This is a genomic window from Pseudarthrobacter sp. 10T415, from assembly GCF_056394175.1.
Map to the genome: position 1 here is coordinate 1 of NZ_JBFTHJ010000018.1, position 57,048 is coordinate 57,048.

Consider the following 57,048-nt stretch of genomic DNA (forward strand, 5'->3'; position numbering starts at 1 on the left):
AGAACCAAATATAGACGTCTGCGCTTCTCAGTCATGTCTGACTCTAAACGCCGGAGAAGCCATCAGAACAGCCAATCCTGGTACTAACGTGGTCTGGGTGGCCCTGAATCAGGCCGTCGTAGTGGTCCTGAATGACGTTGACATATTCAAGTGGCGACAATCGAGCCACTTTGATGTGGTTATCTTTACCCGTTTTGGTCGTCTTCGATGGCAGGCGAGCTGACCTTGTTGGATGCTTGAGGGGCTAACTGAAGTCTTGAGGGCGGCGACTTCGGCGCGGTAGACGACGCAGTCGAGCACGTCGCGGGGCAACCACCTGGCCGCCGAACACGTCACCCTAACTGGCGAAGGCGAGGTTCGAGACCAGGAGCGGGAGGCAGGCTCCTAAGGGAAAGAGACCGCTATAGAACAGGAAGCCTCTCAGCGGCGCCACTACAGCCGCCGCTGAGAGGCTTCCTGTTGATTAGAGGCCTGGGGTTGAACCCTGAATTCTGTAAATGTCGATTTCAGTAAGATCCAAAAGACGGCGACAGCCCAATGATTCTTCGCGAATCCAAAGCAATTCCTGTGAGGGCATTATCTCTGCGACCTCTCCGCGGAGGAGAAGCCGGTCATTGATTCGTGCTTCAATGAATTCACCCGGACGCAACTCAGCACAGCTGAGGATGCGGTATTCTTCATCACCATTCACCACGGTTTTTCCTTCGTTGTTCGTATGAGTTCCTTGGGATCGCGGACTACTGAACCATTTCTGCCGCCGGGTTCTGGGATTTTAGATGGTCTATCACACGCCTCATTACCGCTTCGTGCCTTAACCTGCTTGATTCGATGTCCCATCGTGTTGCCCCTTGGCGGACATGGATTATCGGTATGGACAGCGCGGTGCTTGCCAGAACGTCGAGATCACTGGAGCTGTCAGCGGGACTAACAATTAGTCCGTCCACCCGTCGTGCAATGAGGGATTTGAGCGCGAGCCGTTCTCGCCGGGCGTTGTGCTGTGAGCTGGAAAGCATAAGGTGGACGTCCATTCGCTCCAAGACGTTGACTACCTGCTGGATTAGGCGGCTCATGGCTGGACTGTCAATTTCTGGAACAATCATGCCCATGGTGGCCGTGCGGGAGCTACGCAAGGCAATGGCCACCGCATTGATCGAGTAGTTGAGCGCCTCTGCTGACTGCCTTACGGCCTCCTGCAGTTCGGGCGACACACGTCCGTTGCCGCTCAAAACCCGGGAAACCGTAGCCGTGGAAACTCCGGCGTGCTTGGCAACGGTTTTGATCGTCACGTTAGTCAATTGACGACTCTTTCCTTGCGATACCAGCTCGCCTTGCAGCTGGGGGGGTGGTTCCATGAAGTGTCCCTCTTCCTCGCGCGGTGACCGCTAGATTGGACTCTTTGCGTCCGCGCGGCTTGCCTATTCGTTGCCCTCCTCACGCAGGAGATTGATGGGGCGGGCTGGCTTAGGGGATGGTGAGCAGCATTATTCGCCGCTCACCATCACCTGCGACCGGCTGTTGTCCTCAGTCAGTCCCGTCTTGGACCGGGAGGCTGATGGCGACCACCTCGAGGGCGCCCGCATCTATTCTGACTTTCTCAAAATCGTCAGCAATAACGACCAGGTTCTTACCGCTGACCCAGGCGCGCGACCAGCCGTCTCCAGTGATCTTGATGTCATCGGACGGTTGAGCTGGGCGGCGCTGAATTGTGTATGGTTTGACGTTTTGTATCCAAGGCGCAAGGCCGGTGAGGCTTCGAAGTTGCACATCGGGTATTTCCCCTGCGGCAGTGGGGCCGACGTTGAGGAGCAGCCGACCGCCGCGTGAGACGACATCTGCATAGAGCTTGGCAATTTCTTGGGTGGACATGGTTAGCTCCAGGTTCTCGATCTGGTTGTAGCCGAAGGAGAAGCCAAGCCCACGATTATGCTCCCAACCGATCCCGGACTCGTTGTGTGTGTCGTGGGAGTATTCGCTGGTGCGGTAATCCCATACGTCCGCGCCCCACCTGTCATTGACGATGCCGTCCGGAACAAGCTGGCGGTAGTGCTCCAGCAGCTCGGTCAGGGACCCGTCAGCCCTTCCTGCGTCGGGCCAGTCGATGTCATTCCAAATCACTGACGGTTTGAAGCGGTCGATGAGGTCGCGCACATGGGCGGTTGCATATTCGGCATAGGCGGCGTCAGTAGGCCGGAAAAGGTCCACTTCCTCCATGGATGTGATTGGCGGATAGCTGGTGAATGCCCAGTCCAGGCCACCCGAATAGTAAACGCCGAAACGGATGCCAACGGCACGCACGGCCTCCGCCAGGGGGGCCAGAAGGTCCTGGCGGGGACCGCGGACCACCGTGTTGAGGTCCGCTGTGCCGGGGGCTTCCCACAGAGTGATTCCGTCATGATGTTTGGTGACTGGAATGACGTAGTCGGCACAAATGGACTGGAAGAGTGCAGCCCAAGAGGCCGGGTCGTACTTCTCCGCGCGCCACTGGTCCAGGAACGTCTCGTACGGTACGTCCCCGAAGGTGGCCTTGTGGTGCTCGGCGGCGGGGGACCCTTCAATCCGTATGGTGTTTGCATACCATTCGGCATAAGCGTTGTGAGCAAACCAGGTCTCTGGAGGGATGGCGCCCCAAGCCCCTGTTGGTTCTGCCCAGGCGGGCACGGAGTATGGTCCCCAGTGGATGAAGATACCGAGGCTGGCTTCCTGAGCCCAGACGGGGAGAGCGACGGTTGTGGAAGGTGTCATCAGGTTGTTTCCGAGATTCTGATCAATCAGCCGGCAAGGCCGATGGTGAGCAAGATGTTTGCGTAGAGTCGCTGGTCGCCCGTGGCGACGACGATGGCTGTGTCATTGGCCCTGGCAAGGTCGTAAAAGGCGTAGCGGTCCACCTGCTCAAAAGGGATTGCCTCCCCGAGAGCTTCCCGGTAGCTGGTGTGGGCCGGAACGGGTGAACCGTCGGAGTTCATTACGGTTGCTGACTCGATGTTGACGGCGCTGAGCAGCGCGGACAGGACATCGTCGACGGTCAGGAGGCCGGGACGGAGATTGAGGTAAATCTTCTCTGCGGCCGGGTTGCTGTGGGAGGAATAAGGGAAGTTGCCGTCGGCCAAGAGGAGGCGGGTACCGTGTCCGGCCGCTGCGAGGGCGCCGATAAGGTGGGGATGGATCAGTTCATTGGTAAGCATTTTTGTCTTTCAGGTCGCGGTGGAGGCGGGCTGTCCGAGGTGACGCACGGAGCTTCCCGTGCGCAAATCAGCTGGAAGGGTCTGCATGTCCCGCGGTGCGTCTGAGCTGTTCATCCGGGCCAGTATCCGGCGTGCTGCGTGTTCGGCGATCTCAGCCATGGGTTGGACGACTGTGGCCATCGGGGGACGGGTCACTTGGGCGATCTCAGCGATGTCGAACCCGACGAAGGACATATCGTCCGGCACGACCAGACCGGATTCGTTAAGTCCTATCAACGCGCCAACGGTCAATTCGTAATTTGCTGCGAACATGGCCGTTGGCCGGTTGCCGCGCGCCAGCAGTAGCCGAACTGCGCGTCGTCCAGCTTCGATGGTGAGGTCGTTTTCAGAGGACCAGGATTCCTCGCGGTCTACTCCTCGCTGCTCCAGCGCGTCAAGGAAGCCATTATGGCGTTCGGTAAGCGATGGAACGGAATGGTCGCCGCCGATGATGGCTATCCGCTTGTGGCGGTGGTCGAGAAGATAATGGGCCACCATGGCCCCGGCTGCATAGTTGTCAAGCTGGACATGATCTGTTTCCAGGCCCGGAAAGGTGCGGTCGACTGTGACTACCGGTATCCCAGCCTCATCAGCCTGTTTAAGCGCTTCAGCATCGTGGACTGACGGCACTGCGACGATGCCGTCCACCCGCTTCGAGCGCAGGGCATCAACCGCACCGCCTGGCCGTCTTTCTTCGGGATGGCTTGAAACCACGATGACGCCAACGCCGTGCACCTGCAGGTACTTTTCCACGCCGGCGATAATTGCGAGGTGGAAGCCGTTGTCCAGTGCAGGCAGCAAAACGCCCACCGTTTGACTGGTACCTCGTCGCAGACTGCGTGCGAAGTCGTTGATTTGGAAACCCAGCTCGTCGGCAGCGCGCTGGATAGCCTCGCCATTACTTTGGCGGACGCTGCCGCCGTTGTAGTACTTCGAAATCGTGGAAAGTGAAAGCCCGGTAAGCCGCTGGATGTCCTTGTAAGTCGCCATAGTCTTCGAACTATACGGAGTGGAAGTCATAGCGTGGGGCTTCCATAGCCGTTCCAGCCAGGGATGGTTCCGTCAACGTCCCACAAATCGAGCCATGACCCGGCCTCCGGCCACAGGAAGACCTGCCCCTTAATAAGGCGGCTGTTGCGCTCGGCTGATCGTAGCTGCTCCATTTCCTCGGGAGTGAGCGGATCTTCGAGCGCGGCGTGGAGGTTGGCGACAATCTGGAGCTCCTTCGCCGAAAAGGGGATGGGAATGTGGCCCCGCGCGACCGCCCACTTCAGGCACACGAGCGCGGGGTGAATTCCCCTGGCCTCAGCAATTGCCCGAACTGGGGGCAGATCCATGTCTGAAACATCGTCAGGAGTAGTATCCCGCGCCGGGCGGGACGGCGAACCAAGCGGACTGTATCCAACAGGCTGGATCTCATGGTCCAGGCAGAACTGGAACAGCTCGCCTTGTTGGAAGCTGGGATGAAGCTCCATCTCGTTCAAGCCAGGTGCGATGCGGGCATCGGCCAAGATTCGTTGAAGCTTGGCGATGGTGACGTTTGACGTGCCCAGATGGCGTACAAGGCCGGCATCGACCAGCGACTCGAGAGCTTTCCACAATTTCATGAACGCGGCGTGGTCATAGGGCCGGGCCGCAGGATCCCGGGCATCAGTTCCGGCTTTCGGGGCATGATGGTTGGGAAACGGCCAGTGCACGAAGACGGCATCCAGATAATCCAGGCGCAGATCGGTCAGGGATTTTTCAACCGAGGCGATGGCGGCCAGCGGCTCGTGAGCGTCGTTCCAGATTTTTGACATGACGAACAGATCGCTGCGGTTGATTCCGTCCTGCAGCGCCTCTTCCAAAACAGCTCCAACGTCCGCCTCATTACCGTACACGGAGGCGCAATCAATGAGCCGGTAACCCGCGCCCAGAGCAATCCGCAACGCCCGGGCCACAGCATCGGATCCGTAGCGATCTGAACCGAACGTTCCGAACCCGACTCTTGGAATGGACGCTCCACTCGCGAGGCGGAGGGGTGCCGTCGCGGCCGAGGTGACGTCAACAGGGGTAAGGGAGGACATCATTGCCCTTTCAGCGAATCGTTTCGTTTTACTTTTGTCTCAAGCCCCCGAACTGCCGTAAGTAGGTTGACGGCTGAGGTCTATGAAATGTAGCGTAGCGCACATCGCGAAATTACGAAACGTTTCGCCTATCTTCAGATCTTTCGCTACTGCTCCAATGGAGGACGCATGTACACCACGGATGTTGGCACCACGTGGGCAGGCACGCACACCTTTGGTGCGCGGCGCCTCTACCTTCCAGGGTCCCTTTCCGAAGCCGCCGAAATCGTCGGCTCCCTCGACAGGGTCCGGGCGGTCGGGACGCGGCACTCATTCAATGACATCGCAGACGGCGAGACCATGATTTCTCTGGTTCAGCTGGAGCCTGATGTGCAGCTCGATGAGCAGGCGCGCACGGTTTCGGTGTGCAGCGGCACACGCTACGGAGTACTGGCATCATGGCTCCACGATCGCGGCTGGGCGCTGCGAAACATGGGATCACTCCCCCATATTTCCATTGGTGGAGCAACGGCGACGGGAACCCACGGTTCCGGCGACACGAATGGAATCCTTTCAACTGCCGTAGCCGGAGTGCAGCTGATCAATGCGGAGGGCGAAGTCCTGGATTTTGACCGTTCCCACCCGGAGTTTGCGGGCATCGTCCCATCCCTGGGTGCACTCGGCATTATCACTCGCCTGACCGTCGATATCGAGCCGACCTACGAGGTGCGTCAGGACGTCTTCCGGGACCTTCCCTGGGAGGCTGTGATTGGCGAGCTCGACACTGTGATGGCCGCGGGTTACAGCGTCAGCATTTTTACTGTCTGGGATGAGCCGACTGCTTCACGTGTGCTTGTTAAGTCCAGGCTGGATGTCGACGCTGAGGTCCCGACAGAGCTGTTCGGGGCACCTGCGATGCATCATGGAGATCCCGAATTGGCGGCATTGGGCGCGAACCGCACTGTGCAGGGTGGAATCCCTGGACCGTGGCTCGAACGTCTCCCCCACTTCCGTGTGGACGCAAACCCGTCCAATGGCGACGAAATCCAGTCGGAGTACTTTGTAGACCGCAGGCACGGAGCCGCCGCCATGGATGCCCTCCGAGGACTCGCATCCGAAATTGCCCCACATCTGATTGCAAGTGAAATCCGGTCCACAGCTGCTGACAACCTCTGGCTGAGTATGGCCTACGAACGTCCATCGCTTGCAATCCACTTCACCTGGCTCAACCGGCCGGACGCGCTCACCAACCTCCTCCCCCGCATAGAAAAAGTGCTCGCACCCTTCGACGCCCGCCCACACTGGGGCAAGACGTTTGTTGCTCAAGCTGACCTCATGAAAACCCTGTACCCGCGGCTTCCCGACTTCCAGGCGCTCCGCAATCGAATGGACCCGACCGGAAAATTCAGCAATGACTACCTGCGCCGAGTCATTGGCTCCTGACCCGAAACCACGAAAGAGATCGATGATGATTCTGCACAGACTGCGGACGCGGACAGCTGCCGCCGGCGCGGCCGCCCTCATCGCCTGCTCCTCGGCGGCCGCAGTGCCGGCCGCCGCAGCCGATACATCGGCGGCACCCGGTGCAGCCTATAACGGTGTGCAATTGGAAAACCTAGACCGAGGACTCATCGCTGCGCGCACGGCGGACGGGGTTTTCCTGAGCTGGAGACTGTTGGGCACCGAAGTAACAGGAGCCTCCGAGACAGGACTGACCGGCACCGACTTCAACGTCTACAGGGACGGGACAATCCTCTCGAGCGTGACCGGAAGCACAAACTATCTTGACGCCGGGGCCCCCGCTGGGACTGCCTACACTGTCGTGCCTGTGGTCAACGGCGCGGAAACCGCCCACAGCGCCAGCGTCACACCCCAAGAACAAGGCTACTTGGAAGTGCCCCTGAACAAGCCCGCCGACGGTATCACTCCCGCAGGAGAGCCCTACAGCTATCAGACCGGGGATATGAGCGTGGGCGACGTCGACGGAGACGGCCAATATGAATATTTCGTCAAGTGGGACCCAAGCAACGCAAAAGATGTTTCCCTCGTGGGTTACACCGGAACCGTATACGTCGATGCCTACCGCGCCGACGGCACCCAGTTGTACCGCCTGGACATGGGGCCGAACATCCGGGCCGGCGAACACTACACCGAACTGATGGTCTATGACTTCGACGGGGACAGTCGTGCTGAAGTCATGCTCAAAACCGCACCCGGCACCAAGACTGTCTCTTATAAGGACGGCCAGGTCATTGGTGAAAAGTTCGTCACCCTTCTGGCGGAGGATATCGCGGCAGGCCGCAGCAACGCAGACGACTACCGCGTCAGTCCCGCTGACTACTACGAACACGTGGTCAACATGTTTCAGGGATGGGCCACCCATCCGGAAGTCGCCGCCGGGACGTGGCCGGCGACTCTGGAAGCCGCTTTCGGAATCCCCAACCAGTACAGCTACCCGCTGAACCGGAAAGACGCGGAGGCTCTGGCCGACCACTTCATGGACGTCTACGCCCCGTCGCGCAGCGCACGGAACAACCTCCGCGCCTTCCAAGGCTTCATCCTTTCCGGGCCCGAATACCTGACAGTGTTTGATGGCGCCACGGGCACGGAACTGCAGACCGTGGCCTACGAACCAGGCCGGGGCGACGATGGACTCATGTGGGGTGACTACGCCTATGCACGCATCGAGCCAGGCAACCGTGTAGACCGGTTCAACGCCGGCATCGCCTACCTGGACGGACACAAACCCTCAGCTGTCTTCGCCCGCGGCTACTACACCAGGACCAACCTTGTCGCCTACGACTGGGACGGCAAGCAGCTGAGCACGCGATGGGACATTGATAGCGGCTGGGTCCCCATGAACAACCCATTCAACGACACTCCTCACGGCCGGGACGGCACTAATCCCGCTTTTGCCTCGCTCACGAATCAGGGCTTCCACTCCCTCAGTGCCGCCGACGTCGACGGCGACGGCAAACAAGAGATCGTCTACGGGTCAGCCACCATCGACGACGACGGGTCGCTGCTCTACAGCTCCTATGGCGCTCTTCCGGAAGGTAGCGCCGCACCCGGCACCATCGCCAAACTTGGTCACGGCGACCACCTGCACGTCACAGACATCGACCCGGACCGTCCGGGAGTTGAAATCTTCAGTGTCCACGAGAATGCCACCCGTGCGCCCTATGGGTACGTTCTCCGTGATGCCGCCACCGGTTCTCCCATTTTCGGTGCCTACACTGGTCGGGACCAGGGCAGGGGAACCATCGGCGACATCGACCCCAACACCCGGGGAATCGAAAGCTGGGCAGTCGGGCTCTGGTCGGCAACCGGACAACGCCTGTCCGCAACTACCCCCAGCACGAACTTCGGTATCAAGTGGGGCCCGGATATGACCACACAGACCCTGAACTGGTCCAGTGGCACCCAAACGACGCCCGTGATCGACGACAGGACCCGCGGGCGCCTGCTCACCGCAGAAGGCACCCGCACAAACCTAGGCACCCGGGCAGTTCCGGGGCTTGCTGCCGACGTGCTCGGCGACTGGCGCGAAGAGCTACTTTTGGGCACTCAGGACAGCACTGCTCTGCGTATCCACTTCAGTACCGAACTGACCGAGCACAAGCTCTACACCCTGATGCATGACCCGCAGTACCGTGCAGAAGTCGCCCGCCAGAACACCACCTACAACCAGCCCAGCTACACAAGTTTCTATCTCGCCTCCGACATGGACTTCCGAAAGGTGCCGCTCCCCCGCATCGTGCTGACCCGGGCCTCCCCTGACGTTTCAGTCACGGCCGCCGCACAATGCAAAGGAGATAAGCCAATTCTTACAGTCGACGTCCTCAACAACGAGGGCGTAAAGGTTGATGCGCAAATCGTCACTCCTTACGGGGAAAAGAAGGTCAACAACATCAAGCCGGGGGCAACGGTCCAGGAGCGGTTCAAACCCAAGGGCAACGCGATGGACCCCGGGCTCATAACTATCACGGCATCAACAAACGCAGAGGGTCAAACCCACACCGCAGCCTACGAGGCCGCATTCCCCGGCATCACCTGCAAGTAATCCGTCAATCATCACGCAACTAATCACCGCCATGGAGGCACCCATGCTCAACAGAAGGCATTTCCTCACCACAGTCGCCGTCGGCACCGCATCTGCCGGCATCCTCGCCGCGTGTGGAACCGGGTCAAGCACCTCGGGACAGACGGGGTCCGCCGAGAATCCCGTCACCATCAACTACACCTGGTGGGGCACTGACGACCGGGCAACAAGAATGCAGAAGGCCATTGCCTTGTTTGAGTCGAAGAACCCGGACATCAAGGTCAACGGTAACTTCTCCGACTTCGCCGGGTACTGGCAGAAGCGTGCCACCGAGGCCGCGGGCGGCGGGCTGCCAGACGTGATGCAGTGGGACCTGTCCTACCTGCGTGATTACGGCCAGCGCAACCAGCTCCTGGACCTGGACAGCGTAAACATCAACAAGGACGGTTTCGACAAGTCCCTGCTCCCCTCGGGACAGATCAAGGGTAAGACCTATGGCCTGCCCATCGGAACCAACGCCTTCGCCGTCTATTACGACCCGGCCAAACTCAAAAACCTGGGCATCGCCGAACCCGACGGCACGTGGAACTACACCGAGTACAAAAGCTTCCTCGCAGAAGTCGGTTCCAAAGGCGGCGGTACGCTCTATGGAACCGCCGACTTCACCGGTATCTGGTGGAACTTCAACGTTTGGCTCCGCCAAAAAGACATCAAGGCCTTCACCGAAGACGGCAAGCTCGGCTTCACCAAGGACGACCTGCGGCAATGGTGGAATCTGGCCGCCGATCTTCGCGGCACAGGCGCCATCGTCCCGGAAGAGAGAGTCACCCAGCTGCTGCCGAAGTCCCCTTTTGGGTCTAACATCTCGGCATCCGAAGTCACCTGGGATAACTTCATGGCTGGCTACCTCACGGACAGCGGCGCCAAGGAACTCAAGCTGGTTCCGGTCCCGTCGGACGATCCGGACAACCTGGGCCTGTTCCTGAAGCCCGCGATGCTGATGGTGGCCAGCTCCAAGACCAAGTACAAGGACGCCGCCGCCCGCTTCATCGACTTCATGGTCAACGACCCCGAGGTGGGCCAGATCTTCAAGACCTCCCGCGGCGTTCCGGCCTCCAAGAGTCAGCGTGACGGCACCACCTTCGAAGGTACGGACAAGCTCGTGGTGGACTACGAGAAGTCAATCGAGAAGTACCTCAAGGACGCTCCCGAGCCGCCCATCGTCGGCTTCGGCACGCTCGAAGCCTCCTTCAAACGCACCGGCTCCGACCTGAACTACGGCAAACTCACCGTTGACGCAGCCGTCGAGCAATGGTTCAAGGAAGCCGAAGACGTCATCAAACAAAACGGCTAACTGGGCCCATACCCTTGCCTGACAATCAGGCTCCCAGCCTCGCCTCCCTACTAATGGATTGAATTCGTGACTCAAAGCCCAACACTGAGCAGGCGTTCGACGTCGTCCGCTCCCGCGCAGCTTCGCAAGTCGAAGCAGCGCGGGGCGGACGCCCGCGCCGGCTACACCTTCCTGCTGCCTTGGCTGCTGGGATTCATCGCCCTCACTGTCGGGCCCATGATTTCCTCGCTCTACCTGTCCTTCACCAACTACAACCTGTTCGATCCGCCCAAATGGATCGGACTGGACAACTACACCACCCTCTTCCAGGACGAACGGTTCCTGCAGTCGGTAGGCGTGACCGTGGGCTACGTGGTCTTCGGCACCCCGCTGAAGCTCGCCGCGGCACTGGCGGTGGCCATGCTGCTGAACAGTAAGCGCCGCGGCCAGGGTTTCTACCGCTCCGCCTTCTACGCCCCGTCCCTGATCGGTGCGTCCGTATCCATCGCGATCGTCTGGAAGGCCATGTTCGGCGATTCCGGTCCGGTGGACCAAGGCCTGTCCTTCTTCGGAATCAACCTCGGCGGCTGGGTGGGCAACCCGGCCATGACCATGCCGATGTTCATCCTGTTGACCGTGTGGCAGTTCGGCGCCCCCATGGTGATCTTCCTGGCCGGCCTGAAGCAAATCCCCGCGGACCTTTACGAGGCGGCGTCCATGGACGGCGCCGGCCCGGTGCGGAAGTTCTTCAACATCACCTGGCCCATGCTCTCCCCGGTCATCTTCTTCAACCTGCTGATGGAAACCATCCACGCGTTCCAGATCTTCGCCTCGGCCTACATCATCTCCAACGGTGACGGCGGCCCGGCCGGTTCCACCCTCTTCTACACCCTCTACCTCTACCTGCGGGGCTTCAGCGACTTCCGGATGGGCTACGCCTCGGCAATGGCCTGGCTGCTGGTGATCGTCGTCGGCATCATTACCCTGATCTTCTTCCGCACCTCCAAGTCCTGGGTCCACTACAGCGGTGATGCAAAATGACAACCATGGCAACCCCCACCCAGTCCACCCCGGACGCGCAGGTTCCGCATTACAACCCAAAGTCCGAGTCAGCCGGGGCAAAGCGCGCCAAGAGCACCATCTTCCACATCGTGGCCCTGGGGCTCACGGCCGTGGTCCTGTACCCGGGCCTGTGGATGATCGCGTCGTCCTTCAAGCCAAACTCGGAAATCGGCGGTTCCAACACGTCGCTGTGGTCCAACAACTTCAGCTTCGACAACTTCGTCACCGCGATGGAGGGCATTGGCGGGGTCTCCACCCTGCAGTTCTTCACCAACTCGCTGATCCTGGCCATTGGTGCCGTGGTGGGAACCATCCTCTCGGCGTCCGTGTCGGCGTACGCGTTCGCCAGAATCAAGTTCCCCGGCCGGAGCATCTTCTTCGGCATGATGATCGCCACCCTGCTCCTGCCCTTCCACGTGGTGATCATCCCGCAGTACATCGTGTTCCAGCAGCTCGGCCTCGTTGACACCTACGTCCCGCTGCTGATCGGCAAGTTCCTCGCCGCCGACGCGTTCTTTGTATTCCTGATGGTCCAGTTCATGCGCAACCTGCCCGCCGAACTGGACGAGGCCGCAAGGATCGACGGCGCCGGCCACGTCCGGATCTTCACCTCCATCATGCTGCCCCTGATGAAGCCAGCCCTGATCTCCACCTCGATCTTCTCCTTCATCTGGAGCTGGAACGACTTCCTGGGCCCGCTGCTCTACCTGAACACCCCCGAAAAGTACCCGCTGCCGCTGGCCCTGCGCCTCTTCGTGGACCAGACCCAAAGCTCGGACTACGGCGCCATGATCGCCATGTCCGTCCTCGCCCTGCTGCCGGTACTAATCTTCTTCCTCGTCTTCCAGCGCTACATCGTCGAAGGCGTCTCCACCCAGGGCCTCAAAGGCTAGGAGGAGAGACCCATAACTCCTGATTTGTCGCCTTGGGCCGCTTCCGGTCCAAGGCGGCGACCAGGACGCAGACCGACCCTCGGGCGGGCATCCGCTCCTTCGGATGTTCCTATACCGGGGGTCTAAAAGGGACCCCGGTGTCTTGCCTTGGCTTCTGGCACGGCACCGGGGTTCCGCACATATGGACGAGAACACGGCGCAAGTGCAGGAATGATAGCAGGCGCCGGTCATCGGCGACCACACCTGAACTTTCGCCCCGACTGCGCACGCTGGGATGCCATTGCGGATGAAAACCGAGGTGGTTCCTTGATTTCATCGGGCAGGGGTCTCGGAGTACACATAAACCACAAATCGACTCCGTCAACTGATGGAGGATCAGTCACGGACCTTGTCGCGGTTCCTGGCCGGCGTTCCGCCAGCTTTTTGGCCTGCCAATTCACTTCGCCCTGCTCGCCGGGGCACAAGGACTTTCTGATTTGCGTTCGCTTCAACAGGCACGACACAACACCTTGAGGTTCCTCTTATTGCGTCAAATCAATCCGGTGTATCACCCTGCCGGAGATTACAGATAGGGCAGGGTGACACCGCGGGGTGTATTTGGTCACAGTGGGCGGAGCCGGAGACCCTGCATGCCGCCGTCGACGGCCAGATAGGTGCCGCTCGTTGAACGGGATGTGGGGCTTGCGAGGTGTGCAACAGCCGCGGCAACCTCTTCCGCCTGCACGAGGCGGCCGTGCGGTTGCCTGGCTTCCAAGGAGCTGCGTTCCTTCACAGGGTCAGCCGCGGACCCGAGCAGTCTGCCCACCCACGGCGTGTCAACTGTTCCTGGGTTCACGCAATTGACCCGGATGCCTTCTCGAATATGATCGGCAGCCATCGCGAGGGTCAGTGACAATACGGCACCCTTTGAGGCCGAGTACAGCGCACGCTGCGGCAGCCCCGCAGTGGCTGCGATTGAGCATACGTTCACGATCGCGGCGTTGCTTGACTGACGCAGGTGCGGAAGGGCGGCGCGGGACACTCGCACAATGCCCAGCACGTTGACGTCCAGTACACGGTGCCACTCTTCGTCACTGTTGTCAGCAATGGTGCCCTGAGCGCCGATGCCGGCGTTATTCACGACCACGTCAAGAGCTCCAAGTCGATCCACAGCCCGCGCTACTGAGCTGGCCACTGATGCCGGATCGGCGACGTCGCAATGGATGGGAATAGTTCTTTCGGCGGCGGCATGAGGGTTCAGGTCCAAAACAGCAACCTCTGCGCCGAGTACCTGCAAATGCCGGGAGATGGCATCACCTATACCCGACGCACCCCCGGTGACCAGCGCCTTGAGGCCGTGAAATTCTTTCGTCATTTCGCTGCCCCTGCCAGACCGAGCGTTGTTGCTCGGAAGAATTCCTGGCGTTGATGTCCGAGGCCTTCGATTTCGACCTCGACGACATCACCGTCAGCGATGTAGGGGAACCTGCCTGAAAGCGCCACACCCTCAGGGGTTCCGGTGAGGATGACGTCACCGGGTTCAAGGAGCATGTACTGGCTGAGGTGATGTACCAGGGTGGCAGCATCGAAAATAAGATCCCCGGTCGAAGAATTCTGGCGGGGCTCGCCGTTCACCCAGCTGCGAAGCTGCAGCCGGTCGCTGTCGACCTCATCGGCAGGAACCAGCCACGGACCCAGCGGCGTGGATCCGGGCAAGGATTTTCCCTTGGTCCATTGACCAGCAGGCCCATTGAGTTGGTAATCGCGCTCGGAGAGATCATTTGCAACCGCATAACCGGCGATACAGCCGCGGGCTTCATCCGGAGAAGGCAGGTAGCTGGCGGGGCGTCCTATGACGATGCCCAGCTCTACCTCCCAGTCGTAGCGGGCGCTGTGTGGAGGGATGGGGGCGGCGTCGTAGGGACCGGCAACGGTGTTCGCGGGTTTCAAAAAGACCACGGGAACAGTTGGTGGCTCAGCGCCGGACTCGGCCGCATGGGCAGCGTAGTTCATTCCGATGCAAATGAGGGAAGACGGTCGTGCGATTGGCGGCCCGACGCGCTGCTCCTGGTATCCCTCAAGTTCGGCAAAGGATCCTGCCGCAAGACCGGAGCGGACTCGCTCAATACCATCCTGGGCCAGGAAAGCCCCGTCAATGTCCTGGGTGAGGCTTTCCAAGCTATAGCAGCGCTCGACGCCGTCAGCGCCGGCAACCAGCACCGCCGGTCGTTCGGCACCTGATTCTCCTACACGAAGCAGTTTCATGTCGTTCCTAACATCAGAGGTTTCATGGGTCTCAGGGACATTATTCAAGAGGACGTCCGAGATTGACAACATAAACATCGGATGTTTATGGTTTTTTAGATGCAAGTTCTCATTTAAGGGCTAGGAGAGCATATGAGCCGCTTTGCTGACATCGAAACGATCGATGTCCGGTTTCCCACTTCCTTGGAATTGGACGGTTCCGATGCGATGAACCCCGACCCGGACTATTCGGCGGCCTATCTCATCCTCCGGACGGACGCTTCCGACGGGCACGAGGGCCACGGCTTCGTTTTCACGATTGGGCGGGGAACTGATGTGCAGGCGCAGGCGGTGGCTTTGGTCGCGGACCGGTTAGCAGGGCGAGAGGTAGAGGCCGTTTTGGATGACCTGGGCGGCCTATGGCGCGAACTGGTCCATGATTCGCAGCTTCGCTGGCTGGGACCTGAAAAAGGTGTGGTGCATATGGCCATTGGGGCCGTCGTGAACGCCTTGTGGGACCTGAAGGCCAAACGGGCTGGTCTTCCACTGTGGGAACTCCTTGCTGGTTTCACCCCAGAGCAGATTGTGGACCTTGTGGATTTCCGGTATCTCAGTGATGCGCTTACCCGCGAGGATGCCTTGGAGATTCTTCGACAGGCCGAGCCTGGCCGGGCAGAGCGGGCCGCCACCCTACGGGCAGAAGGCTATCCTGCTTACACCACGACACCGGGATGGCTCGGATACACCGATGACAAGCTGGTAAGGCTTGCCCTGCAAGCGGTAACCGAGGGCTTTTCCCAGATTAAGCTGAAAGTGGGAGCGGACCGCAACGACGACATTCGGCGGGTACGCCTTGCCCGGGAAGCTGTTGGACCTGATATCCGTATTGCCATTGATGCCAATCAGCGGTGGGACGTTGCCGAAGCTGTAGAGTGGCTGGCCCCACTGGCCCAGTTTGATCTTGCCTGGGTTGAGGAGCCCACCAGTCCGGACGACATCTTGGGACACGCGGCCATTGCACGGAGTATCGCACCTGTCCCGGTGGCAACCGGGGAACATGCCCAAAACAGGATCGTCTTCAAACAGCTCCTCCAGTCCGGAGGATGCCAAGTGATGCAGATTGACGCTGTGCGTGTAGCCGGCGTCAACGAAAACATCGCCAACCTACTGCTCGCGGCGAAGTTCGGTGTGCCGGTGTGCCCGCACGCTGGCGGGGTGGGGTTGTGCGAGAGCATCCAGCACCTGTCCATGTTCGACTTTGTGGCCGTGTCCGGATCCCTGGAGGGCAGGATGATCGAATACGTGGACCATCTGCATGAGCACTTCATGGCCCCAGTGGTCGTCCATTCGGGTAAGTACTGGCCGCCAACGGTTCCCGGTGCGGGAACTCAGATCCTCGCCCCTTCCCTGAAACATCACACCTACCCTGTGGGGGCTGCCTGGCAACCAGCCGTGGTGGCCTGACATGGAAAGAATTGCGTTGCACACGCGCCTGCGTCCCGGAAGGGAGCACGAGTATGAACGGGCGCACGCAGAGATTCCGCATGAACTGACCACCGCTCTGCACAAGGCAGGAGTGAACGAGTGGAGCATATGGCGAAGCGGCCTGGAGCTGTTCCATGTTCTTGAAGTTGAAGACTACGTCGCCATGCGCAAACAACTGGCTGAGCATCCGGGGAACATCAGTTGGCAGGCGCGGATGGCCGAGCTGCTTGCTGTTCCGGACGATTACTCGGGCGATGATTCCGGGCTACAGCTGGTCTGGAATCTGCCATGACCAACCCGTCTCGGAATGGACTGGCGGTAGGCGGAATCGAGGCAGGGTGGCTGGGATTTGGTGCCGCAGGGATAGGAAACCTCTACCGAGAGGTAGAGGACAGTGTTGCCGCAAGGACGGTGGATGCGGCCTGGGCTTCGGGCGTCCGCTACTTCGATACCGCTCCACATTATGGGCTGGGTCTCTCAGAGGCCCGACTTGGCGCGGCCTTATCCAAACGACCCCGGGACGAGTATCTGATCTCGACGAAGGTCGGCCGCGTTCTTGAACCAAACCCCGGTTACTCGCCAGGGACGCTGGATGACGAGGGATTCTGCGTGCCGGCGACAGTACGAAGACGGTGGGACCCGAGCGAGGCGGGTATCCGAAGGAGCCTGGAGGAATCCCTGGAACGGCTGGGGATGGATCGGCTGGATATCGCCTACCTGCATGACCCCGATGCGTATAGCCTTGACGCCGGGATCGATCAGGCGCTGCCGGCGTTGGAGAAACTGAAACGTGAAGGTCTCGTGGGAGCAATCGGCGTGGGATCGAATTCTGCCGAGGCGCTGACCCGTTGTGTGAAAAGCGCTGATCTGGACCTGGTGATGCTTGCCGGGCGATACACTCTTCTGGAACAGCCGGCGGCCGAGAATTTGCTGCCCGCTTGCCTGAGTGCAGGGACGTGGGTCGTGAACGTCGGCATCTACAATTCAGGACTGCTTGCCAAACCAACCGTTCCGGACGCTGCGCACTACAACTATGCGCCAGCCCCGGCAGCTGCTCTTCTGAAGGCGCGCCGGCTGGCCAGCGTGTGCGCAGAGTACGACGTCGAGCTTCCCACAGCAGCCCTCCAGTACAGCCTTCGCCACCCTGCTGTCTGCGCGGTTGTCGTCGGCGCGAGCAAGCCCGAGCAGGTGGAGGACACGGCGCGTCGGACCAAGGAGCAAATTCCCCCCGAACTCTGGGAGCACCTCGAAGATGAGGGGCTGATTGCTTCATGACCGCACCCCGAATCGACGCCCATCTGCACCTTTGGGACCTCGACGAGGGCGGATACTCGTGGCTGGGGCCACAGCACGGACACATCTTCCGCAGCTTTACGGCCATCGAAGCTGAAGCCCTGATGGGTCAATACGGTATCGATTCAGCCATTCTCGTCCAGGCGGAAGACTCCCAGCAGGACACTGATGCCATGCTTCGCACCGCGCGGACAGAGACATGGGTTCGCGGGGTGGTCGCGTGGGTTCCTTTGGACGATGACCTAGCAGCCGAAGCTGAAATAGAACGACTGAGCTCGGAACCGGTGGTGTGCGGCCTCAGGCACCTGGTGCACGACGATCCCCGTGAGGGGTTCCTTGAGCTTCCGGCGGTGCGCAGATCCCTCAGGCGCGCGGCTGCCGCGGGCCTGGCCTTTGATGTACCGGACGCCTGGCCGCGTCACCTTCAACAAACCGTCGACCTGGCCCGGGCGGTTCCGGAGCTCACGGTTGTCCTGGATCATTTGGGAAAGCCCCCGCTAGAGGCGGGCAAGGAAAACTTCCGACCTTGGCGCGACAGCATGCGAGCACTGGCGGCACTGCCCAACACTGCGGCGAAAGTCTCGGGTCTGAGATTGCCCGGCGTTCCCTATACAAAGGAAGCCATCCGCCCGGCCTGGGAGGAGGCATTGAACACCTTCGGCCCGCAGCGCCTCATGCTCGGCAGTGACTGGCCGGTCAGCTTGATGGGCGGCCCGTATTCGGAATCATTGCAAGTGCTGGACGACCTTGTGGACGAACTATCACCCAACGAACAACAATGGCTGCGTAGTCGAAGTGCTGAGTCGGCCTACAAACTCTAGGGATTAATCCCCGCCAGTTCCGCTGGCGCATATTCAGCAGCCGTGGACTTAAGCATCGTTTCCCGCAGCCAACCCTCAACCCCACTGACGTGGACAGTGACTAACGCCCTGACTAACTCCACATCCCCACGTTCCAGGGCGGCAGCGATGGCCTCGTGTTCGGAAAGAGTCCGGGCTACAGCCTTTTCCTGAGTCAGTCCCCGCCAGATCCGCGCCCGTAAAGTCCGTGACGACAGTGCCTCCAGAAGCCCCGCAAGGTAGGTATTGCCTGAATGCGCGGCAATGATGCTGTGAAATTCCATATCGTGCTGAACAAGTTCTTCCACGCTGGTCTCTTCCGTGACACCCGCCATCGACGCCCTCAGATTATCCAGCCCCTCCTGCCCAATCTTCTGCGCTGCCATTGCGGCGGCGGCCGGCTCAAGGATGCGCCGAACCTCCAACAGCTCCACTACACCCTGCGCCTGGTGCAGCTCAACGATGAAACCGAGGGCTTCATTTAAGAGTTGGGGGTCAAGCGTGGTCACGTATGTTCCATCCCCACGCCGGACATCGAGCACCCTTATCAGCTCAAGAGCCTTAACCGCTTCTCTCATTGAGCTGCGGGACAGCCCAAGCTTCTCGGCGAGATCCTTTTCCGGCGGCAACCGGTCACCAGGGCGGAGCTCACCTGCCAGCAGCATCGCCTTGATCTTCTCGATGGCGTCATCTGTTAGTGCCAAAGCGCGCTCCTAGAGGCGAGAGAACGTTCAAGTTCAAACAAGCCTAATACATCCGACCATTATCAGGACTGGGATGCATGTTCGCACAGTCGGCACAAATTCTCCCTGTCCCCGCTGATTGCTCTCTGCAGAAGATATCCAAAACAAGGTGATATGTCCTTCCAGCTGCAACAGTAAGGGTATCTAAAAACGTCCGATGTCTTGTCCTTCCGTGCCTCGCCTGCAAGTCTTCGGGGCCGCCGGGAACCGACTTTTCATCATCGAAAACACGTGAACGTACCCGGTCTATGAGCGACTTTCGGTGCAAAAAGACTGGGGGCGGCTAGCGCCGCCCCCAGTCCCTTCAGCAGAAGTGCCCTGGATATTCGATCTCTTGCTGATAAGAGATATCCTCGCCGCCTATTGTGGCCCTCGTACCTAGCGTGAGCACACCCGCGGGTACGGACGGCAAGTTCGTCCTGACTTCTTCCTTCACCGTTTGGTGTGTTCTGACCGAAGCCTGTTCCTTGGATCCGTATTCCGTTTGAACAGCTGCCGTAACCGCCTCGGAATCGTTGTTCTTAAGCGACGTGACGAGGACGACCTTCCCCGCCTCGCATCGCGAGGAGACCGCGGCCTCGACGTTCAAGGACGGTGCCACCTCGAGTTTGATCGCGTCGTACATCACGCTGGCGAAGGCGTTGGACCATGACGTATTTGGGTCCGCCGTGGCTGGTACGACCGGTTTCAGATTAATGACGTTGTCTGTGGGCCGGAGCAGTGAGGCATCGAACTGGACGCTGAGTTCGCGGTAAACGCCGCGATCAGATTGCCGATACAGTGCGGAGTCGTTGCTCGGACCGGGGATTGTCTCCCACGTCTTGATGTTCTGTCCGTTCACCGAGACATCGAGGCTGCCAAACACACTGCTGGCAATTCCAAACGTCAAGGTGGCTTTTCCTGTCAGGCGCCCGTCCGCATTGAAGCGAATCTTCCAGTCCGTTGGAGTGCTGTCGTATGGCACCTTCAGTGTGTCCGGGAGGCCTGGTGTTCGCACTGCGGGCTGGAAGTAGTTCCAGTCCTTGGCCGGGTCATCCTGGCCCACCTGGAAGTCGACGTCATTGGGGAACTCGGTGGGGTAGTCGAGCCACGTGCCCCACTTGCGGAATGGGTCCAGCCCTGGAACGGGCGAGGCGGCGCCCTCGGCGATGTGGAACTCGCCGGCCGAGCGGTCGGGGGTGCCTATCCGCCAGAGTTCGCGTCCGTGTGCTTCCTGTTCCCAGGTGAGCGTGCCGAGTTCAGTGCGGGCGTTCTCCGCGATGACGACGTCGGTCTTGGTGTACTCGCCGAAGACACCATCTGTGAAGGCATGCAGGGTGTAGGTGCCTGGGCGGACGGCGGGAATAGTGAATCGGCCTTCGCTGTCGGTCCGGGCCGAGTAGATGTAGTTCTCGAAATCGAGTTGCCAGTCGTCGGACTGGGGGTCGGTGAGGAGCACCCAGGCGTTGGCAGGAGTACTCACGTTTGAAAGTGTCAGTTGGCCGGCGGCGGATCCCCGCGTGTGGGCTGCATAAAGCGGATCAGTCACCCAGCTGTAGGGCCATTTCGCTTTTTCTTCCCCAAGACGGGCCACTGCGGCCTGATACATGCTGTCCGGGGATTCGCCCTCATGGACGTAGAGGAAGTATGGGCCGTATATTTTTTCCCAGCCGTGCTCAGGGGTGACTCGTTCTGAAGTGTAGTGCGCGGTTGTTTCATGCCAAAGAAGGCGCGGGGAACCTCCCGTATGTGTGGTCAGATCCTGCCGGGTGGGGCCGCCCCCAACCCAGTCCTTGTTCGCCTGAATGAGTGATAAACCGATGTGGTCACCGTAAATGCCGAAGACCCCGTCCGTGCCCTCCGGGTCGCTGATCTGCTGGTACTTCGAGTAGACGCTGCCGTCCGCCAGGCGGTACGTCGCGTCCTGTACCTCTGTGCCGGCGTCGATCTCTGACTGGAGTGGTGCGACTCCTGCTCGTTCCCCGTCGATGGAGTACCAGCGGAACAAGTTCTTGTCTCCGGAGAAGCTGTAACGCAGCTGCTCGAGCTGGACGTCTGCCGGCATGTTCTCCGGGTAGCGGTAGACCGAGTACATGTAGAATCCAGGCGCATCGGCTTCGAGGACGATATGCACTTCAACTTCGAACGGGAGCGCGGCCGGGTCATTTTCAGTGAAGGACACCTCAATGCGGGAGTCGGTCTGGGATTCGATGGCGAATTCCGCGCTGCGCAGTGTGTTCTGGAGCCGTTTGCCGGCGACAACATAATTGGCGAGGTAGTCGCCTTGACCGCCTGCAAGCAGGTTGCGGGTAGGTTCTTGTCCGTTGAGGCGGATCTCGGTGATTGCTGCAGAGTTCTTGGACATCCGAAGCGAGACGGAAGAATTCTTCAGTTGTACGCTTCCGCTTCCGTCATCCGTGAGGGCAAGTCCTGGCTCCCACACGTATGGCTTGATGACTAGAGCGTTGATTCGTGCAGGGCTGCCCGAAAACGATAGGGAAAGTGCGCCGTCAGATACGCGTGCGTTGAAGGTGCGGTCCACGAATTGACCCGCTGCTGCACCGGCACGTGAGACCACGGTCTGGCCCTCAGCCGTAATAGTTGCCGCTCCTTGGCTGGACGATAGGTCGCCATAAATCACCCGCACGGTGTAGTCACCTGTGGGAAGCTGGGCGCTGAAATTCATTGTGTTGGCGAAACAGAAGTCGCCCTTAAGCAGGTCATCGCCGCCACGATCCCGCCCAGCGATGTTAGCGGTGCTATCGAAGCCGTAACCGCGTTCGGGGTCGAAGGCGCTGTCGCATGGGACGCCCTGGTACCCGTCTGCAACGGCGCCTGGTCCAAAGTCGAGTGCATAGCTGCCCGGCTCAGGTGCCGCATGGACACTGGTCGGACTGATTGGGAACAAGGCAGCGGCGACTACTGCGGCGACGAGCACCGCGGTGAATCGGCGGCGCGTCTGAGCAATGCGCTGCACGGGATCTCCTTTGATCGTTTGAGTTTAGACTGTTCGTCCCGGTCGGTCCGAAAGACGAACACACGCCAGAGCGAAACGTTACGTATTTACCAGCGAGAGGTAGTCGCATATTCTATCGAGTGGCTGCCCGAAGCGCTCGACAGGCTTATGGGCTATCGCTAAGCCGCAAAAACGAATCGTTTCGCTTTGGGTTGCCGTTAGATTATACGTGTCGCCGCCTAGCGTCAATACCTGTCATCACGAGCCGCCCGCCCGGCTGACTAGCGGGAACTTCACTGGCCGCGCGGGTGCGTCTGGAGACACTGCTAGGCGCAATGCGTCGGAGCTGGCTGGAAGTCCTGTCTCCGGGGCGGCAACATATGCAAAGCTGATTCAGGTCTTGGCCGGGTGTGGGCGCCCAAAGCCGCGGGAGAGGGAGCCCCTCGCGCTCCCTCTCCCTTATCTTGATGTCTTACTTCGTTGCGTCGATCGAGGACTGCAACTCGTCGATGAACTTCTGCGCTGCGGCTTCCGGGGACTGTTCTCCGAAGAGTACTGATTGGAAGTTCCGCGACAGGATTGATTCGGAATCGCTGACGCCGTTGGGGGTGATCGGTTGTGCCTCTCCGGCCTGCTCGGTCATGGATTTGGTGTAGCCCAGGATCTGCCTGCCGATGGGGTCAAGGGTGGATGCGATGGCGTCCTGGGCCACGGGGGCTGCAGGGAGGCCGCGGTCGGTGCCGAAGGTTTTTGCGACTTCGGGGTCGCTGATCAGGAAGTTGATCAGTGCGGCCGCTTCGGCGGGGGTGTTCTGACTTGGATGACGCGGCCCTGGAGTCCCGCCAATAGATCGTGGAAGGTGAACTAGAGGACCCACAACTTGGTTGCACCGTCCATAACGAGCCTCCAGTGCAAATTTCCGTCCTGAATGCCGGCTGCTCTCTGAATAGATTCTCTAGGGCCTCTTACTCGCATAAATGGAAGGTTGCTTTTCTCTGTGAGCTACACTCCAACCTGACGTCAGGCGCCCTCGGAAAAGGCGTCAGATTAGGCTCCAGTCCGCCATGTCCGGACACAGCACCCGCCGGGTCTTAGACCCTAACCGGGCACTCCCAGACGAAACCCAACAGCCTCACAGCACGGAACTATCGGACCGCCTGGCACTTCTGGTCCTCGGCAGTCTGGGCAACAACGTCCCGGGCGCTCGGCGCAGCAACTTCGGGCTTAGTGCCGGACGTGAAGTCGATGCCCAGGTAGAGCTGCACGCCGTAAACGGACGGATCCGCCTGGACCTTGGACGCGGGAAGACCGAAGAATGCCGCCACGTCCGCGGCCACATCCTCGAAGTCCGGCCCGTAGTAGATGGTGGTCTCGTCGGCGGGCTGCGCCTCGATCCGGCTGAGGTTGGTGAACCCGGCCTCGGTGAGGATGGGGGTGAGGTCGTGGCTGCGGCCCGGAACGGTGGTGCCGTTGGCAATGAGGACCGGCTGTAGCGACTTGTCGTAGTCGGTCTTCGGCGTTTCCGCAGGGGGAGCGTCCGAGGGAGCGGGCGCCGGCCCGGCAAGGTCGGCACTCTGCCGCAGCGCGCCAAACAGGTTGCCTGCCGCGGGTTCGGAGAGCTGCAGGCGGTTGGGGTTCGCGGCCGGAACGGTGGGCACGGTAATGAAGTTCACCCTGGCCGGGTCGATGTTCTTGAGCCGGTCCGCGATGGTCAGCAACGCGGGAATCGAGGCGAGGCCGTCGTCCACGGTGAGGTTCCGGGTGACGGTGTCGGCGATGCCCAGGACCTTCTGAGGGTTCCGCAGCGTCCCCTCATCCTTGAGCTTGCGGGTCAGCGAGCCCAGGAAAGCCTGCTGCGCCTGGATCCGGCCCAGGTCCCCGCCGTCCGCGAACGCGTACCGGGTCCGCAGGAACGCCAGCGCCTGGTCGCCCTGCACGCTCGAGGTCCCCTCCGGCAGGCGCAGCCCGGAATCGGGGTCGAACACCGCCGCATCCACGCACACGTCCACGCCGCCCACGGCATTGGAGAGCTCCTTCACCGAGTTGAAGTCGGCCATCATGAAGTGGTCAATCTCGAACCCGGTCACCTCGTTGACAGTGTCCACGGCGCAACCAATTCCCGCCTCGGCCATGGCGCTGTTGATCATCGCCCCGGGGCGGGCCGCATACCGCCGGTCCGTGTCCTGGTCCTCGCAGGACGGCACGTCCACCAGAAGGTCGCGCGGGAAACTGATGACATTGACGTCCTGGTTGTTGGCCGAAATGTCCAGGAGCATCATGACGTCGGACTGCCCGTACCCGGAGGACTGGTCCGCCGTCCCGTAGGCGGCGTTCTTCCCATCCCGCGTATCGGTGCCCAGGATCAGCACCTGGAGCCTGTCCGTCCGGTCATCCACCGGGCCCTCGGACCGCTGCCCGCCGGCACCCAGCGCCGACGATTTAATGTTCGATTGCAGCCGGAAAGCCCAATAGCCGCCGAACACCAACGCCGCCACGAGCAGCACAGCAACAGAAGCGCCGGCAATCAGGAGCCATCGCGGCGCGCGCCTGCGCGAATACCGGGCACTCCCCTTGGTCAGCGTTCCTTGGCCAGGATAGCGCGCGGCCGCGGGGTCGGAGTTTTCGGGGCGGGGCGTGCTGTCCAACAGAAGAACCTTTCGGGGGTTGACCGCGCCCCACGCTACAAGGCCCCGCCTCATGGTTCACGCCCCTCCGCGGGCAACCAGGGATCCGATGCTGAATGGTTACCTCAGCAAAGCACCCGAAAAGCAGGGCTAGCCCTTGCGCTCCGCCCGGTACGCGCTGGGGCTCACCCCATGCAGGCGCCGGAACTGGCGGGAGAAGTAGAACTGGTCCTGCAGCCCGATCTCGCGGCCCACCTCGGCGATGGGCAGGTCAGTGGTGTCCAGCAGCAGCCGCGCCCGCGCCATCTTCAACGCCGTGTGGTGCGCCAGCACTCCCCCGCCCGTCGCCTCCCGGAACAGCTTGCTCAGGTACGACGACGACACCCCCACCAGCGCCGCAAGATCGGCCAGGCGGAACGAGCCATCCACCCGGTCCTCCAAATAGTTCATCGCCTGCTGCAGTGGCGTCCCCTTCTCCGGCAGCCGGCGGTCGATGGCCAGGGCGGTCAGCAGCCGCCACGCCATCCCGGCAGTGGCCACCAGCCTGGCCGGCGACTGGTCCTTCTCCAGCGCGCTGATGATCTCGTCCAGCATCGCCGTCAGCCGGTCCGCCGCCACCAGCGGAATAACCTGCGCACCCCGCACGCCAGCTCCGTCCAGCAGGTCAGCCACATCGGCACCGCGCACATGGCACCACCAGATAGTCCACGGGTCGCCTTCCGCGGCACCGTACGCGTGGGCCTCACCTCTTCCGCCGGGAAGCACGACGGCGGTGGCCGCACCCACGGCGGTCCGCACCCCGCCGGTTTCCACCCACCCCGTGCCCGCGACGCACAGGATCACAATGGTTTCCGCCGCGCCGTCCGGCCGGTGCCGGCCGTGGTCGGCGGCTGCGGGAAAGACGCCGGCGTCGGTAACCACCAGGTGCCGGGTGATGGGACGGCTGAGGGCATCGCGGACCAGCGGCCGGGGCACCACCACCAGCCGCTGGTTCTGGAACCCGGTGGCGCGCGCCAACCCGTCCCCTTCCGTCACGGAATGTCCATGATAGAACGGAAGCCCGGCAGCGGAACGGGACACCGGAGCTCAGCTCACAGTAAAGCCGAGGATCAGATCGTTCATGCGCCGCTGCCACCCGGCGTCAGCCCACATGGGGTGGTGCGGGGCCGCGTTGGAACACAGCACCATCCCCCACACGCCGTGCGCCAGTGCCGTGCGGATGCCGTGCTCGGCCAGCTCCCGCCCCGCCGGCCCTTCCTCGAACCCGCCCTGCAGCGGTGTGTAGCCGATCCACCCCTCGCCCACCACCGCGGGCACGTCCTTCCACCGGGCCCACGCGGCGATAGCCACCACCCGCGATTCGATCTCGCGCCACATCACCTCCCGGTACGGCCGGTATTCCTTGTCCAGCCACGTGTCCCAGGCCGCGGGATCGATCCAGTCGTAGCCGTAGAACATCTGGTCCGTGACCACGGTGGCCCGGTACTTCCAGGACGCCAGCCGCCCGTACTCAGCAAACGAGGGAGCATCGGCCCGCAACAGCGACCGCAGGGCAGCGTTGGGAAACCCGTCGGTCCCCTCGGACCGGATGTCGATCCGCTGCTGCAGGGCATCGAGTACCCCATAGCTGTAGACGTGAAACTGGGCGGCGCCCATGCCCTCGGGAACGGTGTGCATGGCCAGGTGCGGCGGCTTGCCGTAACTGGCCGTCACCAGCAGGTCCGGGTGCAGCTTCCGCAGCCGCTGCACCTGCTCCGTGCCGCCGTCGGCCAGCGCCGGGAGGATGGAGAAATCCACCTCGTTGTGCAGTTCCACCATGGCGATCCGCTCCCGGTGCCCGGCCCCGGACACGGCGCGGATCAGCCGGTCCCAGGCATCGGCCAGGACCCGGTACCGGCCGGCCAGCGGGACGGCGTCGATGGCCTCGAACCACTGCGGGGAGGCGGCGAACACCGCGGACTGCTGGTATTCCCAGCTGGCCAGGAGGATCACCAGCCCGTGGCGTTCCGCGGCGTCGAAAAGCGCGATGAGGCGCTCCCGCAGGTTCAGCCGGTACCCGCCGGGGGCGTCGTACCAGCGGGTGCCGCGGCCGTAGATCCCGCCGTCGGGCGCCGTGCCGAGCCCCCCGATCTCCAGGTCCTCCGCGAGCGCGTCCAGGCCGAGCCCGCCGAAAAGCAGCAGCGGTGCCGCGCAGATCCGGATGGCGTTGTATCCGAGCTCCGCCGCCCGCGCACACGCAGCGTCGAGGTCCGCGTACGGCCCGCCGTCCTCGGCGCGGGTGTACCAGGAAAAGTCCCAGAGGGTGATGGCCAGCCGGGGCGGAAGGTGCGACGGCGGCGCTCCCGTCAGGGAGCCCGTGTCACCTTCCACGGTTCCGGACCCCAGGTAGCGGGGTTTTTCACTCCCGGAGGTTTCAGTCCCCAGGTTTTCGGTCACAGTGCTGCCCCTTCTTTCGTGCCGGCATGCGCGGCCAGCAGGCGCCCCTGACCGGCCAGCTGCCGGAGGTGCGCGGCTGCTGCGGCCCGGGAAGCTGCGGTATCAGTGTTAAAGAGGAGCAGCTCAGGCAGCGATGTCGCGAAATAGTCCGGCGCAGCGGGAGCGGAGTCCAGTTCATCAGCCCGGGCCTCCAGCTGCCGCCAGACGTCCTCGCCGCCGTCCGGCAATCCCAGCCGCACGAAGGCGATGCCCCGCCAGTAATCCGCCGAGCCTGCCGGACGCCGGTCCACCGCCAAGGGTCCGCCCGCCAGAAGGGCACGGTTCCACGCCTCCGCCGCGGCAGCAGCGTCGCCGGCAAGGTCCAGCGCGTCTCCCAAGGCCACGAACCGCTCAGCCATGCTGTCCGCGGGATGCCGGCCCTCGCCCAGGTTCGCCGGGGCCTCGATGCCGTCCCGCAGCAACGCTGCGGCCGCCGTCGGGCTTTCCTCCATCAGGAGCCGGGCCTGCTGGACGGCGGCCCGGTCGTAGGCCGCGAGCGCCAGTCCCTCCCCGCCTTCGAAGGGCTGGAAGCTGCGGGACGCCAGGAGGGCCAATGCGTCCTCTGCCCGCCCGGCATCGGTCAGCAGGTTGGCGTAGAGGATGGCGAGGTCGTCCCGGTCCAGGACGGCGGGCCCGTGCTGCTCTATGGCGGTGATCCGCTCCCCGGCCGGCAGCCCGCGGACCTCCGCGAGGACGGCACGCTCGAACACCAGCCGGGCATCGCCTGGGGCCAGTTCCAGGGCGCGGCGGAAGTACCGGTCAGCCGTGCCGGGGTCCCCGCCCGTATTCACCGTGGCAAGGGCGGCATTCCGCCACACCACGGGATCCTGCGAACCGTGGGCCATGGCCTTCTCCAGGTACGCCAGGGCGTCCGTGGTCCTCCCTGCGTCCAGCAGCCAGCACCCCAGCAGCCCGTGGGCCACCCTGTCCTTGGGATCGGCCTCGAGCGCCCAGTGCAGCGCGTCGAAGTCGTCCAGCCCGTAGGGGAACGCGTACGTGGTATCCGCGCGCCTTGCCCTGGCACGCTCCGCGGCGGCGGTCTCCGGGTCCAGCACTTCCTCGAGCCAGCCGGCGCGCAGGTAGTGCCGCAGCGGGCCGGGGTTGCCGAAGGACGGGTGGGCGTCTGCGGGTTCCGCGCTGCGGGTCAGGTCAAGGGCACGCTGCCACTGCCCCGCCCGCGCCAGCCAGCACGCCACCGCCAGGCCGGTCTTGGGATCCGCCACCTGCAGGGTTCCGGCGAGGGCCTGCGCCACCGGATCCAGGGGGTCGGCCGCCAGGATGTCCGCCAGCAGCGCGGTGCTCTCCGTCTGGCGCCCCAGCCGTTCCAGTGCGAGGTAGCTCAGGTGCCCGGCCTCCGGGCTGGTTGCCTCTGTCGCAAGCGCCAAAGCCGCCCGGCGGAGTGCTTCCGCCGCGTCACCGGACCGGAGGGCCAGCCGGGCGAGGGCCAGGTGCGCCGGGTGGGCCCATGCCCTGTCCCAGGCAGCCTTTCCGAAGTTTTCCCGGGCTTCCTCCAGATGCCCGGTCCGCTCCAAGACCAGGCCGAGCCGGTAGCTCGCTTCCCCGCTGGGCGGGTTCAGGTTCCGCCGGGTCAGACGGGCCAGGGCGTTCTCCAGCAGGTCCCGGGCCTGGGCATACTGGCCGCTGCGGTACCTCGCGGCCGCGAGCGCGGTGGAAGCGCGCGAGTCCAGCGGATCCCGGCACAGCATCTCCTCGAAGTACGGCAGCGGCGACCGGGTAGGGTGCCGGTTCTGTGCCAGATGCGTCCCGGTGACAAACAGCTCGTCCATGCTGTCCATGTCCTGCGGCTGCGCCGGCTCGGTGGCCGCCCACGGTTCGGGGTTCTCCGCGGGGTGCCGAGGGGTCCACGAGATCACTTCCGCGCCTCCGTCCATGACCCGCAGCGTCAGGTCGGTGCCGGCGGCGGGCACGGGCAGATGAAGCGTGGCGGTAAACGGATGGGCGGGCGAGAGGACCGCGGCCCAGGTGTGGAGCGTCGCCTCGCCGAGCCTGAGCTCAATCCGTGCGTCCCGGCGGGCGGTGGCGGAAACGCCCACGGTGACGGTGCGGCCCGCGTCATCAAGGGAAAGCGCGACGGCGGCGTCCAGGTTTGCCTGCTGCGCCGGGCCCATCTGCCGGATGGGGTACCAGTACTGGCTGAAGGTGCGCGTCTCACCGGGGGCGAGGTAGCTGAAATCGGGCTGGTTGTCCGTGAAGACGCCGGCCATCAGCTCCACGTACGGGCCGTCGTCGTCCGTTAAATGCCTGTCCCAGGCGGTGCCCACGGGACCGGTCCCCCACGTCCACTGCTTCTTGCCGGGGGCGATGCTGCGGTCCGCCCAATGGACGAACCCGGCCCCGGCGGCATGGTCGTACCCGCCGAAGAAGCTGTCCCGGGTGTCCGTGACCATGTAGGAGGTGGGGACGGGGATGTTGGCGTAGAAGTCGAGCCGGTCCGCATCGCCGCCGCCTTTTGCCGCGAGCGCCGGGTAGTCCACGCCGTAGTACGGCCGGTCCGCGCGCGGGAAGGCGGTGACGGCGCGGCGGGCGTGGTCCGCAACGTGGGTGACGTCCGTGGGGAAGAAGGACTGGTACTTCTCATGCACCCGGGCGGCGACGTTGGCCCACCAGAGGAAGGTCTGCGGCTCGTCGGTCCGGTTGTGGAGCCGCGCCTCCACCTCGATCAGCGAACTGCCCGGCGTCAGCCGGACGCCGTGGGTGCCGCGCATCCGCTGCAGCGGGTCCAGGTCGCTGTGCCACACGGTGACGCTGCCATCCACGGAAAATTCGACGGCGGTGTCCACGGGGAGGAAGGTGGCCGGCCGGTGGTGCTGGGGCCAGTTGAACTCCACCCCGCCGGAAATCCACGGCCCGGCGAGGCCCACCAGTCCGGGCTTGATCACGTTGTTCCGGTAGAAGAAGTCATACCCGGCGGTCTTGTCGTAACCGATGTGGATGCGGCCGCCGATCTCCGGGAGGAGCATCAGGCGGACATATTCGTTTTCCAGGTGGATGGCCTGCCACAGCCGGGGTTTCTTCTCCGCCCCAATGCTGTCGATGAACGGCATCGGATACACCCTGCCGCTGGAGCCCTGATACACCCGCCGGTCCAGGAACAGCGGATACCGGTCGGGTTGCCCGGGGGCGTAGGTGTCGATCGGCACCGGTTCGCTCCAGCAGGCCACACCGCCTGCGTCCAGGATGTCCTGCTGGTCCTGCGGGGCATCGGGCAGGACAATCGTGCTCCTCGCGTCATTCGTCACCACTACAGGCTATGAAGTGGGACCTTGCTTTCCCATGGCTTATAGCGGCACGAATATGGACGATCGTGTACTCAGTGGTGCAGGTTCATCCGTTGCAGGACGGTGGCGGAAATTTCCTCCACGGACATCGAGGCGGAGTTCACGAACGGAATCGAATTCACCCGGTACATGTCCTCCGCGTTGCGCAGCTCGAAGCTGCACTGGTTCAGCGAGGCGTAGTTGCTGCCGGGGCGGCGCTCCTGGCGGATCTGGCTCAACCGGACCGGCAGGGACGTCAGCCCGAAGCACTTCTTCGCGAACGGCAGCAGGGGTTTGGGCAGCGACAGGCTGGCGAAGTCCTCCTCCACCAGCGGGAAATTGGCCGCGAGGATGCCGTGCTGCAGCGCCAGGTACATGGTGGTGGGCGTCTTGCCGCAGCGCGACGGGGCGATGAGGATCAGCTCGGCGCGTTCCAGCGCACGGAGCGACTGCCCGTCGTCGTGCTCTATGGCGTACTCGACGGCGGCCATGCGCGACTGGTAGCGCACGGCATCGCCCACGCCGTGGGCCTGGCCGGGCTGGCCGCTGGCGGAGGCGTGCAGGGCCTGCTCCAACTGGCCGAGATGCGTCCCGATCAGGTCAAAAAAATGCGCACGGCTGCGGGCCAGGACGGCGCGGACGTCAAGGCTTACCGTGGTGGAAAAGACGAGGGGCCGGGGGCCGGCGGCGGCCACCTGGTCGATGACTGCCACCACCTCCTGCGCCTGCTCCACCGTGGTGATGAACGGGACGGTGCGGCGTTCCAGGTGCTGGGCGGGAAACTGCGTGAGCAGGGTGTTGCCCAGCGTCTCGGCGGTGATGCCGGTGCTGTCCGAAAGGAAGAACACCGTGGGGGCGGACGTGCTGCCCGCCCCCACGACGTCCCGCCATGGGGCGTCAGGCACTTAGACCGCTGTGTGGTTGCTGGTGCGGGCCAGGCGCAGCCAGGTTTCGGTCACGGCGTCCGGGTTCAGCGAGATGGAGCTGATGCCCTGGGCCAGCAGCCACTCGGCGAAGTCCGGGTGATCGCTGGGGCCCTGGCCGCAGATGCCCACGTACCGGCCCTTGGCGCGGCAGGCGGAGATGGCCATCTCCAGGAGCTTGGTGACCGCCGGATTCCGCTCATCGAAGCCTTCGGCCACCAGGGCCGAGTCACGGTCCAGGCCCAGGGTGAGCTGGGTCAGGTCGTTGGAGCCGATGGAGAATCCGTCAAAGTACTCCAGGAACTCGTCGGCGAGCAGCGCGTTGGCCGGGAGCTCGCACATCATCACGATTTCCAGGCCGTTCTCGCCCCGGGCCAGCCCGTTGGCGGCGAGCAGTTCGGTCACGCCGCGGGCCTCGGCCAGGGTGCGCACGAACGGGACCATGAGCTTGATGTTGGTCAGGCCCATCTCGTTGCGGACGAACTTCAGGGCCTCGCACTCCATCTCGAAGGCCTGCCGGAACGAGTCCGAAAGGTACCGGGACGCGCCGCGGAAGCCGATCATCGGGTTTTCCTCGGACGGCTCAAACGCGGGGCCGCCCAGCAGGTTGGCGTACTCGTTGGACTTGAAGTCCGAGAGCCGGATGATCACCGGTTCCGGGGCGAAGGCCGCGGCGATCGTGGAGATGCCCTCGGCCAGGCGCCGCACGTAGTAGTCCCGCGGGCCGTCGTACGCGGCGGTCTTTTCACGGATCTGCCGCACGGTGAAGTCCGAAAGCGACGCCGGGCGTTCAATCTCCCCGGCCACGGCCAGCAGGGCGTTGGGGTGGATGCCGATCTGCCGGTTGATGATGAACTCCAGGCGGGCCAGGCCAACACCGTGGTTGGGCAGCTTGGAGAAGCTGAAGGCCTGCTCCGGGGTGCCCACGTTCATCATGATCTTGACCGGGGCCTCCGGCATGGTGTCCAGGCTGGTTTCCTGCAGGGTGTAGTCCAGCAGCCCCTCGTAGACGAAGCCTGCCTCGCCTTCAGCGCAGGACACGGTGACCGGAATTCCGTCCTTGAGGACCTGGGAGGCCTTGCCGGTACCCACGACGGCGGGGATGCCCAGTTCGCGGGCGATGATGGCCGCGTGGCAGGTGCGCCCGCCACGGTCGGTGACGATGGCGGCGGCCTTCTTCATGATCGGTTCCCAGTCCGGGTCCGTCATGTTCGCCACCAGGACGTCGCCGGCCTGGAAGGAGGCCATCTGGTCGATGGAGGTCAGTACCCGCACCTGGCCGGCGCCGATGCGCTGGCCGATGGCGCGGCCCTCGGCCAGGACGGCGGAACGCTCGCTGAGGGTGTAGCGGGAGATGGTGCCGGAGGCCTTGCGGGACTCCACGGTCTCGGGGCGGGCCTGCAGGATGTACAGTTCACCGTCCAAACCGTCCTTGCCCCATTCGATGTCCATGGGGCGGCCGTAGTGCGCCTCGATGGCCAGGGCGTGGCGGGCCAGTTCCTGGACCTCGTCATCGGTCAGGCTGAAGCGGCGGCGCAGGTCCTGCGGCACGGGAACGAAGTCCACGGTCCGGCCCACTTCATCTGAGTCCGTGTAGATCATCTGGACGGCTTTTTCGCCGAGGCCGCGCTTGAGGACGGCGGGCCGCCCGGCTGCCAGGGCAGGTTTGTGCACGTAGAACTCGTCCGGGTTCACGGCGCCCTGGACCACGGCTTCGCCGAGGCCGTAGGACGAGGTGATGAACACGGCGTCGTTGAAGCCCGATTCGGTGTCCATGGTGAACATCACGCCGGAAGCGCCGACGTCGGAACGGACCATCCGCTGGATGCCCGCCGAGAGTGCCACCTCGGAGTGGGTGAAGCCGTGGTGCACGCGGTAGGCGATGGCGCGGTCGTTATAGAGCGAGGCGAAGACGTCCTTGATGGCGAGCAGGACGTTGTCCACGCCGCGGATGTTCAGGAAGGTCTCCTGCTGGCCTGCGAACGAGGCATCGGGCAGGTCCTCGGCCGTGGCGCTGGAGCGGACCGCCCAGGACACGTCGGCGCCGTGGCTGCCGGTGAGGCGCTCATAAGCGGAGCGGATCTGCTCTTCGAAACCGTCAGGGTACGGGGTCTCCCGGATCAGGTCCCGGATCTGCTTCCCGGCCACCGTCAAAGCGGCCACGTCGCCGCTGTCCAGGTCTTCGAGAATGCTTTCAATCCGGGCATCGAGGCCCGTCCCGGCAAGGAATCTTCTGTAAGCGTCGGCTGTGGTTGCGAAACCGTCCGGTACTTTTACCCCTGCAGAGGCAAGATTCCGGACCATTTCTCCGAGCGAGGCGTTCTTGCCGCCGACCTGGTCGAGGTCGGACAGGCCGAGGTCAGAAAACCAGAGAACGTCAGTCATAGGTGGTGTCCCTCCATTGGGCACGCGCTGACAAGCGCTGAGAAAAAGATGTGATGCAAGGTTTGTCAGGAGTGCGCCAAAGAAGCAAACGGATGTGACCCATACAACACCCGGAGGACGTAATGAAGTGTCACCCAGCGGTTGGGGCCGTAGGGTTTTAGGCCGCGAGCCGCGCGTCGGCCGCCGTGGTAACGGAACCCACCACGGGAAGCGCCTCGGTGAGTGCCTCAATGATGGCCATCTGGCCGGTGGAATCGGGAACGCCCGGGTACTGTACGTGCGCCTCAACGGCCTGGGCCGGAGCCTCCACCTCTCGCATCCGGACCAGCGCAACGGCCGAGATCAGGAACCAGGCAACGTTGGTCACCACGGACGGCCAGGCACTGTGCAGGGTGCCGTTGATGATGAAGGCCACGGAACCGAAGAGGTTCGCCGTCTGGAAGCCCTTACCCGCCTTCAGCCAGCCCATAGAAACAGCGAGGTAAGCACTGAGAATCGCAACTGCGCCTGCCCAGCCGGCGAGTTCCCACAGCAGTTCCATGACGTCCTTTCGAGGGTCCCCGCGCAGAATCCAGGCAGGGCTTATGAGGGGTAAAACGGGGGTTGGTTTTGCCGGCCGCCGGGTTCCTCAAGCCCTGTTCGGGCGAGGACCTCATGCTGGCCAGCGGGATAATCATATACCGCTCCGGAGGGCCAATTTGCCACCCCGGCGGGGCCCCGGCTATGGACAACATCGGTGCCGCGTAGCACCATCTGAGAGTGACCTCCGCACCCGTCGATCCGTACCTCCGCGAACTCACCGGGCTGAGGCGCGTCAAGGACCGGATGGACCGGGAATACGCGCAGCCGCTCGACGTCGAATCACTCGCCAAGGACGTCCACATGTCCGCCGGCCATTTCAGCCGCCGCTTCAAGCTCGCCTACGGTGAATCGCCCTACAGCTACCTCATGACCCGGCGCATCGAACGCGCCATGGCACTGCTGCGCAAAGGCGACCTGAGCGTCACCGAGGTGTGCTTCGCCGTCGGCTGCTCCTCGCTGGGCACCTTCAGCACCCGCTTCAGCGAACTCGTGGGCATGCCTCCCAGCGTCTACAAACAGCAGGCGGAACGCTCCACGGCGGGCATCCCCGCATGCGTCGAAAAACAGGTCACCAGACCGGTCAGGAATCGAGAAGCGCCAGCGGTTGAGGCGTTACTAGCATGACTTCCATGGACATCAACATTTCCTCAACCTTCCTTCCCGCCACCGATCCCGACGCCTCACTGGCCTTCTACCGCGACGCGCTCGGCTTCGAAATCCGCAACGACGTGGGCCGCGGCACCATGCGCTGGATCACCGTGGGCCCCGCCGGCCAGAAGGACGTCTCCATCGTCCTGCACCCGCCGGCCGTGGACCCCGGCATAACCGAGGACGAACGCCGCACCATCGCCGAGATGATGGCCAAGGGCACCTACGCCACCATCGTCCTCTCCTCCCCCGACGTGGACGCCGCGTTCGCCAAGGTGGAGGCGAGCGGGGCCGACGTGGTCCAGGAACCCATCGACCAGCCCTACGGCATCCGGGACTGCGCCTTCCGCGACCCCGCCGGAAACACCGTCCGCATCAACCAGCAGCCGTAGGCTGATGACCAATGACGGCGAAGGGAGGCTGCCCGCGCAGCCTCCCTTCAGCGCCGCCCAACGAGATGGAGGCTCGATGAGCACGGATACCGGCACCGACAACCGGGCGGCAGCAGCGCACGTCGCCGACAGCCACGACCTGATCAGCGTCCAGGGCGCACGGGAGAACAACCTCAAGGACGTCAGCCTGGAGCTGCCCAAGCGCCGGCTGACAGTCTTCACCGGGGTGTCCGGTTCCGGTAAGAGCTCGCTGGTGTTCGCCACCATCGCCGCCGAGTCGCAGCGGATGATCAACGAAACCTACAGCGCGTTCGTCCAGGGCTTCATGCCCAGCCTGGCCCGCCCGGACGTGGACCGGCTGGAGGGGCTGACCACCGCGATCATCGTGGACCAGGAACGGATGGGCGCCAACCCGCGCTCCACCGTGGGCACCGCCACCGACGCCAACGCCATGCTGCGGATCCTGTACAGCCGCCTGGGCCAGCCGTACGTCGGCCCGCCCACCGCGTTCTCCTTCAACGTGCCCACCCGCAAGGCCAGCGGCGTGATGAGCACCGAGAAAGGCGGCCGGGTGGAAAAGAGCATCGTCCAGCAGGCCACCTACCTGGGCGGCATGTGCCCCCGCTGCGAAGGTATGGGCAACGTCAGCGACATCGACCGGACCGCGCTGTACGACGATTCCAAGACCCTCGCCGAAGGTGCCCTGACCGTTCCCGGCTACTCGATGGACGGCTGGTACGGCCGGCTGTTCGAGGGCATGGGCCTGCCGATGGACAAGCCGATCGCCAAGTTCACGGCGAAGCAGCTGGACACGATGCTGTTCGCCGAACCCACCAAGATCAAGGTGGAGGGCGTGAACCTCACATTCGAGGGCATCATCCCCAAGATCCAGAAGTCCATGCTGTCCAAGGACGTGGAGGCCATGCAGCCGCACGTGCGCCGCTTCGTGGAACGCGCCGTCACATTCGCCGTCTGCCCCGAGTGCAAGGGCACCCGCCTCACCCCGGAGGCCCTGGGATCCAAGATCAAGGGCAAGAGCATCGCGGACCTGTGCACCATGCAGATCAGCGACCTCGCCGAATGGGTGCGGGACGTGGACGAACCCTCCGTCCGGCCGCTGCTCACCGGGCTCCGGGACCTGCTGGACTCCTTCACCGAGATTGGCCTCGGCTACCTGTCCCTGGACCGGCCGGCCGGCACGCTTTCCGGCGGCGAGGCGCAGCGCACCAAGATGATCCGCCACCTGGGCTCCTCACTCACCGACGTCACCTACGTCTTCGACGAGCCCACCATCGGCCTGCACCCGCACGACATCGAGCGGATGAACAACCTCCTGCTGCAGCTGCGGGACAAGGGCAACACCGTCCTGGTGGTGGAGCACAAACCGGAGACCATTGCCATAGCGGACCACGTCGTCGACCTCGGCCCCCTGGCCGGCACGGGCGGTGGCGAGATTGTCTACGAGGGCGACGTCGACGGGCTGCGTTCCAGCGATACCGTCACCGGCCGGCACCTGGACGACCGCGCCCGGATCAAGGATGCGGTCCGTGCCGCCACGGGTGCCCTGGAAGTGCGCGGCGCCGCCACCAACAACCTGAAGAACGTGGACATCGACGTGCCGCTGGGCGTGCTGTGCGTGGTGACGGGCGTGGCCGGATCCGGCAAGAGCTCGCTCATCCACGGCTCGCTGGCCAAGCGCGAGGGCGTGCTGGTGATTGACCAGGGCGCCATCAAGGGCTCACGGCGCAGCAACCCCGCCACCTACACCGGGCTCCTGGAGCCGGTGCGCAAGGCGTTCGCCAAGGCCAACGGCGTAAAGCCCGCCCTCTTCAGCGCCAACTCCGAGGGCGCCTGCCCCACCTGCAACGGCGCCGGGGTGATCTTCACCGAGCTCGGCGTCATGGCCACGGTGGAGTCCACCTGCGAGGACTGCGAGGGGCGCCGCTTCCAGGCCGCCGTGCTGGAATACACGCTGGGCGGCAGCAGCATCGCTGACGTGTTCGACATGTCAGTAGACGCCGCGCTGCAGTACTTTGCCGAGGGTGAGGCCAAGACCCCGGCGGCGCACAAGATCCTGGAACGGCTCGCGGACGTGGGCCTGGGCTACATCACCCTGGGCCAGCCGCTCACCACCCTCTCCGGCGGCGAGCGCCAGCGGCTGAAGCTGGCCACCCAGATGGCCGAGAAGGGCGAGATCTACATCCTGGACGAACCCACCACCGGCCTGCACCTGGCCGACGTGGAACAGCTCCTGGGCCTGCTGGACCGGCTGGTGAAGTCCGGGAAGTCGGTGATCGTCATCGAGCACCACCAGGCGGTCATGGCGCACGCGGACTGGATCATCGACATCGGCCCCGGCGCAGGGCACGACGGCGGCACGGTGGTGTTCGAGGGCACGCCGGCAGAGCTGGTGGCCGCGAAGTCGACCCTCACCGGGCAGCACCTGGCGGCGTACGTCGGGGCCTAGAGCCGTCCGGTTCCCTGGATCCGTCCGAGGAATTCGACCGTGGCGGCGGCGATCTGTTCCTGCGCAGCCTCCCGGCTGATGCCGGGGTCGCCGTCGCCGGGCTGCGCACCGTAGTCGCCGAAGAAGGCGTGCACGCCGCCCTGGATGGCGGCGAACCCGGCGTCGGCGGGCAGGAGCTCCAGGGAGGCATCGATCTTCGCCGGGGTGCTGAGGCCGTCCTTGGTCCCGGAAACTGACAGGACCTGCAGCCCTGACCGGCCGCGGAGCGAGTCCAGCGGGTAGGAGGCGTAGAGCGTCAGGCCGCTGACGTCGTCGTTATTTAGCGCGAAGGACGACGCCGCCACTCCGCCCAGCGAGTGGCCGCCCACCGCCCAGGTGGTGATGTCCGGGTTCGCGTCCATGGCGCTGCGGGCCTGGTTGGCATCCAGCAGGCTGAGGCCCAGCGGCTCCTTCAGGATGACCACCCGGAACCCTGCGCCGACGGCCGGGGCCAGGATGTCCTGGTAGGCCCGTGCGTCCACCCGCGCGCCCGGGTAGAAGACCAATCCCTTGGTAGGTGCACGGCCGCCGTCGGGCGTCATGGTGATGGTGGTGTTCGTTTCGGTGACGATGAGGTCGGACTTGGGGCCGGCCTCCGCCGCCGCGCCCGGTTGATAGGCGAAAGGGTTGAGCCAGGCCAGCGCCGCCACCAGCGCCAGGACCGCGATCCGTCCGGCCCAGGCGCCGATGGCCCGTACCAGCGACCGGGGGCGGGGCGTGTCCCGCCGCCGCCAGAGGAGGACCGCCCAGGCCACGCCGACGACGGCGGCCGCGATCAGCAGGCCGGGCAGCAGCGGGTGCCCGCCCAGGACAGCCGGGTTCACCACCAGCATCCAGGCCGGAACCGCGATGAGGGCGGCAGCGCAGGCCGCCGTCACCCAGTAGATCGCGGTACGGCGCCTCGGACGCGCGATGGCTGTAGCGGTGGAGGAAGAGGAGTCCATGGTTCCTGATCATTCCACTCAATTCATCGAGCACCCGGTTTCGGCGGAACGCGGGCTTACGGTAGGGGCATGGGTGAAAGTTACCGGTACGACGTAGAGATCCTCCACCTGCTGGTGTCCCCCGCGCACGCCTACTTCGGCCGGGCCCGGGACGGCGCCGCGGACGTTCCCACCTCCGATGCGGACGTCGCCGAGGTGGTGGCCGGCAAGGGCATTGTGGGTGACAGGTTCTTTGGCAAGGCCGCCCACATGGACGCCGCGGTGACCCTGTTCGCCGTCGAATCCCTGGAGGCCATCGCGGCCGAGCTGGGGGCTGCACCGTTCAATCCCCTGCTGACGCGGCGGAACGTGGTGCTCCGCGGGGCCCAGCTGCCGCCCCTGCTGGGACAGGACTTCAGGCTGGAATCAGGCGGATCCTCGGTGTCCCTCTTTGGCGGCCGGCACGCGCAGCCCTGCGCGTGGATGAACCAGATGCTGGCCCCCGGGGCGCATCCGGCCATGCGGGGGCGCGGCGGCATCCGCTGCCGGGCCGTATCCGGCGGCCTGCTCCACCGCGGGCCGGCCGTCCTGGTCAGCCCGGTGCCGCTGGACCCGTCCAAAGCCGGCGAAGCCAGCGTCCTCCGTCCGTCCAGGCTGCCATAAGCCTCCCTGCGATTATTACAACCTTGTTGAGTAATTAACTGATTGAAGAATCTTATTTACAAGTTTGTCATACCGGTATAAGTTCTCTCCAGCGGACCACCCATCGGGTCCGCTTCACCCGAACCTACCGAGGACAGCTATGACATCAACCAGGACTCTGGCCACAAGCCTCATGAGCCTCACCACCGCAGCACTGTTCGCCTTCTGCTCAGCCGGCCAGGCAACGGCAGCGCCCGCATCGCCGGACAACAAGGATGTTGCCGGCGTCAGCAGCGCGGCCGTCACCGACACCAGCGGAGCCGATTACTGGACGCCGGAACGCATGCGCTCGGCCATCCCCGCTGACGTCCTCGCGAAGAAGGCAGTGGACCGGCAGAAGGCCAACCCGGCAGTCCTCCCGGAACAGGCCAAGGGCCCGGAGGCCAAGATCCAGGGCAACGCACCCCAGATCCAGACCAAGGCCAACGCCAGCGAATCCCCGGTGTCCCACATCGGCAAGGTGTTCTTCACCCTCGGCGGCACGAACTACGTCTGCTCGGCCAACTCGGTGGCGTCCACCAACCGCAACACCGTCTCCACCGCCGGCCACTGCCTCAACGAGGGCCCCGGAGCCTTCGCCACCAAGTTCACGTTCGTTCCTGCCTACCTGAATGGCGCCGCACCCTATGGCAAGTGGACTGCCAAGGCGCTGTACGCCCCCACCCAGTGGAGCTCGTCCGGCAGCATGCAGTACGACACAGGCTTTGCCGTGATGAGCCAGCTCAACGGCCGTAACCTGGCCGACGTCGTCGGGGCCTCCGGCGTCAGCTTCAACGCCGCACGAGGCCTCGCCTACAAGGCCTTCGGCTACCCGGCGGCCTCACCGTTCAATGGCGAATCACTGAAGAGCTGCTCCGGCACCGCCACCAACGATCCCTACAGCCCCGAGTTCAACACCCAGGGAATTCCCTGCAACATGACCGGCGGCTCCTCAGGCGGACCGTGGTTCATCGGCACCAGCTCCAGCGGTTACCAGAACTCGGTCAACAGCTACGGCTACGGCACCAACTCCACCAAGATGTACGGCCCGTACTGGGGTTCAGTGATCCAGCAGGCGTACAACACCGCGTCCTCAGCTTCTTAGCTGAACGATGTTGGGTCCCGGGCTCTTCCGGGGCCCGACATCGTGCACTACCGTAGCGACCACGGGCGGGGTTTTCCCGTCCCGGATCCGGCAGCAGGATTGGCCGGATAGTGACTGCATCGATTTGTTCAAGCAAAGGATGACAATGGCCGTTTCAATTGAGCTTGGCAAGAAACTCGACAAAGAGTTCGAAAACCTGTCCCTCGAGGAAATCCTGAATGCGCCGCCGTCGGCCCTTGCCGGCCTGACGGAAAAACACGCCGAACTCCTTGCCGGCATGGGCATCAAGACGATCCGGGACCTGGGCAGCAACAAGTACTTTGCGGTGGCCGGCGTCCTGGTGGCACTGTCCAACCACACCGGCTGATCTTGGCCGGCATTCCCAAGAGGGCACAAAAGGTCCGGCCGGTGATTTAGCACCGGGCGGACCTTTGTGTGGGGGGCGCCGTCGTGCGTTCATCGCCAAGCGCGCGAGGCGTGACTGCGGCGCGCGCAGGTCAGTCCAGCTTCACCCCGCGGAGCAGCACCATGGTTCCGCCCACCACCACCGCGGAGGCGAGGAACACCCCTGCGGCCCCAAGGCCTGCCGCGACCACGCCGATGGCACTCGGCAGCACCACCTGGCCCACGCGGTTCCCGGCGAGGCGGAGGGCGAGCGCCCGGCCGCGCTGCCCCGCCGGCGCCTGCGCGGACAGCCATGACATGGTGAGCGGCTGGCCGATGCCAAGGCCCAGCCCCAGCACTGCCATCACCACGAACAGCAGCCAGGCGGGCATGGGAATCGCCGCGGCGGCCAGGGCGGCAGTGGACAACGCCAGACTGGTGACCAGAAGCCGCATGCGCCCGATCCTCCGCGAGACCCTGCCCAGCAGGAGCCTGGACACCATGGAGAACACGGCGCGGACCGTAAGCATCGCGCCGACCGTGGCCGCGGTGAGGCCGCGGTCCGTTCCGAGTGCGGGGAGGTAGACCATGGTCAGGTCAACCACGGCGAGGACGGTGGCGCTGGTGGCCAGTGCGCGCACGACGCCGGGGGTTTTGAGGAGTGAGAGGGCGCTGCCCTTGGCTGCACTGGTGTCGCCGGCTTTCCTTCGGCCGCCGCTGACCTCGGCCGAGACGATGAAGGTGGCGCCGAAAAGGACCGCGCTCATGCAGACTGCGAGGAGGAAGATCATGTGGGTGTCCGGCTGGACCGAGTTGCCGCCCACCAGGGAAATCGCCAGCGGGCCCAGGGCCTGGCCCAGCGAGGCGGCGAACGTCAGGTACCCGAATGCAGAGTCCATCCGGCTGGCCGCGGCGTTGTTCGCCACCACCGCCTGCTGCCCCACCACGCAGGCCAGCTGGCCGGCGCCCAGGAAGGCGGTGCCAATGACCAGGGCGGTGATGGATGAACCCCAGAACAGCAGGAACGCGGAGCAGGCGAGCACGACGCCGGACCCGATCGCCATGAGCCGGCGCTCACCCAGGCGGTCCACCAGGCCGCCCGTGGGAACGGCGAGGAGCAGGGGAAAGACGGCGTAGCTCGCGGCCAGGAGTCCCAGTGCGAAGCCTGGAACGTCCAGCTCCAGCGCGCGGTAGGTGGCGGCGGGCCGCACCAGGAACGTGACGGCCTGGATCAGGGCTGAGTGCAGGAGCAGGGCGGTGGCCGAGCGCCGGCCGAGTTCACCGATCACGATCCGGCTCCGTTCTTTCCGGAGATGGCCCGGACGGCGGCGTCGCGTGCGCCCATGACATGGTCGAAGGCCACCTTGGCTGCCTGGTCCGGGTCGCCGGCGGCGATCGCTTCAACCAGTGCCCGGTGCTGCGCCAGCGCCTGGTCCCGCCGCCTCTGGGTGCTGTTGGTGTAGTGCCGGTAGCGCTCCATCTGGCTGGAGACCTGGTCGTGGAACCGCCCGGCCCAGGAATTGCCGGCGATCCGGGCGATCCGGGCGTGCAGGGCCATCCCCTGCTCCATGGCGTCGTCAGCAAACTCCACCAGCGCGGCGTTCCGTGCCAGGATTCCGTCAAGTTCGTCGAGGTCCGCGGGTGTCGCTTTCAGGCAGGCGTTCCGCGCCATGAGGGACTCGACGGCCGCGCGGACCTCGTACAGCTCCGAAATCTCTCCCTCGTCCAGCACCGGGACCACCACGCCCCCGGTGGGTTGCTGCTCCAAGAGGTTCTCGGAAATCAGGCGGCGGATGGCTTCGCGCAGCGGCGTCCGGCTCACCTGCAGCTCGGTGGCCATTGCCGGTTCGTAGATGCGCTCACCGGGTTTCAGGTCAAGGCTGAGGATGCGCCGCTTCAGCTCGGCGTAAACGACGTGGGCGCCCGTGTTCCGGGCGGGAATTGCTGGCATGGGTGGGACCTCCGGCTCCCAGCATACTTGTATACAACTATGCAAAGCAGCTTTTGGGGGCCACATCACGCGGGCGATCCTGGGTGCGGGAGACGGCGGAGCCGGTGTGCAGCACGCAGAAGGAGGGGACAGCTCTTGCTGTCCCCTCCTTCGTGCCTGGCCCAGCGCCGCCGGCTGGTCAGGCCTTGTGCGCCTCCAGGTCCTCCAGCGACTTGCCCTTGGTGTCCGAGGACATCAGGGTGGCCACGGTGGCCACCAGGCAGATGACAAAGGTGGTCAGCCCGATGGTGAAGGGGACGTTGGCGGTGCCCGGAGGGGCAATGGCAGTGAATATGCTCGGGAAGAAGGACGCGATCATCAGGCCGATGTTCTGCGAGACGGCAAAACCGGTGACGCGGATCCGCATGGGGAACTGTTCCTGGAAGAACGTGGCGAAGGTGGCGTTCCACATCTGGAAGAAGATGCCCTGAACGATCACCACGGAGACGAACACCAGCGGCAGGCTGCCCTGTTCGATCGCCCAGAGGTATCCGCCCACCATCACGCCGCCCAGGAGTCCGCCGCCTGCCATCAGCGTGCGCCGGCCAATCCGGTCGGACAGCGCGCCGAAGAGCGGAATGGTGACGACGGCGGCGATGTTGGCCACCAGCGTGACCCACAGGAACTCGCTGCTGGAGAACCCGTTGCCGTAGCCCTTCTGGGTGGCGTAGGAGACGCCGAAGATCAGGGTGGCCATGCCGATGACATTCGCGAAAGTCATCAGGATGCAGCGGACCATGGCGCCGGGCCGGGTGCGCAGGAGTTCCACCAGCGGGAAGCGCTGCTTCTGCGCAGCTTCCCCGGACTTCGCAGCGTAGGCAGGCGGCTCCTGGACCCGGCGGCGGATGAAGTAGCCGGCAAGGATCACCACGGCGCTCAGCAGGAACGGAATGCGCCAACCCCAGGACGCGAACTGGTCCGCCGGGAGCGCTGCGGAGAGCGGGAGCAAAACGGCGGTGGCCAGGATGGAGCCCACCTGGGTGCCCTGCAGGCTGAAGCTGGCGAAGAAGCCGCGCCTGGAATCCGGCGAGTGCTCCACGATCATTGCACTGGCACCGCCCAGTTCACCGGCCACGGCGAAGCCCTGGATCAGGCGGAGGACCACCAGCAGGGCCGGAGCCAGGAGGCCCACCTGCCCGTAGGTGGGGAGGAGCCCCACGGCGAAGGTGGCGAAACCCATGAGCAGCATCGCGAAGACCAGCACGCTCTTGCGGCCCTTCCGGTCGCCGTAGGCACCAAGGACCACGGCGCCGATGGGCCGGGACACATAGCCCACCGCGTAGGTGGCCAGCGAGGCGATGATGCCGACGGTGGGGTTTTCAGACGGGAAGAAGATGGTGGGGAAAACCAGGGTCGCGGCCAGCGAGTACAGCGCAAAGTCGTAGTACTCCAGGGCGCTTCCGATCCAGCCGCTCATCGCGGCCTTCCTCGGATCCCGTGGTCCGGCCCCGGCCGCCCCGCTGGTGCTGACGGCGCAGGTGTTAACGGCGCTGCTGTGGGTAGTGCTCATGTGCTTGTCCTTCGACTCCATTGGCAAAGAACCGGCATCACCGGCGCTTTGAATCGATTCACAATCTTAGGACGTGACCAGCATTACGTCAATGGGCAAGCGCTATCCCAGCTCGTAGGCCTCTTGCGCCAGGCGGATGAAATCAGCCACCGCGGGCGAAGGATCGTCCCGCCAAAAGGCCAGGAAAACCTCAATCCGCGGGGCGTCGCGCACCGGGCGGTAGGCGATGCCCGGGCGCGGATTCTGCGCGGCCGTTGCCTCGGACGACATCCCCAGCGCCTTCCCCGTGGAAATCAGCGTCAGCCACTCGTCCACGCCCTGGACCAGCCGGAACCCGGCAGGGCGGGAACCCTCCGGCCAGAGCTCTTCACTGGTGGTTCCGGTGCGGCGGTCGACGGCGATGGTCCGGTCCGAGAAGTAGGCCATCCGCAGGAACCGCCTGCGGGAGAGGGGATCGCCGCTGGCCACCGCGGCGTACCGCGCTTCGGTTCCGATCGGCGTCGACGTAAAGCGGGCATCGGCAGCGGAGCGGCGCAGCACGGCGATATCGGCTGACCCGTCGGCGAGGCCGCCGGACGGGGCACTGGACTGGACCCACACCAGGGATACCTCCGGATGGAGCTCCTCCCACTGGCGCTGCAGCGCAATGGTGCGGCGGCCCAGCGCGGACCAGGCGTAGCTCACCCGCAGTTCGCTGCCGTGGTCCCGGGCCTCCCGCTCCAACAGGGCCAGTTCGTCGAGGACGCTGCGGGCATGGGCAATGATCCGCTCGCCCACAGGCGTCGGGGTGAAGCTGCGTGTGGTCCGCTGCAGGATGCGGAGCCCCAGGGCCTGTTCCAGCGCCGCGACGGACCGGGAGACCGCGGCCTGCGAGGTCCCCAGTTCGATGGCGGCGTCCGTGAAGGTTTCGGCGTCCACGACGGCGACGAGAGCGCGGAGATAGCGCAGCTCAACATTCATACGCTCATCGTATAGAAGGCCCGGCAAATGCATTTCTTGTGGCACCTGCCGCGGCCGGACACTGTGGGGATGGACGCTTCATTGCTGCATGGCGCGGGGAAGACCCGCAGTGCGACGCGCACCCGGGGCGGGCCGCCGTCGTCGTTGGTTCGTGGCCTGCTGACCATGACCGGGGCGGGGCTCAGCAACCAGCTGGGCGCCGGAATCGGCGCGCATGCCTTCCCGGTGATCGGACCCGCCGGGGTGGTGGCAGTGCGCCAGCTCGTGGCCGCGGCCGTGCTGCTTCCTGCTGCGCGGCCACCGTTCCACCGCTTTACGTGGCGGCAGTGGTGGCCGGTCCTCCTGCTGGGCGTGGCCACGGCCGCGATGAACATCTGCCTGTATGTGGCCATTGACCGGATCGGGCTGGGGCTGGCGGTCACGCTGGAATTCTTGGGCCCGCTGGCGGTGGCGCTGCTGTCCTCGCGGAGCCGCTGGGACCTGCTGTGCGGGATCGGCGCCGGCGCGGGCGTATACGTCCTGGTGATGCCCGGGCCCGCCAGCGACCTGGCGGGGATACTCATTGGCCTGGGCGGCGCGGCGGGTTGGGCGGCCTACATCCTGCTGAACCGTGTGGCCGGTCAACGGCTCCCCGGCCTGCAGGCCCCGGCGGCCGCCAGCCTGGTTTCACTGGCGCTTTACGTTCCGGTGGCCGTCCACCTGCTCGCCAGCGGCCGCTTCACCGGACAAGCCCTGATGTATGCCTCCGCGGCCGGAATCCTGTGCTCGGTGGTCCCCTACGCTGCCGACCTGATCGCCCTCCGCTTCGTTCCTGCCGGTTTCTTCGGGGTGTTCATGAGCATCAACCCCATCCTCGCGGCGCTCTCCGGAACGGTGGTGCTGGGCCAGGTGCTGGTCCTTCACGAATGGCTGGGCATCACCCTGATCGTCGCGGCCAATGCCACGGCGATCTGGCTCGCCGGACGGGGGCGGCGAATGCCGGGGCGGACCGGGCAGCTGGTCAGTTCACCGCGGAGGTGACGCTCACAACATGGCCGTGGCGTTGGCCGGCGATCCTGTTCCACCGGTGATGTTCAGCGGTTTGATGCTGATGAACGCATCCCACCGGCCCGCGCTGCGCATGTGCCGCGCCAGCGGGCCGAGGCGCCACAGCTCGCCGAGTGGCATGCCGAGCTTGGCAAGGAGTTGCTGGTGCATCATGCCGTTGTCGTTGGGGGCCGAGCCCCGGTACGGGCTGTCCGGAACCGCCGGCAGGCATTCCAAGGCGAAGTTGTCCGCTGCGAGCAGTGCCAGGCGCTGGTCCCAGGCCCACGCCACGAACTCCTGCGACTGGGCGATGCCCGTGGCCTTCCTGCTGTCGCGCACCTGCTGTTTTTCCGCCGTCGGCAGGTCCAGGAACCATTCGCACCACCCCGTGTGCAGCAGCAAAATGTCCCCCTGGCGGAGAGTAACTTCCTGCGCGGCGAGGGCTGCCTGGATGAGGTCGAGGCCCAGCGGCTCCCCTGCCGCGTGGTCGATCGGGTTGCCGTGGGCGGGGCGGTAGCCGTCAAGATCCACCAGCACCGCGCGGCCTACGATCGGTTCGTCAGCCCATTCCTGGATGCCCAGGTCCGGGGTTCCCTCCACCACGCGGTCATCGGCCGTGCCGTTGTAGAACCCCACGTCGTCCGCACGACGGTGCCGGAGGCCGTCCACCTGGCTGGACCCCTGGAGGTAGTAGCCGTCCAGGAAGTCGTCGCGGTGGGCCGGGTGGGAGGAGTAGATGGTGTGCTTGGGTGCGCCCCGCTTCAGCGACATTCCGGGGTGGAACGCGTCGGCGGGGTAGTCGAGGCCGAAGACGGTGCCGGTGCGTATGCACTCACGGGCATTGAGCAGCACCTCGGGGGTGATGAACGACGGCGTCCCCCGGGTTGGGTGCGGAAACAGGCCCCACGAGGTTCCGGCCAGGCGGCCTTCCCGCTGCAGCAGCGCGTCAAATCCGGGATATATGCCGTCAGTGGAATTCATCGGGCCCCGACCTTCTGCGGCTGCTCCTGCGGCTGACGGCGTTTGTAGCTGAGCAGGAACCCTGCCACGGCGCAGACGGAGGCGGCGATGCAGATGGGTGTCTTGATGGTGTCGTTGAGCGCCGTGAGCCACTGGCCCTGCCCCGCCACGAGGCCGATCGCCTGGCCGAGGACGAAGACGATCCCGCCGGCCAGCAGTACAGCCAGGGTGAGGACGAAGAGGACTTCGATGGCCCTTCGGAAGGTATGCATGGAATGTTCCCTAGATCGGCAGGATGCCGAGGATGATCAGGACGCCGATGCCCAGCAGCGGCAGGGCGTAGTGGGTCAGGAGGCGGAGGAAGGTCTTGAGCGGATCCACGTCCGCGATGCCGCAGGCCACGTACAGCGGGGCGCCGCCGGGCGGGACTGCCGCTTCGCAGGACGAGAAAACCAGGACGGCAACGGCAGCGGTGGTGGCCGGAACGCCGGCGGCGACAAGAGTTGCCACCCCCACCGTTCCCACAGCGGCCATGGTGGCAGTGGCGGACAGTGGTGCCGCCACCGCAATGATGATCAGGCCGATCAGGATGGCCAGCAGCCATAGCGGCAGGTTCATCCCGTTCAGGAGGGTGGTCATTTGCTTGGGCAGCCCGGTGGCGGCCAGCGCGTTGGCCCCGGCGAAGGCAAACACCACGGTGACGCCCACAATGCCGAACCGCGGAGCGGACTCCTGCAGCAGCGTCCACCAGCCCCGGCCGCTGCCCGGCAGGTTTTTCCGGCCGAGCAGGAGGCCGGTGATGATCAGGACTACGGGGATCCACACGATGACGCTGACGGATTTGGTGACGTCCCCGCCGGTCCAGTCCGACAAACCCTTGGCCAGGGCCCCCGTGGTGATCATCAGCGGGATGGCCACCACCACGAACAGCAGCAGCGTGGCCCAGCCGCGGCCGAAGGCCGAGCGCACCGTCAGCCGGTGCGCGGCATCGAGCGGGGTCATCCCGCTCTTGCGGACCAGCAGCCAGGTGACCACCAGCCGGTGCAGGAAGCACCAGAGGCCGCCGAAGAGCAGGGGCAGGACCAGCGCATTGATGTCCAGCAGCGGGCCCACCGTGGCCGAACCCACCAGGACGAACATCGAGGCGCTGAACGGGAACGTGATGCCCATGCCGGCGTTGCCCGCCACCAGCGTGGCTGCGGACGGTTTGTCCAGCTTGGACTTTTCCATCCACGGAATGGTCACCGAGCCCACCGTGGCGGCGATGGCGGCCTGGTTGTGCACCACCCCGCCGAGCCCGGCAGACGCCACCGTGGAAACCCAGGCCGGCCCGCCTTTGACCCCGCCAATGAGCGAGTTCAAAAGGTCGATCAGCCGGTCTAGGACGCCGGCTTTGTCCAGCAGGTAGCCCATGAAGACGAACGCCATGGTGGCGTAGACAATCTCGTCGGTAATGGCGTCGTACAGCGAATCCCAGCCGATGGCTGCCGCAGCTGCGCCGGTGAAGGGCAGCACGGCCAGGAAGCCGAGGATCATGGCCTCCCCCACGCTGCGCTTGATCACGGTGGTCCAGAGCAGGATGACGGCAAGGTAGGCTCCGAGTGCCCAGATGCCGATCATGCTGCTGCTCCTGACGGCCGGATGCCGGTTGGTGTGGAAATCACGTGTTATCCGTTCCTGATTGTGCCTGACTGCGCGGTCAGCGCAAGGCCGGTTCCGTGGCCTGCGCCATGCGGGCCAGTGCGGCGGCCGAGGCGGTGGTCATCTCTGCGGGGACGCCAAGGTCAGACAGGTAGCTGGCGGTATCCTGCATTTCCTTCGACCGGCGGACGGCGTGCTTGGCGCTGCCGGTAAGGAACCGGTCGATGACGGCCTGGCCGTCGCCGGCCAGTTGCCCCGCGATCTGGCCGCGGATCCAGTCCTCCAGGCCCGCTGCCTTTCCGGCCGTGACGGCTTCCACCACCACGGACGCCAGGCCCTTCATGAGGACGCTGCGCAGCAGTTTGTGTGCCATCGCCGCCCCGGGCTCGCCGTCAGCGATTTCCACCTGCACGCCCAGGGGGACCAGCAGGTTGGCAACGCCCTGGGCGCCGGGACCGCTCACCATCAGCGGGGTCTTTTCCCCCAGCGCGGAGACCGGGCCGAGGATGGCCACGTCGGCGAAGCCGGCTTTGCTGGGCACCTGGCCCAGCTCCTGCATCACGCCCGGGGACGAGGACGTGAAGTCGGCGTAGACGCTGCCGGCATCGAGCACGGGCAGGCACTCCCCGGCCACGCTGCGGGCGGCTGCGGCGCCGGTCATCACCAGGACGATGTCCGCTCCGGTGCATGCCTCCGCTGCCGTGGCGGCACGGGTGACGCCCGCCGGGGTGGTGGGGGCCACCGGGTCAAAACCGGTGACCGTGTGGCCGGCCGCGGTCAGTGCCGCGGCGTAGGTGGCTCCGGCTTCGCCGAGGCCGATGACGGTGCACGCTGTCATGGTTTGCTCTGTTCCTTCTGGTGGCGTTCTGGTGGTGTTGGTGTTCAGCTGCGGGCTGCGACGATGGCGTGGCGGCGGTTCGTCTCGTCCGCGAAGACCGCTTCGGCGGCCTCGGCGACGGCGGCGGCCTGTTCCCGGGGGATGACCACCACGCCGTCTGAGTCGCCCACGATCACGTCGCCCGGGAGGACGGGGACGCCGCCGAAGGCGACGGCGGTCCCCAGCCTGAACGGGCCGTCCTTGTAGGGGCCGGCGGGCGAAGTAGCCCTGGCGAAGACGGGCATGCCAATCTCACCCAGCGCCTCGGCGTCGCGCGCTGCTCCGTCCAGGACGAAGCCGGCCACGCCAAGGTTGATGGCGCGCTCACCGATCAGCTCGCCCAGGAGCGCACGGGACTCGTCCCCGCCGCCAGCCACCACGATGACGTCTCCGGGACGGGCCTGCTGCAGGGCCTGGTGGATGCCCTTGTTGTCGCCGGGGCGGGTCCACACGGTGAAGGCCGGACCGGCAAGCTTTGCGCCCGGCCAGACTGCCTGGATGGCCGAATCCGCGACGCCGAGCCGGTCCATGGCATCGCCGATGTTGGCTGCGGGCAGCTTGGCGAGACGTTCGATGGTGGCCTGGTCGGGGCGCTCGAAGTCCTCGTCGGTGGCGTCGATGGCTGGAGTTGTCATGATGGATCTTTCCGTTCAGGGCGGGCAGGGTCAGTCTTTTTTCTGGACCAGCGGGAGGACTTCCTTGAAGTCCTCTTCCTGGCCGGCCCAGAAGGTCTTGTAGTCGGCACCGTTGAGGTAGCTGGTCTGCAGGCCCAGGTCCTGCATCTTCTTCACTACGGCGGGGTCCTCGATGGCCTTCTGGATGGCGGCTTCGAGCTTCTTGGCAACGTCCTCAGGCAGGCCGGCCGGTGCCGAGTAGCCTCGGGCGGTGCCGGCGGTCAGGTCGTAGCCGGATTCCTTGAACGTGGGGATGTCCGGCAGCGAGGGCGCGCGCTCGGCGGACATGACGCCGAGGACGCGGGCCTTGCCCTGCTTGCTGAGGTCATTCACGTCGCTGACGTTGGCCACCAGGACATCCACGTGCTTGCCGAGGAACGCGGTGGTGGCCTGCGAGGCACCCTCCGAGAAGTGGACGGGAGCGAATTCCGATCCCGTGTTTTCCTGCAGCTGTGCCAGGGCGAAGTGCTCGCCCGTTTGGAGGCCGGTGGTGCTGGCGGTCATGGACTTCGGGTTGGCCTTGGCGGCGTCCAGCAGGTCCTTGATGGTCTTGTACGGGCTGTCCGGCTGGACGGCGATGACGGTGGGGTCAATGACCTGGCGGCCCAGCGGCTGGAAGCTTTCGCGGGTGTATTTGGCGCCGCGGGACGGGTCCAGGGGCGACACCACCACCGACGGCGATCCGGTGGCGCCGATGGTGTAGCCGTCAGGCTTGGCGCTGGTCAGCTGGGTGTAGCCGATCTGGCCGCCGGCGCCGGGCTTGTTGATGACCTCAACGTTGGTGCCGAGTTCCTTTTCGAGGACCGGCTGGATGAGCCGGGCGGCGGTGTCCACGGCGCCACCCGAGCCGAAGGCGACGATGATGTCGATCGATTTGCCCTTCTTCGGGAAATCGCTGGCCGCACCGGCCGCACCGGTGGCTCCGGGGTTGGCACCGCAGCCGGTGAGTGCAATCAGGGATGCCGCGGCAAGGGCGGCAGCGAGGCGCATACGGGTCTTCATGGTTCTTCTCCTTTGAAGGTGGGGATTCGGGTGCAAGGGGGGAATGCGGTGGTTTAGGTTTCGGGGTCTTCGTTCAGGGCCTTGGGCTTGCGGAGCTTGAGCAGCGGGCTGAAGACAATCAGCACGCCCAGGCCGATCAGCACAGCGGAGATGGGGCGGCTGGTGAAGATGCTGAAGTCACCCTGGGAGATTTCGAGGGACTCGCGCAGTGACCGTTCCATCAGCGGGCCGAGGACCAGCGTCAGCACCATGGGCGCCAGCGGGATGTCCAGGTGCCGGAGGGCCAGGCCCAGGAGGCCGAAGCCGATCATCACGAAGACATCGAACACGCTGAAGTTGATGGTGTAGGCGCCGATCACCATGAACAGCAGGATCAGGGCGGTGAGGATCGACGACGGGACGCGGAGGATGGAGGTCCAGAGCCCCACGAGCGGGACGTTGAGCAGGAGCAGGATCAGGTTGCCGATGAAGAGGCTGGCGATGATGGCCCAGGCGATCTCGGAGTTCTCGGTGAAGAGGGTGGGCCCCGGGGTGAGGCCCTGCTGCAGGAAGGCGCCCATCAGGACAGCGATGGTTGGTGAGGCCGGGATGCCGAGGGTGAACAGCGGAATGAGCGCCGCGTTGGCGTGGGCGTTGTTGGCCGTTTCGGGGCCGGCAACACCTTCGATGGCGCCCTTGCCGAGTTCATGGCGGTTGCGGGAGAACTTCTTTTCCGCGCCGTAGGACAGCAGCGAGGAGACGGAGCCGGTCATGCCTGGGATGAGGCCCAGGCCGAACCCGATGCCGGTGCCTCGGGCCATCGCCGGGGCGCTGCGGAGCCATTCCTTGCCGGTGGGCAGCAGCGAGCGCAGGTTGGGTGCGTGCACCGCGGCGGGCTGGTCACCCTTGCGGTGGGACAGGAGTTCGGAGAGGCCGAAGACGCCCACAATCACGGCGACGAAGCTGACGCCGTCCAGGAGCCGGTCCATGCCGAAGGTGAAGCGCGGCGCACCGGCCACGGGGTCGATGCCCACCATGGAGATCAGCAGGCCCAGGGCGCCGGAGATGACGGCCTTGACCATGGATTTGCCGGCGAGGGCCACCAGGAGCGAGATGCCCACCACCATGAGGGCGAAGAATTCCGGCGGACCCACCAGCAGGCCGAGTTCGCCCAATGGTTTGGCGGCGGCCACCAGGCCGATCGTGGCGATGGTGCCGCCCACGAAGGACCCGACGGCGGCGATGGTCAGGGCGGCGCCTGCCTTGCCGATCTTGGTCATGGCGTAGCCGTCGATGGTGGTGATGGCGGAGGCTGCTTCTCCGGGGGTGTTCAGCAGCACGCTGGTGATGGTTCCCCCGTAGGCGGTGCCGTAGAAGATGGCACATAGCATGATGATGGCGCCGGTGGCGTCCATGTTCAGGGTGAGCGGGATGAGCAGGGCGACGCCGGCCACGGGGCCGATGCCCGGCAGCACGCCGATGATGGTGCCCAGCAGGCAGCCCAGGAAGGCGAACAGCAGGTTCTGCCAGGTCATGGCGGCCGCGAAGCCGTTGAAGAGTTCGTTGAGGGTATCCACGTCTAGAGTCCGATCGCGTTCAGGAAGGGAAGGGCGGACACCGGCAGTGCGACGTTCAGGCCGTAGTTGAAGGCGTAGAACGCACCGAAACTGCCGGCCACCGCGATGATCAGCGAGGACACCCAGGTCCTGCGCCCGCGAATTTTCAGGTGGTACAGCAGGAACGCGAACATGCTCAGCTGGAATCCGAGCAGGTCCATGACGGCTGCGAGGATCACGAGGCTGGCGACGACGGCGATCACCAGTCCGCGGTCAACGCCGGCTGCCGTTTCGCTGGGGTTGCGGAGTTCCTGGAGCAGCCAGAGGAGGGCCATGGCAGCGAGGACGGCGCCCATGGCAAAGGGGAAGAGGCCCGGACCCGGGCCGAGGGATGTCCACAGCCCGAGGCTGATGGAGCTGACGAGGACATACACACCGACGGCCGCGAAGGCGCCGATTCCTGCCAGCACGGAAGGGGCCACCCGGGTTGTGCCTTCACGCCCGGGGTTGGTCGTGACTGACTCCGTTGTCATGGGATTCCTTTTCACTGCGCGTCATTGCATTTCACAGAATGAAACTATATTGCGTACTGAGAAATAGTGACAGGAGACACAGAGACTGTCAAGCGCAAGGAACTTACATAGAATGGAAGAATGGCGACGACGACTTCCATCCCGGCCGGGCCGGCAGAAGAGGGCCCCAAGTCCTCGAACATGCGCTCCCTCTCAAGGGCCCTGGAGGTCTTTGCGGAACTGCAGCGGGCGGAACGGCCGCAGCGGCTCAGCGACCTGGCCCGGAACTGCGGCATGAGCCTGCCCACCACCCTGCGGATCCTGCGGGTGCTGCAGGATTTCGGGATGGTGAGCCAGACGGACAAGTCCTACCGGATCGGCCCCGCCGTCCTGCCGGCCGCCCGCAGCTTTCTGGAGAACGATCCCCTCGTGGTCGCGGCACGGCCCATCCTGCAGCAGGTGGCCTCGCAGACCGGGCTGACGGCGTCGTTGTATTCACGGCTGGGCTTCGAGCGCATCCTGGTGGCGCGCGTGGACGGTGAGGCGCCGCTGCGCTACGACCTTCCGCTGGGCAAGCGGCTGCCGCTGACGCTCGGCGCCGCAGGGAAAATCCTGCTGGCATCGGCCTCGGACGACGAACTTCAGCAGGTGGTCACGGCAGCCGTGGCGTCCGGCCAGGAAGACGCGGACCTGACCGCAGAGGTCCTGCGCGGACGCCTCCCCGAACCCGGGACCGACTACGCCTACTCCTCCGATGAGCGGGCCACCGGCGTCCTCTCGGTGGCCATCGCCATCCAGAACCGCACCGGCCGGCCCAGCGAATCCATCTCACTGACCAGCCCGGTGGAGGCAGCCAGCGAGGCCACACTGAAAGCCGGTGTCCCCGAACTGCGCCGCGCCGCCGGCCGCCTCTCCGAGCTGCTAGAGGGCTCCGTCTACTGATTACTGTCTACTGTGCCCAAACTGGCCCAGCTTTGGGTGCTATGCCCCTGAAATCTCCGTGGACCTTGGGGGCGTTCGGCCGCAAAACCGGGCCAGTTTGATGTCAGGCTTTCCCGAACCAGGTGCCCAGTGCCTCAGTGAGGCCCTCAGCAGCGCCCTCCCCCACCCAGGCCACATAGCCGTCGGGGCGGACCAGGACGGCCGACGGCGGGGCAACAGATCCGAGGACCGGCAGCTCCCACTCGCCCCTGAAGCGTGCGTCCACCAGCTGGACCGCCGGCGGCAGGGGCGTGGAGTCAAAAGCGCCGGCGGCCCCGAGGTTCAGCAGGACCGGGCGTGCTGTGTGCAATAGCGAGTACGTCCGCAGGGGTCCGGCCGGCGTCTCCAGGTCCAGGTCCGGCATCCGTCGGCCCAGCAGCGGGTGGCCTTCGCCGAGGTCGTAATGCACGTCCAGCCCCGACTGCATCCCGGCGAACCGGCGGCGCGGCTCCTCCATCCCCAGCAGCTCGGCCATCACCTCGCCCGCGGCGGTGATCCTGGGGTCCGGGCGGCGGAGCGCCGATTGCGCCATGGTGTTGCGCAGCACCCGCGCCGCCACGGGATGACGCTCTTCGTGGTACGTGTCCAGGAGGCTTTCCGGCGACGTCCCGTGGAGCACCTGCGCCAGCTTCCAACCCAGGTTCACGGCGTCCTGAACACCGATGTTAAGGCCCTGGCCGCCGTCGGGTGCGTGGATGTGCGCCGCATCCCCGGCCAGCAGGATCCGGCCTTTGCGGTAGGTGGCAGCCTGCCGGGTGGCGTCCGTGAACCGGGAAATCCAGGTGGGGCTGTTTGCGCCGTAGTCGGTTCCGCACACGGCGGTGAGGGCCGCGCTGAGATCGGCCAGTCCCGGCTCACCGGCACCCACGTGCTCCTCGGTGACCATGACCGCCACCGGGCCGCTGTCCGCGTACACCACCTTGCCGTCCTGGATGGTGTACTCGCGCCGGCCGAAGGAGTGGATGCCAAACGGGTTCTTGTGGACGCCGAACTCCGGCTGCCCGGTCATCTCCACCTCGGCAATCAGCGCACTGGTGGTGGGATCCCAGCCGGGAAATTCGATGCCCGCAGCCTTGCGGACCAGGCTGCGGCCGCCGTCGCACCCCACAACGAAGTCCGCGTGCAGCGTCCGGCCATCCGGCAGCGAGACCACGACGCCGGTGCCATCCTGCGCGACGCCCGTCACCTCAGTGCCGCGGTGGAAGGTCACGGGCAGCTCGCCCAGCCAGCCCGCCAGGATGCGCTCAATGCGGTTCTGCCACAGCCCGAGCCCGTACGGGTGGCGGGTGGGAAACCCGGTGAGGTCGAAGCGGGTGCCGGCGAACCCCGCCACCTGGGCCATCTGCCCTTCGGCGAGGAACCGCTGCGCAATGCCCCGCTGGTCCAGCACCTCGATGGTGCGGGAGTGCAGACCGCCGGCCCGTGCGCCGGCAAGCTCCTGGCTGGGTCGCCGCTCCACCACGGCCACATCCACCCCGGCGAGCGCCAGCTCCCCCGCCAGCATGAGCCCGGTGGGCCCGCTTCCCACGATCACTGCCTGGTGCTTCATCCCGGTGCTCCCCATCCTCCGTAGGGGCCGCGCTGATGCCACGGCCTCCGGCGAACGATTATCCGGCCCACCGGGGGCCTTGCCGCAAGCCCCACCCCAGGCGATACATTGGAACTACAGGAGCTTGCACGTTGGCCAGTAACCGCCAACGGGCGGCGTACGCAAAAAGCGCCTGCCACCCCTTTCGGAAAGGGGCGGCAGGCGCTTTTGTTGCGCTCACCAGCTGATGGATCAGAAGCTACTTCGCAGATCCGAGCCCTGAAGGCGGGGTTCTGCGAACAAGCTTCGGACCGGCGGCCAGTGCAGGGGAAGGGCCCTACCAGGCCTGGTGTTCCCGCGTGGTGCCGAAGGGGACGGCGTCGCTGAGGGCCACGGTGAACTTGTCCACTCCGTGGCGGGTTACCAGGATGCCGTGCCGGCAATCCATCGCATGCTTCTTGGCAACTGAGACGGCGGCGTCCAGTTGGCTGTCCATGCTCTGGCGGTCGGACACGGTGAAGGTCAGGGGAAAGTTCATTGGTTGTGCCTTAGGGGTGGTGCGGATGGGAGTGGAACCTGCGCTCCCCAAGGCTGCAGTGCCTGGGCACTATGGTGCATGACACATCCCCCCGCCAGCAACTTTAGAAAAATACCGCAGGTCAGGCAAGGGATTGCGCTTTCCACGGCAAATGCAATTACGGCCGGTCAATGGCCGTGAATTAGAGTTGAAACCGGGCGGAAACTGTTCCAGGCCCTTCGATGTTCCTGAACGACGCCGCTGTGCGCCTGCCATGCGGCAGCGTCCAGCCACCCGCGCAACCACTTATGTGTG

52 protein-coding genes (1 of these 52 only partly in view) are annotated in these 57,048 nt (G+C 64.7%); 19 read left to right on the forward strand and 33 right to left on the reverse strand.

Going from position 1 to position 57,048, the window contains the following annotated elements:
* On the forward strand, positions 1-223 hold a 223-nt coding region (locus AC1DBN_RS17940; RefSeq protein WP_477723811.1), incomplete at its 5' end, for a hypothetical protein.
* Positions 224-463: 240 nt separating this feature from the next.
* Here the strand turns inward: AC1DBN_RS17940 and AC1DBN_RS17945 are convergent.
* The 6 genes from AC1DBN_RS17945 to AC1DBN_RS17970 form a co-directional block, all read right to left on the reverse strand.
* Positions 464-694, reverse strand: a complete 231-nt coding sequence (locus AC1DBN_RS17945) for a hypothetical protein (RefSeq protein WP_157693412.1) — start codon at positions 692-694, stop codon at positions 464-466.
* 43 nt (positions 695-737) lie between these two features.
* Positions 738-1,286 (reverse strand): LacI family DNA-binding transcriptional regulator, encoded by a 549-nt coding sequence (locus tag AC1DBN_RS17950; RefSeq protein ID WP_477723833.1) that lies wholly within the window; start codon positions 1,284-1,286, stop codon positions 738-740.
* A gap of 235 nt (positions 1,287-1,521) precedes the next feature.
* Positions 1,522-2,742, reverse strand: a complete 1,221-nt coding sequence (locus AC1DBN_RS17955; RefSeq protein ID WP_091717156.1) for an alpha-L-fucosidase — start codon at positions 2,740-2,742, stop codon at positions 1,522-1,524.
* Between the two features lie 26 nt (positions 2,743-2,768).
* Positions 2,769-3,182, reverse strand: a complete 414-nt coding sequence (locus AC1DBN_RS17960) for an RbsD/FucU family protein (protein WP_091717153.1) — start codon at positions 3,180-3,182, stop codon at positions 2,769-2,771.
* A gap of 9 nt (positions 3,183-3,191) precedes the next feature.
* Positions 3,192-4,211 carry a LacI family DNA-binding transcriptional regulator gene (locus tag AC1DBN_RS17965; protein WP_091723751.1) on the reverse strand — a complete coding sequence of 340 codons (1,020 nt, stop codon included), beginning with the start codon at positions 4,209-4,211 and terminating at the stop codon, positions 3,192-3,194.
* A 26-nt stretch (positions 4,212-4,237) separates the two neighbouring features.
* Complete coding sequence (locus AC1DBN_RS17970; protein ID WP_477723812.1) at positions 4,238-5,290, reverse strand: aldo/keto reductase family protein; 1,053 nt, start codon at positions 5,288-5,290, stop codon at positions 4,238-4,240.
* A gap of 165 nt (positions 5,291-5,455) precedes the next feature.
* Between AC1DBN_RS17970 and AC1DBN_RS17975 the strand changes: the two genes are divergently transcribed.
* The 5 genes from AC1DBN_RS17975 (at position 5,456) to AC1DBN_RS17995 (ending at position 12,596) form a co-directional block, all read left to right on the forward strand.
* Entirely contained in the window at positions 5,456-6,709 is a 1,254-nt protein-coding gene (locus AC1DBN_RS17975) for a D-arabinono-1,4-lactone oxidase (RefSeq protein WP_091717150.1), read from the forward strand.
* A gap of 25 nt (positions 6,710-6,734) precedes the next feature.
* Positions 6,735-9,329: a rhamnogalacturonan lyase gene (locus AC1DBN_RS17980; protein ID WP_157693410.1), complete on the forward strand. Its 2,595-nt coding sequence runs from the start codon at positions 6,735-6,737 to the stop codon at positions 9,327-9,329.
* A 43-nt stretch (positions 9,330-9,372) separates the two neighbouring features.
* Positions 9,373-10,662, forward strand: a complete 1,290-nt coding sequence (locus AC1DBN_RS17985) for an ABC transporter substrate-binding protein (protein ID WP_091717146.1) — start codon at positions 9,373-9,375, stop codon at positions 10,660-10,662.
* A gap of 66 nt (positions 10,663-10,728) precedes the next feature.
* Entirely contained in the window at positions 10,729-11,682 is a 954-nt protein-coding gene (locus AC1DBN_RS17990; RefSeq protein ID WP_091717144.1) for a carbohydrate ABC transporter permease, read from the forward strand.
* Positions 11,679-12,596: a carbohydrate ABC transporter permease gene (locus tag AC1DBN_RS17995; RefSeq protein WP_091717142.1), complete on the forward strand. Its 918-nt coding sequence runs from the start codon at positions 11,679-11,681 to the stop codon at positions 12,594-12,596. The genes AC1DBN_RS17990 and AC1DBN_RS17995 overlap by 4 nt, the downstream gene beginning before the upstream one ends.
* A 601-nt stretch (positions 12,597-13,197) precedes the next feature.
* On the opposite strand, the gene AC1DBN_RS18000 is transcribed toward AC1DBN_RS17995, so the two are convergent.
* Together AC1DBN_RS18000 and AC1DBN_RS18005 are read right to left on the reverse strand one after the other, a co-directional pair.
* A complete protein-coding gene (locus tag AC1DBN_RS18000) occupies positions 13,198-13,950 on the reverse strand; it encodes an SDR family NAD(P)-dependent oxidoreductase (RefSeq protein ID WP_091717140.1) in 753 nt (250 codons plus the stop codon).
* Positions 13,947-14,840 carry a fumarylacetoacetate hydrolase family protein gene (locus AC1DBN_RS18005; protein WP_091717138.1) on the reverse strand — a complete coding sequence of 298 codons (894 nt, stop codon included), beginning with the start codon at positions 14,838-14,840 and terminating at the stop codon, positions 13,947-13,949. Before AC1DBN_RS18005 ends, AC1DBN_RS18000 begins: the two co-directional genes overlap by 4 nt.
* A 132-nt stretch (positions 14,841-14,972) precedes the next feature.
* Here AC1DBN_RS18005 and AC1DBN_RS18010 point away from each other — a divergent pair, with 132 nt between their 5' ends.
* The 4 genes from AC1DBN_RS18010 to AC1DBN_RS18025 are packed head-to-tail and all read left to right on the forward strand — an operon-like array spanning position 14,973 to position 18,418.
* Positions 14,973-16,283: an enolase C-terminal domain-like protein gene (locus AC1DBN_RS18010; protein ID WP_091717136.1), complete on the forward strand. Its 1,311-nt coding sequence runs from the start codon at positions 14,973-14,975 to the stop codon at positions 16,281-16,283.
* Between the two features lies 1 nt (position 16,284).
* The gene (locus AC1DBN_RS18015; RefSeq protein ID WP_091717134.1) at positions 16,285-16,596 is read left to right on the forward strand and encodes an L-rhamnose mutarotase; all 312 of its coding nucleotides are present in this window, start codon (positions 16,285-16,287) and stop codon (positions 16,594-16,596) included.
* Positions 16,593-17,579 carry an aldo/keto reductase gene (locus AC1DBN_RS18020; protein WP_091717132.1) on the forward strand — a complete coding sequence of 329 codons (987 nt, stop codon included), beginning with the start codon at positions 16,593-16,595 and terminating at the stop codon, positions 17,577-17,579. Before AC1DBN_RS18015 ends, AC1DBN_RS18020 begins: the two co-directional genes overlap by 4 nt.
* Positions 17,576-18,418: an amidohydrolase family protein gene (locus tag AC1DBN_RS18025; protein ID WP_091717130.1), complete on the forward strand. Its 843-nt coding sequence runs from the start codon at positions 17,576-17,578 to the stop codon at positions 18,416-18,418. The genes AC1DBN_RS18020 and AC1DBN_RS18025 overlap by 4 nt, the downstream gene beginning before the upstream one ends.
* Here the strand turns inward: AC1DBN_RS18025 and AC1DBN_RS18030 are convergent.
* The 10 genes from AC1DBN_RS18030 to AC1DBN_RS18075 form a co-directional block, all read right to left on the reverse strand.
* Entirely contained in the window at positions 18,415-19,140 is a 726-nt protein-coding gene (locus AC1DBN_RS18030) for a FadR/GntR family transcriptional regulator (protein WP_091717129.1), read from the reverse strand. The genes AC1DBN_RS18025 and AC1DBN_RS18030 overlap by 4 nt on opposite strands.
* A 343-nt stretch (positions 19,141-19,483) precedes the next feature.
* Positions 19,484-22,135 carry a polysaccharide lyase family protein gene (locus AC1DBN_RS18035; protein ID WP_091717127.1) on the reverse strand — a complete coding sequence of 884 codons (2,652 nt, stop codon included), beginning with the start codon at positions 22,133-22,135 and terminating at the stop codon, positions 19,484-19,486.
* A gap of 451 nt (positions 22,136-22,586) precedes the next feature.
* On the reverse strand, positions 22,587-22,991 hold the full coding sequence (locus tag AC1DBN_RS18040; protein WP_157693409.1) for a type 2 periplasmic-binding domain-containing protein: 405 nt from the start codon (positions 22,989-22,991) through the stop codon (positions 22,587-22,589).
* Between the two features lie 268 nt (positions 22,992-23,259).
* A complete protein-coding gene (locus AC1DBN_RS18045; RefSeq protein WP_091717123.1) occupies positions 23,260-24,759 on the reverse strand; it encodes an LCP family protein in 1,500 nt (499 codons plus the stop codon).
* 129 nt (positions 24,760-24,888) lie between these two features.
* Positions 24,889-25,773: a helix-turn-helix domain-containing protein gene (locus tag AC1DBN_RS18050; RefSeq protein ID WP_231994415.1), complete on the reverse strand. Its 885-nt coding sequence runs from the start codon at positions 25,771-25,773 to the stop codon at positions 24,889-24,891.
* Between the two features lie 51 nt (positions 25,774-25,824).
* The gene (locus AC1DBN_RS18055; RefSeq protein ID WP_091717119.1) at positions 25,825-27,174 is read right to left on the reverse strand and encodes a cellulase-like family protein; all 1,350 of its coding nucleotides are present in this window, start codon (positions 27,172-27,174) and stop codon (positions 25,825-25,827) included.
* A complete protein-coding gene (locus tag AC1DBN_RS18060; RefSeq protein ID WP_231994413.1) occupies positions 27,171-30,473 on the reverse strand; it encodes a DUF5107 domain-containing protein in 3,303 nt (1,100 codons plus the stop codon). The genes AC1DBN_RS18055 and AC1DBN_RS18060 overlap by 4 nt, the downstream gene beginning before the upstream one ends.
* 71 nt (positions 30,474-30,544) lie before the next feature.
* Complete coding sequence (locus AC1DBN_RS18065) at positions 30,545-31,396, reverse strand: pyruvate, water dikinase regulatory protein (RefSeq protein ID WP_091717115.1); 852 nt, start codon at positions 31,394-31,396, stop codon at positions 30,545-30,547.
* Positions 31,397-33,799 carry a phosphoenolpyruvate synthase gene (ppsA, locus tag AC1DBN_RS18070; protein ID WP_091717113.1) on the reverse strand — a complete coding sequence of 801 codons (2,403 nt, stop codon included), beginning with the start codon at positions 33,797-33,799 and terminating at the stop codon, positions 31,397-31,399. It abuts the gene before it with no gap.
* Between the two features lie 157 nt (positions 33,800-33,956).
* A complete protein-coding gene (locus AC1DBN_RS18075) occupies positions 33,957-34,340 on the reverse strand; it encodes a CBU_0592 family membrane protein (protein ID WP_091717111.1) in 384 nt (127 codons plus the stop codon).
* A 218-nt stretch (positions 34,341-34,558) separates the two neighbouring features.
* On the opposite strand from AC1DBN_RS18075, the gene AC1DBN_RS18080 reads away from it, so the two are divergent.
* The 3 genes from AC1DBN_RS18080 (at position 34,559) to AC1DBN_RS18090 (ending at position 37,888) form a co-directional block, all read left to right on the forward strand.
* Entirely contained in the window at positions 34,559-35,005 is a 447-nt protein-coding gene (locus tag AC1DBN_RS18080; protein ID WP_091717109.1) for a helix-turn-helix transcriptional regulator, read from the forward strand.
* Positions 35,002-35,421 carry a VOC family protein gene (locus AC1DBN_RS18085; RefSeq protein WP_091717107.1) on the forward strand — a complete coding sequence of 140 codons (420 nt, stop codon included), beginning with the start codon at positions 35,002-35,004 and terminating at the stop codon, positions 35,419-35,421. The genes AC1DBN_RS18080 and AC1DBN_RS18085 overlap by 4 nt, the downstream gene beginning before the upstream one ends.
* A 76-nt stretch (positions 35,422-35,497) precedes the next feature.
* Complete coding sequence (locus AC1DBN_RS18090; RefSeq protein WP_477723813.1) at positions 35,498-37,888, forward strand: ATP-binding cassette domain-containing protein; 2,391 nt, start codon at positions 35,498-35,500, stop codon at positions 37,886-37,888.
* Here AC1DBN_RS18090 and AC1DBN_RS18095 read toward each other — a convergent pair.
* Positions 37,885-38,871 carry an alpha/beta hydrolase gene (locus tag AC1DBN_RS18095; RefSeq protein WP_477723814.1) on the reverse strand — a complete coding sequence of 329 codons (987 nt, stop codon included), beginning with the start codon at positions 38,869-38,871 and terminating at the stop codon, positions 37,885-37,887. The two genes, AC1DBN_RS18090 and AC1DBN_RS18095, sit on opposite strands and share 4 nt — an antisense overlap.
* A gap of 69 nt (positions 38,872-38,940) precedes the next feature.
* Between AC1DBN_RS18095 and AC1DBN_RS18100 the strand changes: the two genes are divergently transcribed.
* The 3 genes from AC1DBN_RS18100 to AC1DBN_RS18110 all read left to right on the forward strand — a co-directional run bounded on the left by AC1DBN_RS18100 (position 38,941) and on the right by AC1DBN_RS18110 (position 41,003).
* The gene (locus AC1DBN_RS18100; protein ID WP_091717101.1) at positions 38,941-39,513 is read left to right on the forward strand and encodes an MOSC domain-containing protein; all 573 of its coding nucleotides are present in this window, start codon (positions 38,941-38,943) and stop codon (positions 39,511-39,513) included.
* 139 nt (positions 39,514-39,652) lie between these two features.
* Positions 39,653-40,636 (forward strand): trypsin-like serine peptidase, encoded by a 984-nt coding sequence (locus tag AC1DBN_RS18105; RefSeq protein ID WP_091717100.1) that lies wholly within the window; start codon positions 39,653-39,655, stop codon positions 40,634-40,636.
* A gap of 145 nt (positions 40,637-40,781) precedes the next feature.
* Positions 40,782-41,003 (forward strand): hypothetical protein, encoded by a 222-nt coding sequence (locus AC1DBN_RS18110; protein ID WP_091717098.1) that lies wholly within the window; start codon positions 40,782-40,784, stop codon positions 41,001-41,003.
* A gap of 130 nt (positions 41,004-41,133) precedes the next feature.
* On the opposite strand, the gene AC1DBN_RS18115 is transcribed toward AC1DBN_RS18110, so the two are convergent.
* From AC1DBN_RS18115 to AC1DBN_RS18130, 4 genes are all read right to left on the reverse strand, one after another.
* Positions 41,134-42,309, reverse strand: coding sequence for an MFS transporter (locus AC1DBN_RS18115; protein WP_091717095.1), 1,176 nt, complete (start codon positions 42,307-42,309; stop codon positions 41,134-41,136).
* Positions 42,306-42,971, reverse strand: coding sequence for a GntR family transcriptional regulator (locus AC1DBN_RS18120; RefSeq protein ID WP_091717093.1), 666 nt, complete (start codon positions 42,969-42,971; stop codon positions 42,306-42,308). Before AC1DBN_RS18120 ends, AC1DBN_RS18115 begins: the two co-directional genes overlap by 4 nt.
* Before the next feature lie 178 nt (positions 42,972-43,149).
* A complete protein-coding gene (locus AC1DBN_RS18125; RefSeq protein WP_091717091.1) occupies positions 43,150-44,520 on the reverse strand; it encodes an MFS transporter in 1,371 nt (456 codons plus the stop codon).
* A gap of 102 nt (positions 44,521-44,622) precedes the next feature.
* Complete coding sequence (locus tag AC1DBN_RS18130; protein WP_091717089.1) at positions 44,623-45,480, reverse strand: LysR family transcriptional regulator; 858 nt, start codon at positions 45,478-45,480, stop codon at positions 44,623-44,625.
* Positions 45,481-45,549: 69 nt separating this feature from the next.
* Between AC1DBN_RS18130 and AC1DBN_RS18135 the strand changes: the two genes are divergently transcribed.
* Positions 45,550-46,500: an EamA family transporter gene (locus tag AC1DBN_RS18135; RefSeq protein WP_231994411.1), complete on the forward strand. Its 951-nt coding sequence runs from the start codon at positions 45,550-45,552 to the stop codon at positions 46,498-46,500.
* 3 nt (positions 46,501-46,503) lie between these two features.
* Here AC1DBN_RS18135 and AC1DBN_RS18140 read toward each other — a convergent pair whose 3' ends face one another.
* The 8 genes from AC1DBN_RS18140 to AC1DBN_RS18175 all read right to left on the reverse strand — a co-directional run bounded on the left by AC1DBN_RS18140 (position 46,504) and on the right by AC1DBN_RS18175 (position 53,728).
* Complete coding sequence (locus AC1DBN_RS18140) at positions 46,504-47,487, reverse strand: cyclase family protein (protein WP_477723815.1); 984 nt, start codon at positions 47,485-47,487, stop codon at positions 46,504-46,506.
* Positions 47,484-47,738 carry a hypothetical protein gene (locus AC1DBN_RS18145; protein ID WP_477723816.1) on the reverse strand — a complete coding sequence of 85 codons (255 nt, stop codon included), beginning with the start codon at positions 47,736-47,738 and terminating at the stop codon, positions 47,484-47,486. Before AC1DBN_RS18145 ends, AC1DBN_RS18140 begins: the two co-directional genes overlap by 4 nt.
* A gap of 10 nt (positions 47,739-47,748) precedes the next feature.
* Positions 47,749-49,086, reverse strand: coding sequence for a TRAP transporter large permease subunit (locus AC1DBN_RS18150; protein ID WP_477723817.1), 1,338 nt, complete (start codon positions 49,084-49,086; stop codon positions 47,749-47,751).
* Positions 49,087-49,165: 79 nt separating this feature from the next.
* Positions 49,166-49,945: an NAD(P)-dependent oxidoreductase gene (locus AC1DBN_RS18155; RefSeq protein WP_477723818.1), complete on the reverse strand. Its 780-nt coding sequence runs from the start codon at positions 49,943-49,945 to the stop codon at positions 49,166-49,168.
* A 44-nt stretch (positions 49,946-49,989) separates the two neighbouring features.
* Positions 49,990-50,619: an RraA family protein gene (locus tag AC1DBN_RS18160; RefSeq protein WP_477723819.1), complete on the reverse strand. Its 630-nt coding sequence runs from the start codon at positions 50,617-50,619 to the stop codon at positions 49,990-49,992.
* A gap of 30 nt (positions 50,620-50,649) precedes the next feature.
* Positions 50,650-51,660: a tripartite tricarboxylate transporter substrate binding protein gene (locus AC1DBN_RS18165; protein WP_314212492.1), complete on the reverse strand. Its 1,011-nt coding sequence runs from the start codon at positions 51,658-51,660 to the stop codon at positions 50,650-50,652.
* A 53-nt stretch (positions 51,661-51,713) separates the two neighbouring features.
* The gene (locus AC1DBN_RS18170) at positions 51,714-53,216 is read right to left on the reverse strand and encodes a tripartite tricarboxylate transporter permease (protein WP_314212494.1); all 1,503 of its coding nucleotides are present in this window, start codon (positions 53,214-53,216) and stop codon (positions 51,714-51,716) included.
* A 2-nt stretch (positions 53,217-53,218) separates the two neighbouring features.
* Positions 53,219-53,728 (reverse strand): tripartite tricarboxylate transporter TctB family protein, encoded by a 510-nt coding sequence (locus tag AC1DBN_RS18175; protein ID WP_314212496.1) that lies wholly within the window; start codon positions 53,726-53,728, stop codon positions 53,219-53,221.
* Between the two features lie 120 nt (positions 53,729-53,848).
* Here AC1DBN_RS18175 and AC1DBN_RS18180 point away from each other — a divergent pair, with 120 nt between their 5' ends.
* Positions 53,849-54,649, forward strand: a complete 801-nt coding sequence (locus AC1DBN_RS18180; RefSeq protein WP_477723820.1) for an IclR family transcriptional regulator — start codon at positions 53,849-53,851, stop codon at positions 54,647-54,649.
* A gap of 103 nt (positions 54,650-54,752) precedes the next feature.
* Here the strand turns inward: AC1DBN_RS18180 and AC1DBN_RS18185 are convergent, their stop codons facing one another.
* Positions 54,753-56,237, reverse strand: coding sequence for an FAD-dependent monooxygenase (locus AC1DBN_RS18185; RefSeq protein ID WP_477723821.1), 1,485 nt, complete (start codon positions 56,235-56,237; stop codon positions 54,753-54,755).
* Between the two features lie 316 nt (positions 56,238-56,553).
* On the reverse strand, positions 56,554-56,754 hold the full coding sequence (locus AC1DBN_RS18190; RefSeq protein ID WP_091717056.1) for a hypothetical protein: 201 nt from the start codon (positions 56,752-56,754) through the stop codon (positions 56,554-56,556).
* 291 nt (positions 56,755-57,045) lie between these two features.
* On the opposite strand from AC1DBN_RS18190, the gene AC1DBN_RS18195 reads away from it, so the two are divergent.
* A protein-coding gene (locus AC1DBN_RS18195) for a glycosyltransferase 87 family protein (protein ID WP_477723822.1) crosses the window boundary here: on the forward strand, positions 57,046-57,048 show its start. 1,341 nt of this gene lie beyond the right edge of the window; 3 of the gene's 1,344 nt are visible here — the first part of the coding sequence; its start codon is at positions 57,046-57,048; the stop codon falls past the right edge of the window.

Excerpts from the sequence above, each read along its gene's own strand:
- AC1DBN_RS18110 (WP_091717098.1), top strand. The coding sequence starts at position 40,782 with ATGGCCGTTTCAATTGAGCTTGGCAAGAAACTCGACAAAGAGTTCGAA.
- AC1DBN_RS18010 (WP_091717136.1), top strand. The coding sequence starts at position 14,973 with ATGAGCCGCTTTGCTGACATCGAAACGATCGATGTCCGGTTTCCCACT.
- AC1DBN_RS18015 (WP_091717134.1), top strand. The coding sequence starts at position 16,285 with ATGGAAAGAATTGCGTTGCACACGCGCCTGCGTCCCGGAAGGGAGCAC.
- AC1DBN_RS18135 (WP_231994411.1), top strand. The coding sequence starts at position 45,550 with ATGGACGCTTCATTGCTGCATGGCGCGGGGAAGACCCGCAGTGCGACG.
- AC1DBN_RS18020 (WP_091717132.1), top strand. The coding sequence starts at position 16,593 with ATGACCAACCCGTCTCGGAATGGACTGGCGGTAGGCGGAATCGAGGCA.
- AC1DBN_RS18005 (WP_091717138.1), bottom strand. The coding sequence starts at position 14,840 with ATGAAACTGCTTCGTGTAGGAGAATCAGGTGCCGAACGACCGGCGGTG.
- AC1DBN_RS18185 (WP_477723821.1), bottom strand. The coding sequence starts at position 56,237 with ATGAAGCACCAGGCAGTGATCGTGGGAAGCGGGCCCACCGGGCTCATG.
- AC1DBN_RS18125 (WP_091717091.1), bottom strand. The coding sequence starts at position 44,520 with ATGAGCACTACCCACAGCAGCGCCGTTAACACCTGCGCCGTCAGCACC.
- AC1DBN_RS18085 (WP_091717107.1), top strand. The coding sequence starts at position 35,002 with ATGACTTCCATGGACATCAACATTTCCTCAACCTTCCTTCCCGCCACC.
- AC1DBN_RS18150 (WP_477723817.1), bottom strand. The coding sequence starts at position 49,086 with ATGATCGGCATCTGGGCACTCGGAGCCTACCTTGCCGTCATCCTGCTC.
- AC1DBN_RS18160 (WP_477723819.1), bottom strand. The coding sequence starts at position 50,619 with ATGACAACTCCAGCCATCGACGCCACCGACGAGGACTTCGAGCGCCCC.
- ppsA (WP_091717113.1), bottom strand. The coding sequence starts at position 33,799 with ATGACTGACGTTCTCTGGTTTTCTGACCTCGGCCTGTCCGACCTCGAC.
- AC1DBN_RS17965 (WP_091723751.1), bottom strand. The coding sequence starts at position 4,211 with ATGGCGACTTACAAGGACATCCAGCGGCTTACCGGGCTTTCACTTTCC.
- AC1DBN_RS18000 (WP_091717140.1), bottom strand. The coding sequence starts at position 13,950 with ATGACGAAAGAATTTCACGGCCTCAAGGCGCTGGTCACCGGGGGTGCG.
- AC1DBN_RS18120 (WP_091717093.1), bottom strand. The coding sequence starts at position 42,971 with ATGCCAGCAATTCCCGCCCGGAACACGGGCGCCCACGTCGTTTACGCC.
- AC1DBN_RS18095 (WP_477723814.1), bottom strand. The coding sequence starts at position 38,871 with ATGGACTCCTCTTCCTCCACCGCTACAGCCATCGCGCGTCCGAGGCGC.
- AC1DBN_RS18140 (WP_477723815.1), bottom strand. The coding sequence starts at position 47,487 with ATGAATTCCACTGACGGCATATATCCCGGATTTGACGCGCTGCTGCAG.
- AC1DBN_RS18075 (WP_091717111.1), bottom strand. The coding sequence starts at position 34,340 with ATGGAACTGCTGTGGGAACTCGCCGGCTGGGCAGGCGCAGTTGCGATT.
- AC1DBN_RS18025 (WP_091717130.1), top strand. The coding sequence starts at position 17,576 with ATGACCGCACCCCGAATCGACGCCCATCTGCACCTTTGGGACCTCGAC.
- AC1DBN_RS18165 (WP_314212492.1), bottom strand. The coding sequence starts at position 51,660 with ATGAAGACCCGTATGCGCCTCGCTGCCGCCCTTGCCGCGGCATCCCTG.
- AC1DBN_RS17985 (WP_091717146.1), top strand. The coding sequence starts at position 9,373 with ATGCTCAACAGAAGGCATTTCCTCACCACAGTCGCCGTCGGCACCGCA.
- AC1DBN_RS18180 (WP_477723820.1), top strand. The coding sequence starts at position 53,849 with ATGGCGACGACGACTTCCATCCCGGCCGGGCCGGCAGAAGAGGGCCCC.
- AC1DBN_RS17960 (WP_091717153.1), bottom strand. The coding sequence starts at position 3,182 with ATGCTTACCAATGAACTGATCCATCCCCACCTTATCGGCGCCCTCGCA.
- AC1DBN_RS17980 (WP_157693410.1), top strand. The coding sequence starts at position 6,735 with ATGATTCTGCACAGACTGCGGACGCGGACAGCTGCCGCCGGCGCGGCC.
- AC1DBN_RS18100 (WP_091717101.1), top strand. The coding sequence starts at position 38,941 with ATGGGTGAAAGTTACCGGTACGACGTAGAGATCCTCCACCTGCTGGTG.
- AC1DBN_RS17975 (WP_091717150.1), top strand. The coding sequence starts at position 5,456 with ATGTACACCACGGATGTTGGCACCACGTGGGCAGGCACGCACACCTTT.
- AC1DBN_RS17970 (WP_477723812.1), bottom strand. The coding sequence starts at position 5,290 with ATGATGTCCTCCCTTACCCCTGTTGACGTCACCTCGGCCGCGACGGCA.
- AC1DBN_RS18130 (WP_091717089.1), bottom strand. The coding sequence starts at position 45,480 with ATGAATGTTGAGCTGCGCTATCTCCGCGCTCTCGTCGCCGTCGTGGAC.
- AC1DBN_RS18190 (WP_091717056.1), bottom strand. The coding sequence starts at position 56,754 with ATGAACTTTCCCCTGACCTTCACCGTGTCCGACCGCCAGAGCATGGAC.
- AC1DBN_RS18145 (WP_477723816.1), bottom strand. The coding sequence starts at position 47,738 with ATGCATACCTTCCGAAGGGCCATCGAAGTCCTCTTCGTCCTCACCCTG.
- AC1DBN_RS18175 (WP_314212496.1), bottom strand. The coding sequence starts at position 53,728 with ATGACAACGGAGTCAGTCACGACCAACCCCGGGCGTGAAGGCACAACC.
- AC1DBN_RS18155 (WP_477723818.1), bottom strand. The coding sequence starts at position 49,945 with ATGACAGCGTGCACCGTCATCGGCCTCGGCGAAGCCGGAGCCACCTAC.
- AC1DBN_RS17955 (WP_091717156.1), bottom strand. The coding sequence starts at position 2,742 with ATGACACCTTCCACAACCGTCGCTCTCCCCGTCTGGGCTCAGGAAGCC.
- AC1DBN_RS18090 (WP_477723813.1), top strand. The coding sequence starts at position 35,498 with ATGAGCACGGATACCGGCACCGACAACCGGGCGGCAGCAGCGCACGTC.
- AC1DBN_RS18105 (WP_091717100.1), top strand. The coding sequence starts at position 39,653 with ATGACATCAACCAGGACTCTGGCCACAAGCCTCATGAGCCTCACCACC.
- AC1DBN_RS17995 (WP_091717142.1), top strand. The coding sequence starts at position 11,679 with ATGACAACCATGGCAACCCCCACCCAGTCCACCCCGGACGCGCAGGTT.